The sequence below is a fragment of the Haematobacter sp. genome, assembly GCF_032102465.1.
GTDB lineage: Bacteria > Pseudomonadota > Alphaproteobacteria > Rhodobacterales > Rhodobacteraceae > Haematobacter.
Map to the genome: position 1 here is coordinate 1 of NZ_DAMDHB010000020.1, position 56,960 is coordinate 56,960.

Genomic DNA, 56,960 nt, shown 5'->3' on the forward strand with positions numbered 1-56,960 from the left:
CTGGACCTGTGGAGCCACCGGCTTCCTGCGGCGCTCCGCGCGCTGGCGGCCCGGCGCCGGGCGGGGTTCGAGCGCGCAGGCGTCCGGCTGCAACCGGCGCTGCTGTCGCGATTCCTCATCCATGAGCGGCGGATGGCGGAGGACAGGGCGGCGCGCCTGCCCGGCCTGCTGGGACAGGGGCTGACGCGGCGGCGGGAAAACCTCGGGCGGCTGTCGCTGGCGCTGGAGGCCGGGTTTCGCCGCAGCCTTGCCGACAATGCTCGTGCGACCGCGCGGGGGCGGGAGCGGTTGGCGGTGCTTTCCACCCGGCTCGACACAGGGGTGGCCCAACGGCTGGAGGGGGTGAAGATCCGGCTGGAGGCGCTTGAACGGCTCCGCCAGACGCTCGGCTACCGGGAGACGCTCCGCCGCGGCTATGTCGTCGTCCGCGCCGAGGGGCAGGTTGTCACCTCGCGCATGGCGGCGGAACCAGCCCCGGCGCTGGAGCTGGAATTCCACGATGGGACGCTCATCGTCGGTCCTGCGCTGCCGGCCAGCCCGAAACGGCGCAAGAAGGCCCCGCCTGCTGCCGGCGGGCCGGAGGGGGAGGATGGTCAGGGCACGCTGCTCTGACCGGAAAGGATTGCGCGCCAGACCCCCGAACGCCGGTTGGCTCCTTCGGAATTGGCAAAGGCGGAGCCATTGATCGTCGCGCACCGTTGCAGAGGCGCGGGACCGGTCGAAATTGTGAGGGGTGGCGACTGCGGGAATGCTCCCTTTCGCGCGGCAGAAAGCTAGCAGTTCGGCGCGGAGCCGGCCGATATGGAGTTTTCATTCCCGCCTGAGCAGCCCGGACATGCTCCGTTATGCTCAAAGCCGCATATCAGCGTTTCCCACGAGGGCTGGGCAATTCTGACGCCGCTGCAGGACAGATGCCGGTGCCCTGCTGAGCTCTTGCCCTGCTGACTCACTTCCCGCGCCCCTTCGACGGAGAAGAGTCAGCCGGTCGAGGCGCGTATGGCGACAGATTTGTCGGAGAGGCAAAAACGAAAAAACCGCGCCTCACGGCACGGTTCTTGAGTCTTCCGAAGGAGGCAGGATTACTTGATCTTGCCTTCTTTGTATTCCACGTGCTTGCGCACGACGGGGTCGTACTTGTTGACCGTCATCTTTTCGGTCATCGTGCGGGCGTTCTTCTTGGTGACATAGAAATGCCCGGTGCCCGCCGTCGAGTTCAGACGGATCTTGATCGTCGTCGGCTTCGCCATTGGTGTTCTCCTGCAGTCGGACGCTGCGCGCGTCCGCGAAATTCTTTGAAGCCTGCCTTTTACGCATGGATCGACCGGAGTCAACCGCTTTCGATGCCTTTTCGCTGCTAGTGGCCGCCTGCCGCTCCGGCAGCCCCTTGAGGACGCTGGACCAGCGGCACGAGCAGCAGGGTCACGCTGAACATGACCGCAAGCACGAGGAAGATATCGGCGAAGGCCATCACGGTTGCCTGCTGGCGCACCATACCCGCGACCCGTGCCAGCGCGGCCCCGTCGGCGGCCGGGCCGAGGGTGCTGGAAAGACCCGCCGCGATATTGGCCAGCCGCTCCGCCGCCGCGACGCTGCCCCAGCGGACCTGCTCCGCGAGCCGTTGGTAGTGCAGGTCGGTGCGGCTTTGAAGCACGGTGTTGATGGTCGCAAGCCCCACGGCGCCGCCGAGGTTCCGGGTGAGGTTGAACAGCCCGGAGGCGTTCTTCACCCGATCCGGCGGCAGCGTGCCGAGCGCGATGGTGTTGATGGGAATCATGCAGAGCATGAGCGATACGCCCCTGAACGCCTGCGGCCAGAACAACTCGCCGAACGCCCAGTCCGCGGTAAGCGGTGTCACCATGTAGGTCGAGGCCGCGAAACCCGCGAGGCCGAGCCCGATGAGCTTGCGCGGATCCACCCGTCGCACCAGATTGCCGACGACGGGCGCGGTGCAGAACATGGCCGCCCCGGTGACGAAGACCGTCTCCCCGATCTGGAGGGAGGTGTAACCGCGGATCCGCGCGAGATAGAGCGGATAGAGGTAGGTCAGCCCGTAAAGCCCGATCCCCAGAACGAATGTCAGGAGCGATCCGACAGCAAAGTTCCTGTCGCGATAGGTGGAAAGGTCCACGATCGGCGTCCGCGCGGTGAAGGTCCGCCAGAAGAAGGCGACCGCTCCGCCCACGGCCAGCGCGGTCATCAGCACGATGGTCTCGTCTGCGAACCAGTCGTTCGTCTGCCCTTCCTCCAGCACATATTGCAGCGAGCCGAGGAACAGCGTCATCGTGGCGAGGCCGAGGAAATCGAACCGCCGGAGCAGGGCGTAATCCGGCTCGTCGAAGTCCACGAGGAACCAGGCCAGCAGCGTCGCCGCGATCCCCGGCGGCACGTTGATCAGGAACAGCCAGTGCCAGGAGAGAAGCTCTGTCAGGTAGCCGCCGATGGTCGGCCCGATGGTCGGGGCGAGCGTGACCGTCAGCCCGACCACCGCCATGACCGGTCCCTGAAGGCGCTTGGGAAAGATGATGTAGGAGGCCGCGAACGCCGTGGGGATCATGCCGCCGCCGATGAAGCCCTGAAGCGCCCGATAGATGATCATCTGATTCAGGCTTGTGGCAGAGGCGCAGAGCGCAGAGGCCAGCGTGAATCCCGCAGCCGAAAGGGTGAACAGAACCCGCGTGGACAGCGCCCGCGACAGAAAGCCGGACAGCGGGATCATCACCACTTCGGCGATGAGATAGCTCGTCTGCACCCAGGACACTTCGTTCGGGGCGGCAGACAGGCCCGCCTGGATCTGGCTGAGGGAGGAGGAGACGATCTGGATATCCATGATCGCCATGAACATCCCGAAAACCAGCGCGGCAAAGGCGATGAAGCGGCGCGGCGTGACCACCGGCTCCGGGCGGGAGGCGGGGGCTGCGAGAGCGGTGTCGGCCATGGCCTCAGTCCTGACGGGGGGGCGTCGTGCGTGTATCCGCCGTCACGACCACCGACATGCCGGGGCGCAGCCATCCGGCCTCCGCCACATCGTCGGGCACGTGGATGCGGACGGGCAGACGCTGGACCACCTTGGTGAAGTTGCCCGTGGCGTTTTCCGGGGGAAGCAGGCTGAACACCGCGCCGGAGGCGGGAGAAATGCCCATCACCGTCGCGTCGAAGCTGCGGTCCGGATAGGCGTCCACCTCCACCCGGACATGGGTGCCGGGCAGGAGCTTTTCGATCTGCGTTTCCTTGAAGTTGGCCTCGATATAGCCGTCCCGGAGCGGCACGACGGCCATCAGCCGCTTGCCGGGCGTGACGTAATCGCCGATGGCGACCGACAGGTTGCCTACCACACCATCGACCGGCGCCCGAAGCACCGTCTCGTCGAGCACCCGCGCGGCCTGATCGCGCTGGGCGGTAAGGCCGGGAACCATCGCCTCGGCCTCCGCCTTCTGGGCGGAAACCACGCGGGCATTGGCCTCTGCCGCGGTGATGCCTGCGCGGGCTTCTGCCAGAGAAGCCTCCGCCGTCGCCGCAGTGGCCCGCGCCGATTCGAGGCGCTGGGCGCTGGCTGCATCGGTCTGGGCGAGGCGGATGTAGCGGGTGAGATCCGCCGCCGCCTGCACGGAGACGGCCTCTGCCGCCGTCACCTGCGCCTCGGCCTGGGTGATGCTCGTTGCGGCGGCGGCCTCCTGGCTTTCGATTCGCTGGATGGAGGCCCGCTGAACGGCAAGCTGCGCCTCTGCCTGGGCCAAGGCATCACGCGCGTCGCCATCCTCCAGCGTCACGAGCGGATCGCCCGCATGGACCGCTTGGTTGGCGACGGCGGGAACGGTGGCGACATAGCCCGCCGTCTTGGGGGCGAGGATGGCGAAATCGACGCGGACATAGGCGTCGTCGGTGGACACCTCGAACCGCCCGGTCGTCCAGTAGTGCCAGCCGAAGGCCAGCAGCGCGATGAGCGCGACAACCCCGAGACCGATCAGGATGAACCGCTTGCGGCCGGGCGGGGCCTTCTGATTGGCAGGCGGGGCGGTGTCGGTCCGCGCGGGAGCGGTGTCGGAAGACTGAAGCGAATCTCGGGGCATGGGGAGGCTCGTTGACAGCGAGGGCCGGGAGGGCCGGCGGGTGCGGCGAATTGACCGAACCGTTCGGTCAGGCATTGACATACTCCTCTTCCCGGCTAAAGCAAGGGCTGATGACGCGGAGTTGCAGTAATGAATGCCAGCCCGATCTCCGATGCGACCACAGCCAGCATGAGCACGGCCAGCATGAGGGAAGAAACCTTGCCCGGGGCCTGCGCCAAGCGGGAGCAGATCCTGGAGGGCGCGCGCCGCCGCTTCCTTGCCGTCGGGTTCGAGGCGGCCAGCATGGAGACCATCGCGCGGGAGGCGGGCGTGTCCAAGGGGACGCTCTATGTCTATTTTCCGAACAAGGAAGCGCTCTTCATCGCGTTGGTTGAGGAAAGCAAGCGGCAGACGGCGGAGCATCTCACCGCGCTCGACCCGGCCGGCGCCCCGGAAGAGGTGCTCACACGCTATGCCGTCGATCTGATCACCCGCCTGCTGGAACCCGAACATATCGCCCTTGTCCGCATGGTCGTGGGCGTGGCGGATCGGATACCGGCCCCCGCGCAGAGCTTTTTCGAGGCGGGTCCGGTGGCCGGCGCGCGTCGCATCGCTGCCTATTTCGCGCAGCTTGTCGCGGCGGGGCGGCTCGACATGCCGGATGTGGAGGCGGCAGCCTGGCAGTTCCTGAGCCTATGCACCCACCCCGTCATGGTGCGGACGCTGATGGCGGCGGACAGGGAACCGACGGCGGAGGTCATCACAGCCCATGCACGGCGATCCGCGGCGATGATCTTTGCCGCATATCCGTTGGGTCACGCGGAGAGGGCCGCTCAGGCAGGCTGAAAGGCGTAGCAGCGCCGGCGGTCAAGGAGCCGCGCGGAAAGGCAGGGTGCGGACCGCGCGGAAAGGTAGGCTGCCTCAGCCTGCGGGCATGTCCTTGAACTTGATGGACTCGCCGCAGCCGCAGGCTTCGGCGACGTTCGGATTGTTGAACTGGAACCCGCTCTCCAGCAGCGAGGTGGCGTAGTCGATCTCCGTGCCGAACAGGAACATCTGTGCCATGGGGGCAATCAATACGCGCGCCCCGTCCTGCTCCACGATTTCATCCATGGGATTGACCTCGGTCACATAGTCCATGGTGTATTCCATGCCCGCGCAGCCGCCCTTCTTGACGCCGATCCGCAGCCCTTTCGCGCCATCTTGCTCCATCAGCCGGGCGATCTGCCGGACGGCTGCCGGGGTCAGGGTGACGGCCTGTTTGCCGGGAATGCTGAACATGGGAAACCTCGCGCTTTGACCTTGCAATGTAAGGCCGCGGGCACTCCTGCTCAAGACCGTCCGGTCAGGACGTGAGGACAGACAGCAACGCGCGGACCGCGAAGGCTGTCAGAATGGCCCAGGCAAAGCTCGCGAGTGTTCCGATGAGCACATATTCGGAGGCGGCGCGGTCCTCCCGTATCGCGCCGAAGCGCAGGATAGATTTGGCGGCGAGCAGGAACCCCACCGCCTCGAACTGTCCCACCAGAATGAATGTGAAGGCCAGCCCGCGTTCCAGCAGGCCGATCATCCGTCCGGCGCCCGGCAGCCCCTCCTCCGGCAGCGGGTTCCGGGGCGCAACGGAGGTGACGATGAGACCTGTCGCGAAGTCGCCGCCCCGGATGGCAAAGATCGCACCGCCAAGAATGAGCATCAGCGGAGGCAGTTCCGTTGCGGGAAAAGGCAGTTCGGCCCAGAAACCGCCCTGCCAAAGGCCGGGCTGGCCCAGGCTCGCCGCGACGAGGATCAGCAGGTGGGCCGCCTGATCGGCCAGAAAGGCTCCGGGCCCACGCGGCAGCCGAAGCTTTGCCGCGTCGATGGCGAGATGGCTTGCTGCGATGACATAGGGCGCGGGCGTGTCCACCCGGCCGAGGGTCAGAAACATCATCAGGAGGACTATTCCCGTGTGCAGCAACAGTACGGGCGTATGGGCCTTGCGATCTACCATGCGCCGGGTCTGAAAGACAAAATCGGCAAGGACATGGGCAAGGAACAGAGCGGCAAAGGTCTCGATCATCAGGAGTATCGCTCTGCTGCGGCCTTTACGGGAAGCTAGCCACGCCGACTATCGGGGATCAAGGCGGGAATGCGATCCATATTTGGGCGTTTTTATAAAACACACCTTTATTTGGGTGTCATTCCCCGTCATCCAGCTCCAGCGCGGCCTCAATCGCCCAAAGCCGGGCTGCATCCGCCTGACGCTGCACGATCTGCGGGGCAATGCCCAGCGCATCCGCCACGGCGGCGCGGGTCCGGCCCGGATGCGACAGCAGATGAAGGGCGATTTCCGCCTGCCGCGCTGTCCAGCCTGCGACTATGCCGTCCGAAAGCGCGAGCGGGATGGCCAGCCGCCCCTCCGCCGCCATCCGGCGCTTGGCGGGCAGCCGGTCCAGCAGTCGGCCCGAGGCGAGAAACGCGGCTCCGGCGGCATCCTCCAACCCGTGGGTGCCAAGCCGGTCCACCGCGCCGATGGCGAGGGCAAGACGGGTGTCGCGGCCCTTGGCCACCGCCCGCACCGCGGCGCGTGCGACCAGTGCTGCGCGAAAGGCGAGCCGTGGCGCGGCCACCATCTGCCAGCCGTCGCCGCGAAAGCGGGTCAGCCGTGGCGCGACATCCTGAAGGGCCGCCAGCGAATCAGCGGCCCCGCCAAGCGCGCGGAACAGGTCATCCAGATCTTCGGTGGAAAGCGCGGAGGAGGCGACGATATCGCCCGTCAGAACGGCAAGACGGCCCGGAAGCCCGTCGCTCACATGAAGCCCAGTTCGAGCCGCGCCTCATCCGACATCATGTTCATACCCCAGGGCGGATCCCAGGTAAGCTGCACGTTCACCGTCTTGATGCCGTCCACCGGCTCCACCGCCTCTGCGACCCAGCCGGGCATGTCGGCAGCCACAGGGCAACCGGGCGCGGTCAGCGTCATGAGGATGGTGACGTCGTTCTCATCCGTGATGTCGATCGTGTAGACGAGGCCAAGATCGTAGATGTTGACCGGGATCTCCGGGTCATAGACCGTGCGGCAGGCCGCGACCACGCTGTCGTACAGCGGATGGTCGGTGGTGGAGGGTTGAACGAGGGGGCTGCCCTCCAGGGGGAGTGCTTCGGTCATCGCGTCTCTCGTCTGCAACGGGCGGGCGGTCTTGGCCTGATATAGGCAAGCGCGCGGGCAGGGTCCAGACCGGCGCGGACCAACGGGGGGAAATCTCCGGGGCAGGGGGAATAATATGCGGATTTTTGGCGCATTGACCGATCGCCTGTGGCTGAGCAGCCCCTTGCCGGCCCGCCCAGGCGAGGTGGCGGCTCATGCCTGCCCGCGGTTGCGGCGAGGCTTGCGGTTGCTGGCCTGACCGGAACGCCCCGGCGTCGCATCGCCCGCGTGGGCCAAAGGGCTTGGGCTTCCGCGCCGGATCGCCTATGTCACCGCCCGACAGTGGAGCCCGACAGCTGAGCCCGACGCTAGACCCCAGTGGCGGCGTCCGATGGTGAAGACGGCACCGAAAGCGGAGAAGGCGATGAGCGAGACATTCGGGTTCACGGTGGCGGCGACGGACGGCAAGGCGCGGACCGGCGTGATCTCCACCCCGCGGGGCGAAATCCGCACACCTGCCTTCATGCCTGTCGGCACCGCAGCGACGGTGAAGGCCATGATGCCCGAGAGCGTTGCCGCCACGGGCGCGGACATCCTGCTCGGCAATACCTATCACCTGATGCTGCGGCCCACGGCGGAGCGGATCGACCGGCTGGGCGGGTTGCACCGCTTCATGAACTGGGACAAGCCGATCCTGACCGACTCGGGCGGTTTTCAGGTGATGAGCCTTACCGCGCTGCGGAAGCTCAACGAGGACGGGGTGCGGTTCAAGTCGCATATCGACGGCTCGGAGCACTGGCTGACGCCGGAGCGGTCGATGGAGATCCAGCGTCTGCTCGGCTCCGACATCGTGATGTGCTTCGACGAATGTCCCGCGCTGCCCGCGACGGAGGCGGAGGTGGCGAAATCCGTGCGTCTCTCCATGCGCTGGGCACAACGCTCGCGCGATGCTTTCGGCGACAGGCCGGGACACGCGCTGTTCGGGATCATGCAGGGCGGTGTCACGCAGGAATTGCGCGAGGAGTCCGCCGGGGCGCTGAAAGCCATCGGCTTTGACGGCTATGCCATTGGCGGCCTCGCGGTGGGTGAGGGTCAGGAGGCGATGTTCGGGGTGCTGGACTATGCGCCCGGGACGCTCCCGGAGGACAAGCCCCGCTATCTGATGGGCGTGGGCAAACCGGACGACATCGTGGGCGCGGTGGTGCGTGGCGTGGACATGATGGATTGCGTTCTGCCCTCCCGCTCGGGGCGGACCGGGCAGGCGTGGACGCGGCGCGGTCAGGTCAACATCAAGAACGCCCGCCATCAGGACGACCCCCGCCCGCTGGACGAGGACTGCACCTGCCCGGCCTGCCGGAACTATTCGCGGGCCTATCTCCACCACGTGTTCCGCGCGCAGGAGATCATCTCCTCCATGCTGCTGACGTGGCACAACCTGCATTACTATCAGGAGCTGATGGCAGGGCTACGCGCGGCGATCTCCGAGGGACGGCTGTCGGATTTCGTGGCCGCGTTCGAGGCGCAGCGGGCCGAAGGCGATATCGAGCCGCTCACCCTGACCTGAGGGCGGAAAGCCCGGGGCATCGAACCCCGGTCTTTCCGGCTGCCGCGGAATGGCGGGAGATGTCGCGGCGGGATCAAGGGGAGGTTGAAGAGGTCCCGCCGCCTTCGTCGGGTCATTTACCCGGGGGGGTGGCATGCCTGTGAAATACGCGGGGAAATTATGTGGGATCGTGAAGCACCGAAGTGCTTCGACGGACAAAACTCCAGTTTCATGCGGATGCCGGTCTGGTCAGCATCGACCCAAAACGGGTCAAGACAAACGGTGCAGTCTGCAATAATTCCCCGTCGGCCACCACATGTGCGCGGAGATGGCTTGCCACGCTTCGTGCTCCTCCCCACGCCCGCAGAGAGGACGCATGTGTCCGGGTTTGACGCAAAACCCCGACCGCCCTGTGCGCACGGTTAGAATTCATGAGTTTTTACATCATCGTCAATACTGAAACCCCCGCCTGACGCGCGGGTAGGACCCTATCTGCTGACCCGCCCCGGCGACGTGTTGACCCACAGCCCGCGCGCGCGGGTAGGACGCCTGTATATCCGGGACAGGCAGACCGGGTCAGCGCTTGCTCACTTGGCAGGTGGTTTTTCGCACCTTCGGGACGGCGATTCTGAGGAAGCCCGGCGCCGTGTCATGACTGCAGGTGCAACTGCCGGTGGCGGGTCACTTCAGCGAGCGGAACAGGCCGGTGAGGCGCCGCGCCTCATCCCCGAGGCCCCACGGAGCGTTGAGGATGAACATGCCGCTCCCGATCATCCGATGACCGTCCCGCGCGGGAGGGAAGCGGACCTCATGGCGGAGCGCATCTGGGTGAGCGTGGGTCAGGTCGGCCAGCATTCCGCGATGCGGCTCACCCGACAGCACGGGATACCAGAGCGCCACCACACCCACATTCCATTTCCGCGCGATCGACCCCACGAAGCGGGGGAGGGCGGCATAGTTCTCCTTCACCTCATAGCTCGGGTCGATGAACAGCATGCCCCGGCGCGGTTCGGGCGGCGTGCGGGAGAGCGCCATCTCCAACCCGTCCTCATGGAGCACCGTGGCGCGGAAGGGGGCCATCGTCTCCTCCAGCGCGGCGAATTCCTGGGGATGCAGTTCCGCGAGCGTCATCACGTCATACCGGCGCAGCGACAGGGCGGCGATCAGCGGCGAACCGGGATAGCTCGCGGGCCCGAACCGCTCCCGCACCTCTGCCAGACGCCGGGCATAGGGGTGGTCGGGCGCGAACCAGCCCAGCCGCTCCGCCACGGCGATCCCCTGCGCGGCTTCGCCCGTCTTGGCGGCTTCCGCCCCGTCCAGCCGATAGAGGCCGCGGCCCGAATGCGTCTCCATGTAGGTGAGCGGCTTTTCCTTGCGGGCGAGGTAGTCGAGCATGACGGCGAGAAGCGCATGCTTATGCACATCGGCCATGTTCCCGGCATGATAGCCGTGCTGGTAGGACAGCATCGCGGTTCTCCTTTTCCCCCCGCTAGCGCGATGGGCGGCGAAGAGCAATCACCCGCATCGGCGAACCCGTGCCACCCCGCCTTGCAACCCTGCCGCCATACCGTCATTGTGGCGGGGAAGGCTGCTGCGCGGCAGGTTGAAAGCCGCGCTTCCGCCCCCCAAATATAGCCTCCGAAGAGCGGGGAAGGCCAAGGGTTGCCGAATGAGCGGGACCGGTGCCTTCCTGCCAGGAAAGGAAGAAAGAGCATGAGCGAACACCCGACCAACAGCTACCCCGTGCTGCCGCTCCGCGATATTGTGGTTTTCCCCCACATGATCGTGCCGCTGTTCGTGGGTCGCGAGAAATCGGTCAGGGCGCTCGAAGAGGTCATGCAGGACGACAAGCAGATCCTGCTTTCCTCCCAGATCGACCCGTCCGAGGACGAGCCCTCCCCTGAGGGGATCTACAAGACCGGCGTCCTCGCCAACGTGCTGCAACTGCTCAAGCTGCCGGACGGCACCGTGAAGGTGCTGGTCGAGGGCAAGGCGCGTGTAAACATCACCGACTTCGTCTCCAACCCGAATTTCTTCGAGGCGCGGGCGGAGTTGCTCGACGAGACCCCCGGCGAGAAATCGACGGTGCAGGCGCTGCTGCGTTCCGTGGGGGACGAGTTCGACCGCTACGCCAAGATCAAGAAGAACATCCCCGAGGAGGCGCTTGCCGCCGTTTCCGACACCAAGGAACCGGCGCGGCTGGCCGATCTGGTCGCGGGGCATCTTGGCGTTGACGTGGCGCAGAAGCAGGACCTGCTGGAAACGCTCGATATCGGCGAGCGGCTGGAGAAGGTCTATGGGCTGATGCAGGGGGAAATGTCCGTCCTGCAGGTCGAGAAGAAGATCAAGTCCCGGGTCAAGAGCCAGATGGAGCGGACGCAGCGCGAATACTATCTGAATGAGCAGATGAAGGCCATTCAGAAGGAACTCGGCGACGGCGAGGAAGGCCAGAACGAGGTTGCCGAACTGGAGGAGCGGATCAAGCAGACCCAGTTCTCCAAGGAAGCACGCGAAAAGGCCGAGACCGAGCTGAAGAAGCTGAAGTCCATGTCGCCCATGTCGGCGGAGGCCACGGTCGTCAGGAACTATCTCGACTGGATGTTGTCGATCCCGTGGGGCGTGAAGTCGCGCACCAAGAAGGATCTCGGCAAGGCCGAGGAAGTGCTGGATGCCGATCACTACGGTCTGGAGAAGGTCAAGGAGCGGATCGTCGAATATCTGGCGGTGCAATCCCGGAGCCAGAAGCTGAAAGGCCCGATCCTCTGCCTCGTCGGCCCTCCCGGCGTCGGCAAGACCTCGCTCGGCCGCAGTGTCGCGAAGGCGACGGGGCGTGAGTTCATCCGCATCTCGCTCGGCGGTGTCCGGGACGAGTCGGAGATTCGCGGCCACCGCCGGACCTACATCGGCTCCATGCCCGGCAAGATCATCCAGGCGCTGAAGAAGGCGAAGACCACGAACCCGCTCATCCTGCTCGACGAGATCGACAAGATGGGTCAGGACTTCCGTGGCGATCCGGCTTCCGCGATGCTGGAGGTGCTGGACCCGGAACAGAACTCGACCTTTGTCGATCACTACCTCGAAGTGGAATACGATCTCTCCAACGTGATGTTCATCACCACGGCGAACTCGTACAACATGCCGGGGCCGCTTCTCGACCGGATGGAGATCATCTCCGTCGCGGGTTACACCGAAGATGAGAAGCGCGAGATCGCGAAGCAGCACCTGATCCCGAAACAGGTCAAGAACCACGGCCTGAAGAAGGGCGAGTTCAGGATCACCGACGAGGGGCTGATGGATGTCATCCGCTACTACACGCGGGAAGCCGGCGTCCGTAACCTTGAGCGGGAGATCGCGAAACTGGCCCGGAAGGCCGTGACGGAGATCCTGAAGGGCAAGGTCAAGAGCGTGGAAGTCACCCCCGAGAAGCTCGAGGACTACCTCGGCGTCCGGCGCTTCCGCTACGGTCTGGCCGAGAAGGAAGATCAGGTCGGCGTGGTCACCGGGCTTGCCTGGACCTCCGTCGGAGGCGACCTTCTGCACATCGAGGCGCTGAAACTGCCCGGCAAGGGGCGGATGAAAACCACCGGGAAACTGGGCGATGTGATGAAGGAATCGATCGAGGCGGCGGCGTCCTACGTGCGCTCCATCTCTCCGCAGGTCGGAGTGAAGCCGCCGAAGTTCGATGCCATCGACATCCACGTGCACGTCCCGGATGGCGCGACGCCGAAGGACGGGCCGTCGGCGGGTCTGGCGATGGTGACGTCCATCGTGTCGGTCCTGACCGGTATCCCGGTGCGCAAGGATATCGCCATGACCGGTGAGGTGTCGCTCCGCGGCAATGCCATGCCGATCGGCGGGCTGAAGGAGAAACTGCTCGCGGCCTTGCGCGGCGGTATCAAGACGGTCTTGATCCCGGAGGAAAACGCCAAGGATCTGGCGGACATCCCGGACAACGTGAAGCAGGGGCTGGAGATCATCCCGGTGTCCCACGTGCGGGAAGTTCTGAAGATGGCCCTCACCCGCCAGCCGGAGCCCATCGAATGGGATGAGGCTGCGGAGGAGGCGGCAGCCCTCGCTGCCCGGCAGGAACGTGTCGCGGCCTCCGGCGCGACGGCACACTGATCATCTTGAAATCCTGAAAAGGGCGCCTCTGGCGCCCTTTTTCATTGGCCTCATTCTAAAGTATGGTTTGTCGGCAATACGCATCTTTGGCTGCTGCTTTTCCGCAGTTGTGAGCGACATCTATCATCTTGTAGTGAAACATATTTCTGCGAAAGTATCACTTTGATGGGCAATGCTCGGGCCGCAAGTCTTTCAGGTGCCCGGAAAATGCGTCCATAAGTTGCCATTAAGAAAAAGTCTTAGACTCCGGTGGTATCGGCAGTATTCTGTCTCAGGTTCCGGGCGCCTTTGGGGAGAGGCGACCGGAAAGGGAGGAAGTCATGAACGAACGTCCTGTTTTGGACGCCGGCAGCGATGTCGCGCGCGGCGCGAATAGCAACTCTGTCCGGGATGTCCTGATCGTCGACGATCATCCTTTGATGTGCGATGCTCTTGCGATAACCCTTCGCCATGCGTTTCGGCTGACCAGCGTGCGGCAGGCGGCAACCTTGGCAGAGGCTCGCGCGGCCATCCGTGATCATGCGCCGGATGCAGTGGTGCTGGACCTTACCCTGCCGGATGTGTCGGGTGTGGATGGCGTGCTGACGCTCCGGCAACTGGCTCCCGGTGCGCCCGTGACGGTGATTTCGGCGCATCTGGAAAGCTGTAGCATTGCCGCGGCGCTTGGCGCGGGGGCATGCGGCTATCTGTCCAAATCTCTGCCGCGGGCCCAGATGATCGCCGCGCTTGAACGCATGTGGGCGGGGGAGACGGTCGTACCGGAGTGTTATGACCCGGAAGGCAGTTCGGAGGCCGAGGAACTGGCCCGGACCTTTGCCACGCTGACGCCGCAGCAGATGAACATCCTGCGGCTCATCTGTCAGGGCCGGCCCAACAAGATCATTTCCTACGAATTGTCGATCGCGGAAGCGACGGTAAAGACTCATATCGCCGCGATCATGGAGAAAATCCGGGTGCGAAACAGGACGCAGGCGGCCCTTCTTGCCTCACGCGCGAAGATTTTCGATCACTGACGGGCCGATCATGTCTTTAGCGGCAGAAGGGTCGCCGTTCGCCATTTCTGGTGACGTGGAGAGTTGCGTGGCCCGGCTGGTCGAGGAGGGGCGAGAGCTGGCGCTGGTGCTGGCTTTTGCTGCCGATCGGGATGATGTCCGCCTGCTGTCCGACCGTATCGGTGTGGCGGTTCCCGGAACGACCGTTGTCGCCTGCTCCTCCGCCGGCGGGTTCGCTTACGGCGGGCCGCGGGATGACGGGGTGGTGCTGGTGGTCTTTCCCGCCACCGGCTTTCAGGCGGGCGCCATCTGGCTGTCGGAACTTGCCCGTCACGCGACATTGGACTGGATGGGAGCTTTGCGGGAGCTTTCCGCCGCGATCCCGGAGGAGCAGGGCCGCTCGCGCTTTGGTCTGCTGCTGGTCGATGGGCTGAGCGGGCGTGAAGAACTGGTTGCGGCGGTGGTGGACTCCACCCTGCCGGGCCTTCTGGTGCTCGGGGGCTCCACGGCGGACGGGCTGCGCTTCACGGAGACAGCGCTCGCCCTCAATGGGGAAGCCCGGGGCGGAAGCGCGGTTTTCTGCCTGCTGTCCACGCCTTCGGAGGTGGAGGAAGTGGTCTTTGACCACTTCACACCTGACGGCGTCCCCATGGTGGTGACCGATGCGCTGCCGGAGGAACGTCTCCTGCTGACCATCAACGGCGAGCCCGCGGCAGAGGAATATGCCGTGCGGACCGGTTACCGCGTGGAGGAGCTGGGGCCTGCGGTCTTTGCCCGTCACCCGCTGATGGTGCGGATCGGCGGCAGAAACTTCGTTCGCGCCATTCGGAGCGTGACGCCGGAAGGCGGGCTGAAGCTGATGTCGCTGCTGGAGACGGGAACGGTGCTGATGCTCGGGCATGCCATCAGCCCCATGGAGGGGTTGGAAGACAGGCTTTCCCGCCTGTCGCTGCCGGTGGACATGGTGCTGGGCTTCGACTGCATCCTGCGACGAATTGCTCTCGACTCATCAGAACTTTTTGATGCGGACCGCATCTTCCGCACCTTTCGCGTGGCCGGTTTCAACACTTATGGTGAGCAGCACGGCGGTATCCACGTGAACCAGACTTTCGTGGGTCTTGCCTTCCTGGGCGGGGGAGGGCCCGATGTTTCGGGAAAGTGACGGTCCCCAGAGGCGGATCGACAAGCTGGAGCAGATCAATGCCGCGCTGATGCAGCGTCTGCAGCGGATGGAGGAGACACGTGGTTCCTCCTACGCCCTGACGCGCACGGCCGCCATGCTGGAGCGAGAAGTCCTGGCCCGGAACCGCGAACTGGAGCGCGCCCTGTCCGAATTGTCGGAGGCGAATGCCGAGCTGGCCCGCGCGCGGGAGGCTGCGGATCAGGCCAGTCGCGCGAAGTCACGCTTCCTGCGCGCCGCCAGCCATGACCTCCTGCAACCGCTGAGCGCGGCGAAGCTGTTCCTCACGCATCTCGCGGAGACCTCCAGGGAGCCATTGCAGGCCGAACTGGTGGAGCGCATCACCGCCAGCTTCGATTCCGCCGAAGAGCTGATCCGTACGCTTCTGGATATTGCCAAGCTGGATTCGGCCCGTTCCGAGGTGTCCATTTCCCCGGTGTCGATCGGTCGGTTGTTCCAGCGTATAGGCATCGACCTGCAACCCCTCGCGACCGGGCGGCAGGTGTCGTTGCGGTTCGTGCCCACCGCGCAGACGGTGTTGAGCGATCCCGTCCTGCTGCGGTCCATCGCGCAGAACCTTGTCTCCAACGCGCTGAAATACACCACGGGGAACAAGGTTCTTGTCGGTGCGCGCCGGGATGGCGATGATATCTGGCTGGAGGTTCTGGATCAGGGGCCGGGCATTGCACCTGCCGATCAGAGCCGGATTTTCAATGAGTTCGAGCGCCTCTCCCGATCTGATCAACCGGGTTCCGGGCTTGGGCTTTCCATTGTGCAGCGCGCCTGTCAGCGGCTTGGCCATCCGCTCGAACTCATCAGCGCTCCGGGCAAGGGCTCGCGCTTCCGGGTGCGCCTCCCGCGACTGGGGGAGATGTGTCTTCTGCCGCCGCAGCGGGTCGGCGCGGTAGAGGATCCGGGTGCGCTTCTGGACTTCCTCGCAGGGCACCGCATCCTGATCGTGGAGAATGATCCGAGCGTTCGGAGCGCCTTCGCCTTTCTCCTCCGCTCGTGGGGCGTGGAGGTCACCACGGCCGCCGGACTGGAAGGCGCGCTTGCCACCCTTGCGCAGGGCGCGCCGGACGCGATCCTGAGCGATTACCGGCTCGACAATGGAGAGACGGGCTGCGACGTGATCGCAGCGCTTCGCGACAGGGTGGACAAGCCGCTGCCCGCGCTCATGGTCAGCGCAGAGCAACTGGAGTTCATCTCCGAAGCGGCCAGCCAGATCGGCGCGGAAGTCCTTGCCAAACCGTTGGCGGAGATGGACCTTCGCCGGAGTCTCGCGCGGCTGCTCGGCGGTCCGGTCGCCTAGATCGCTGCGCCCCTGACAAAGTGCCGGCGGAGCGCAACGGTCGCACCCGAGGGGGAGCAGGCCATGGTCGCCTGACCGCTGCGACTTATTGCCAGAAATCACCCGACCCGATGATATGACATGCCGTTCGCGGTCAGGGCTTGCCGGCGGGCCTATCCCCTCCGCTTGCAAGCGAGAGGTCGTTTGCCGGAAGGAAGCTGCCCTTGAGATCGAGCACTTCCGTGCGGATGCGATTCGCCGCCGGTGTCAGCGGGACATGCGCGGGATAGACCAGAAACCACCGTCTGAGGATCGGCAGCCCCGGTGCATGAAGAAGCGCGAGCCGCCCGTGTGACAGCTCATCCATGACGGTGTGCAGCGACAGAAAGGCGATACCCAGCCCCGCCATGACCGCCTGCTTGATGGTTTCGTTTGATCCCATCTGGACAAGGTCGAACACCTGGCCTTCCGCTTCGGTATCCAGATAGCGCGTCATCAGGATCCGCGTACCGGACCCTTCCTCACGGGTGATCATCGTTTCGTTCAGCAGATGCTCGATCGTGACCTGCCGCCCGGCAAGCGGGTGATCCGGGGGCACGACGATCCCGTGCGGATGCGGGCCGATCATCGTGGCCGAAACCTCCGGGTGGCGGGGCGGCCGGCCCATGATGGCCAGGTCCACGGCATGGCGCTCCAGATCGGCCACAACACCGCTGCGGTTCGATTCGCGCAGAACCACCTCCACATCCGGGCAGATCGCCCGCAGCCGCGCGACAAGGCGGGGGGCGAAGTATTTCGCAGTTGAAACAACGCCAAGCGTGACCCGCCCGGCGTGGCCGCTTTTCAGAGCGGTGATCTGTGCGGCGCATTGCGTCAGCGCCACCTCGATCCGGCGGCCTGCCTCAAGAACCAGCGCGGCCTCCGGCGTCGGCTCGGAGCCACCCCCGTTATCGGCGCGCCGCAGCAGAGGCACGGCCAGCGCGGCTTCAAGGTTCCTTATCTGTGCATGCACCGCAGACGGCGTGAGTCCCAGTCGCTCCCCCGCTGCGGTGAGGGAGCCGTTGGATGCCACTGCAGCAAGGATTCGGAGTTGGCGAAGGGTGACGGCGTCGACGCGGGGCATTTCATTTTTCCTGAAAAGGCATTCGTCATTTTAAAATTTCCATGAAAGCAAACTTCGCGCAAGTTCCTTTCATCAGAAGGGAGACAGGCCATGCAGGACGCAACGCCCATACTGCCGAAGTCCCATATCCCGGTCGCGCTTCAGGACGTGGTTCAGAGAATTGCCACCGTCGCCGCGGCGCTTCAGACGCGCATCGCGCGGGACGGTCTGGATGAGGTGCTGGACGAGATGCGCGGCCAGAATGCGGGCGGCGACGGACAGAAGGCGCTCGACGTGATCGCGGATGACGCGTTCCGGGAAGCGCTGATCGGAAGTGCCGTTCGCTTCTTCGCCTCGGAGGAGCGGGACGAAGCCGAGGAGCTCAACCCCGAGGGCGCCTATGCGCTGGCAATCGATCCGCTGGACGGATCTTCCAACATCGGCGTCAACGTGTCCATCGGCACCATCTTTGCCATCTACCCGGCGGGGGCGACGGCAGAGGAGAGCTTCCTGCGCCGGGGCCGGGATCTCGTCGCGGCGGGCTATGTCATCTACGGGCCGCAATGCTGCCTCGTGGCGACGATGGGCGAGGGGGTGCAGAAATACCTGCTCGATCCCGAGAGCGGCCGGTTCCGGCTCGTTCGCGCCAGCATGGAAATGGCGCCCAAATCCTGGGAATTCGCCATCAACGCTTCCAACTACCGTCACTGGTCGCGCCCGATCCGCGCTTACATCGACGATTGCGTCGCCGGAACGGAGGGGCCGCGGACGCGGGATTTCAACATGCGCTGGGTCGCCTCTCTGGTGGCGGAGACGCACCGGATCCTCTCCCGCGGCGGGGTGTTTCTCTATCCGGGGGATTCCCGCAAGGGGTATGAGCGCGGGCGGCTCCGCTACCTTTACGAATGCGCGCCGATCGCCTTCATCGTGGAGCAGGCGGGCGGTGCCGCGACCGACGGGATCGACCTGATCCTCGATCATGCGCCGCGCAGCATCCATGAGCGTACGCCTTTCGTGTTCGGCTGTGCGCAGAACGTCGCGCGCGTGTCCTCCTACCATGACCTGCCCGACAACGAGACATCGGCGCTTTTCGGCAGCCGCGGACTTTTCAGGAGCTGATGAGATGAGCCTGCGTCACCCCATCATATCGGTCACCGGCTCTTCCGGCGCGGGGACCAGCACGGTCAAACACACGTTCGACCAGATATTCCGCCGCGAGGGGATAAAGGCGGTCTCCATCGAGGGCGATGCCTTCCACCGCTATGACCGCGCCGAGATGAAGAGCGAACTCGCCCGTCGCACGGCGGAGGGGGACTACACCTTCTCGCATTTCTCCTACGAGGCCAATGAGCTGGTCGAGCTGGAACGGGTTTTCCGCGAGTATGGAGAGACGGGCAAGGGGCGCACGCGGCACTATGTCCATGATGACAAGGAGGCCGAGCGCTTTCAGGCGCCGCCCGGCACCTTCACCGACTGGTCGCCGTTCGAGGATGGCTCGGACCTTCTGTTCTACGAAGGCCTGCATGGCGCCGTCTCCAACAACGAGGTCAACATCGCCCGTTTCTCCGACCTGAAGGTCGGCGTCGTTCCGGTCATCAACCTTGAGTGGATCCAGAAAATCCATCGCGACCGGGCGCATCGGGGCTATTCGACGGAAGCGGTCACCGACGTGATCCTGCGGCGCATGCATGCCTATGTGCACTGCATCTGCCCGCAGTTCACCGAAACCGACATCAACTTCCAGCGCGTCCCGGTCGTGGATACGTCAAACCCGTTTGTCGCGCGCTGGATCCCGACGGTGGACGAGAGCCTCGTCGTGATCCGGTTCAAGAACCCGCACGGGATCGACTTCCCCTACCTCACCTCCATGATCAACGGATCGTGGATGAGCCGAGCGAATTCCATCGTGGTGCCGGGTCCGAAACTCGATCTCGCCATGCAGCTCATCCTGACGCCGCTCATCGAGCGCCTGGTCACCAACGCCAAGCGCCACAGCCACTGAGAGGACGCCATGAACACGCAAGCTCCCATTGCCGCGCGCGCCGATGAACGGCTGATGGCCAATGCGATCCGCGCCCTGACCATGGATGCGGTGCAGGCGGCGAACTCCGGGCATCCCGGAATGCCGATGGGCATGGCCGACGTTGCGGCCGTGCTGTTCAACCGCTTCATCAGGATCGACCCTGCCGATCCGAGCTGGCCCGACCGCGACCGCTTCGTTCTGTCCGCGGGTCACGGCTCCATGCTGCTCTACGCGCTGCACCATCTGATCGGCTATTCCGACATGGGCATGGATCAGATCCGCGCTTTCCGGCAGATCGGTGCGCGGACGGCGGGTCACCCCGAATACGGCCATGCCCAGGGGATCGAGGTCACCACCGGCCCGCTGGGGCAGGGTATCGCCACCTCCGTCGGCATGGCGCTGGCGGAGCGGATGGCTGCCGCCCGTTTTCCCGATCTGGTCGATCACTACACCTATGTGATGGCGGGCGACGGCTGCCTGATGGAGGGCGTGAGCCAGGAGGCCATAGACCTCGCAGGCCATCTGAAGCTTTCCCGCCTGATCGTGTTCTGGGATGACAACCGCATCACCATCGACGGATCCACCGCGATCTCCACTTCCACCGATCAGAAGGCGCGCTTCCGGGCGTCCGGCTGGAAGGTCCTGACGGTCGAGGGTCATACCCATGCCGAGATCGCCGATGCGATCGAGGAGGCGCGTGGTTCCGACCAGCCCGTGCTGATCGCCTGTCGCACGGTGATCGGCTATGGCGCTCCGAACAAGCAGGGCAGCCATGACGTGCATGGCGCGCCGCTCGGGATGGAGGAGATCGGCGCCGCCCGCGCGCATCTCGGCTGGAGCTGGGGCGCGTTCGATATTCCCGCGGAAGTCTATGCCTCCTTCCGTGCCATCGCGGAACGCGGGGCGAGTGCCCGGCAGGACTGGCAGGCGCGGCTCGCCGCCTCCTCCGACCGCGGCGCTTTCCTGACCGATCTGGCGACCGATCCGGCCCCGCTGGCCGCGCCGATGGCCGCGTTCAAGGAGCAGCTCGTCGCCGAGCGCCCCAAGGTGGCCACGCGCAAGGCGTCCGAAATGGCGCTTGGCGTGGTGAACGAAGCGCTGCCCTTCACCATCGGCGGCTCGGCCGACCTGACCGGCTCCAACCTGACCAAGACGAAACAGCTCCTTCCCGTGACGCCCGGTGAGTTCGGCGGACGCTACATCCACTACGGCATCCGTGAGCACGGCATGGCGGCGGCGATGAACGGCATCCAGCTGCATGGCGGGTTCCGTCCCTATGGCGGCACGTTCCTTGCCTTTGCCGACTATGCCAGGCCCGCGATCCGGCTGGCGGCGCTGATGGGCGTGCCGACGACCTTCGTCATGACGCACGATTCCATCGGCCTGGGCGAGGACGGGCCGACGCACCAGCCGGTCGAGCATCTCGCCTCGCTCCGCGCGATCCCCAATCTCACCGTTCTGCGCCCTGCCGATGCGGTGGAGACGGCGGAGTCCTGGGAGATCGCCATGGCGGCGCGGACGGGCCCGGTGATGCTGGTGCTCTCGCGCCAGAACCTGCCGACCGTCCGGACCGATGCCTCGATGAACATGACCGCGCGCGGAGGCTATGTCCTTCGCTGGGCGGAACGGCGGCACGTCACGCTGATCGCCACTGGCTCCGAGGTGGAGATCGCGCTTGCCGCCGCCGATGCGCTTGCGGCCGAAGAAATAGAGGCCGCGGTGGTGTCGCTGCCGTCCTTCGAACTCTTTGCCGCGCAGCCGGAGACCTACCGGCGCGAGGTTCTGGGCGTCGCGCCCCGTATCGGCATCGAGGCCGCAATCCGCATGGGCTGGGACGCGGTGCTCCGCCCGTCCGACCGGTTCGTGGGCATGACCGGTTTCGGCGCTTCCGGCCCCGCGCCCGAACTCTACCGACACTTCGGCATCACGGCTTCCGCCGTGGCGATTGCCGCAAAAGAGATGAGGACAGCATGACGACGACGGTAGCGATCAACGGATTTGGCCGGATCGGGCGGAACATATTGCGGGCGATAGTGGAGTCTGGTCGGAACGACGTCGAGATTGTGGCGATCAACGATCTTGGCCCGGTTGAGACGAACGCGCATCTGCTTCGGTTCGACAGCGTGCACGGCCGGTTTCCGGGCGAGGTTCGGGTGAAGGGTTCGACGATCGACGTCGGCCGGGGCCCGATCGAGGTGACGGCGCTGCGCAACCCTGCGGAGCTGCCGTGGCAGGGGGTGGATGTCGCGCTGGAATGCACGGGGCTGTTCACCGACCGGGACAAGGCGGCGATCCATCTGGAGAACGGCTCGAAGCGGGTTCTGGTGTCGGCGCCCTCGGCGGGGGCGGACAAGACGATCGTGTTCGGGGTGAACGACAAGGTGCTCCGGCCGGAGGATCTGGTGATCTCGAACGGCTCGTGCACGACGAACTGCCTGAGCCCGGTGGCGCAGGTCCTGAACGACGCGGTCGGCATCACGCGGGGCTTCATGACGACGATCCACAGCTATACCGGGGATCAGCCGACGCTGGATACGATGCACAAGGACCTTTACCGGGCGCGGGCCGCGGCGCTGTCGATGATCCCGACCTCGACGGGGGCGGCGAAGGCGGTGGGCCTTGTGCTGCCGGAGCTGAAGGGGAAGCTGGACGGGGTTGCGATCCGGGTTCCGACGCCGAACGTCTCGGTGGTGGACCTGGTGTTCGAGGCTGCGCGGGACACGACGGTGGAGGAGATCAACGCGGCGATCCGCAAGGCGGCGGAGGGGCGTCTGACAGGCATCCTCGGCTTCACGGAGGAGGCGAACGTGTCCTCCGACTTCAACCACGATCCCCGGTCCTCGGTCTTTCACATGGACCAGACCAGGGTGATGGAGGGCCGGCTGTGCCGCATCCTCTCCTGGTACGACAACGAATGGGGCTTCTCCAACCGAATGGGCGATACCGCCGCCGCCATCGGACGGCTGATCTAGGGAGGATTACGGATGGCACTCATCACACTCAGGCAGCTTCTCGACCATGCCGCGGAACGCGGCTACGGCGTGCCGGCCTTCAACATCAACAACATGGAGCAGGGCCTCGCCATCATGGAGGCGGCCCGCGCGGTTGACGCGCCGGTCATCATCCAGGCAAGCCGGGGCGCGCGCAGCTACGCCAACGACATCATGCTGGCCAAGATGATAGAAGCGCTGGCCGAGATCTATCCCGAGATCCCGCTCTGCATGCATCAGGACCACGGGAACGACGAGGCGACCTGTCTCACCGCGATCCGTCACGGCTTCACCTCCGTCATGATGGACGGCTCGCTCAAGGCCGATGCCAAGACGCCCGCCGACTACGACTACAACGTGACCATCACGGAGCGCGTCTCCCGCATGGCGCATTGGGTCGGCGCCAGTGTCGAAGGGGAGCTGGGCGTGCTCGGCTCGCTGGAGACCGGCGAAGGCGAGGCGGAGGACGGACATGGCGTGGAGGGCAAGATCGACCACGCGCTGCTGCTGACCGACCCCGATCAGGCCGTGGACTTCGTTGCCCGGACCGGGGTGGACGCGCTGGCCATCGCCTGCGGCACCAGCCACGGGGCCTACAAGTTCTCCCGCAAGCCCGATGGCGACATCCTCGCCATGAAGGTGATCGAGGAGATCCACTCCCGCCTGCCGAACACGCATCTGGTGATGCATGGCTCCTCCAGCGTGCCGCAGGAGTTGCAGGACATCATCAACGAAAACGGCGGCGAAATGCCCCAGACCTTCGGCGTGCCGGTGGAGGAGATCGTGCGCGGCATCCGTCACGGGGTGAGGAAGGTCAACATCGACACCGACTGCCGCATGGCGATGACGTCGGAGTTCCGCCGCATCGCAAAGGCCACCCCGCGCGAGTTCGATCCGCGCAAATTCCTGAAGCCCGCCATGGACAGCATGGCGAAGCTCTGCCGCGATCGTTTCGAAGCCTTCGGCACCGCCGGAAACGCCTCGAAGATTCGCGTCATTCCGATGGACGAGATGGCCCGGCGTTACGCCTCGGGCGCGCTCTCATCCAGCAATTCCACCGCCAAGGCTGCCTGAGGAGGGCCGTGCCATGACAGAGATGAAGGAAATCAAGGGCAAGGAACGCTACAAGGCGGGTGTGCTCAAATACGCGCAGATGGGTTACTGGGACGGTGACTACGTGCCCAAGGATACCGACCTGCTGGCGCTGTTCCGCATCACCCCGCAGGAGGGCGTGGACCCGATCGAGGCCGCCGCCGCCGTTGCCGGGGAAAGCTCCACAGCCACCTGGACCGTCGTCTGGACCGACCGCCTGACGGCCTGCGACCAGTATCGCGCCAAGGCCTACAAGGTTGAACCGGTTCCGGGCCGTCCGGGGGAGTTCTTCTGCTACGTGGCCTATGACCTTATCCTGTTCGAGGAAGGCTCCATCGCGAACCTTACCGCCTCGATCATCGGCAACGTCTTCAGCTTCAAGCCGTTGAAGGCCGCGCGGCTGGAGGACATGCGCCTGCCGATCGCCTATGTGAAGACCTACAAGGGTCCGCCGACCGGCATCGTGGTGGAGCGCGAGCGTCTGGACAAGTTCGGCCGCCCGCTGCTGGGAGCCACGACGAAGCCCAAGCTCGGCCTGTCGGGCAAGAACTACGGCCGGGTGGTCTATGAGGGCCTGAAGGGCGGGCTCGACTTCATGAAGGATGACGAGAACATCAACTCGCAGCCCTTCATGCACTGGCGCGACCGGTTCCTCTACTGCATGGAGGCGGTGAACAAGGCGCAGGCGGAAACCGGCGAGATCAAGGGCCACTACCTCAACATCACCGCCGGCACGATGGAGGAGATGTATCGCCGGGCGGAATTCGCCAAGCAGCTCGGCTCCGTCATCGTCATGATCGACCTGATCATCGGCTACACGGCAATCCAGTCGATCTCCGAATGGTGCCGCCAGAACGACATGATTCTGCACCTCCACCGCGCGGGCCACGGCACCTACACGCGCCAGAAGGGTCACGGCATCTCCTTCCGCGTGATCGCGAAATGGATGCGGCTGGCGGGCGTGGACCATATCCACGCAGGCACCGCGGTCGGCAAGCTGGAAGGCGATCCGCCCACCGTGCAGGGCTATTACAACGTCTGCCGTGAGATGCATAACCCGGTCGATCTGGAGCGCGGCATCTACTTCGAGCAGGACTGGGCCGACCTCAAGAAGGTGATGCCCGTGGCCTCCGGCGGCATTCACGCCGGCCAGATGCACCAGCTCATCGACCTGTTCGGCGAGGATGTGGTGCTTCAGTTCGGCGGCGGCACCATCGGTCACCCGATGGGCATCCAGGCGGGCGCGACAGCGAACCGCGTGGCGCTGGAGGCGATGATCCAGGCCCGGAACGAAGGCGTGGACATCAGGAACGAAGGCCCCGAAGTGCTGCGCAAGGCGGCCAAGTGGTGCAAGCCGCTGGAAGCCGCCCTCGATACCTGGGGCAACATCAGCTTCAACTACACCTCCACCGACACGTCGGACTTCGTTCCGACCGCCGGGGTGAGCTGACGGCACCTGACGCCCCCCTTACCCGGGGGGCGCACCGGAAACGGGCGGGGTGTCCCGCCGCCATCGCAATACCTCAAAGGAGGCCAGGATGCGTATCACTCAAGGCTGCTTTTCTTTCCTGCCCGACCTGACGGACGAGCAGATCACCGCACAGGTGGAATATTGCCTCTCCAAGGGCTGGGCCATCGGTGTCGAATATACGGACGAACCGCACCCCCGGAATACCTACTGGGAGATGTGGGGCAACCCGATGTTCGACCTGCGGGACGCCAAGGGCGTGATGATCGAACTGGACGAATGCCGCAAGGCATTCCCCGACAGCTACATTCGCCTGAACGCTTTCGACAGCACACGCGGGTTCGAGACGGTCACGATGAGCTTCATCGTCAACCGTCCGAAGGTCGAGCCGCGGATCCGCATGGTGCGGACCGAGGTGGACGGCCGCTCCATCCGCTACACCCATGAGGTCGTCCGCTAAGGGTAACCTCTGCGTTCCCCCGGCTTCTTTCCCTGGTCATCCCCTCAGGCCGGGGGAACGCCCGATCCCTGCCAAACGGAGCAATCACCATGAACGCCGACACGCCGCTGACCGTCGATCTTGCTGCCGAATACGAAAGCTCCGGCGTCCGCGAAGTGCTGGACGAGCTGGACCGTGAGCTGATCGGCCTTGCACCCGTGAAGAAGCGCATCCGGGAAACGGCGGCGCTGCTGCTGGTGGACCGCGCGCGCCGCCAGATGGGGTTGAGCCAGGAAACGCCGACGCTGCACATGTCCTTCACCGGCAATCCGGGGACGGGCAAGACCACCGTGGCGATGAAGATGGCCGGGCTGCTGCATCGGCTGGGCTACGTGCGCAAAGGGCACCTTGTCTCCGTTACGCGGGATGATCTCGTTGGCCAGTATATCGGCCATACCGCGCCCAAGACCAAGGAAGTGCTGAAGAAGGCGATGGGCGGCGTGCTGTTCATCGACGAGGCTTATTACCTCTACCGCCCGGACAACGAGCGTGATTACGGGCAGGAGGCCATCGAGATCCTGCTGCAGGTGATGGAGAACAACCGTGACGATCTCGTCGTCATCCTCGCGGGGTATGCCGACCGGATGGACAGGTTCTTCCAGTCGAACCCGGGCTTCCGCTCGCGCATCGCGCATCACATCGAATTCCCGGACTACACCGACGGGGAACTGCATCGCATCGCCGATCACATGCTGGAGGATCAGAACTACACCCTGACGGATGAGGCGTCGCAGGTGCTGACCGACTATATCGCCCTCCGCCGCCAGCAACCGCATTTCGCCAATGCGCGGTCGATCCGAAACGCGCTGGATCGCGCGCGGCTCCGGCAGGCCAACCGGCTGTTCACCACCTCCACGGGACCGGTGGACGCCGCCACCCTGAGCCGGATCGAGGCCGAGGACATCAACGTCAGCCGCGTCTTCAGCGGCGGTCTGAAGATCGGGGCGGAGACATGAGCACGTTCGACAGACGCATCCGTATCGCGCCCTCCATCCTCTCCGCCGATTTCGCGGATTTCGGGCGGGAGTGCGAGGCGATAGAGGCAGAGGGCGCCGACTGGGTCCATGTCGATGTGATGGACGGGCATTTCGTGCCGAACCTGACCTTCGGCCCGCAGCTTTGCACGGCGATCCGGCCCCATATCCGGGGCGTCATGGATGTTCACCTGATGATCGCCCCGGTTGACAGCTATATCGACGCTTTCGCGGCGGCGGGGGCGGATATCCTGACCGCGCATCTGGAGGCCGGCCCGCATATCCATCGGACCTTGCAGGCCATCCGGGGCGCCGGAATGCGGCCGGGGCTGGCCCTCAATCCGGGCACTCCGGTGGAGGCGGCGGCGGCGCTGCTCGACATGGTCGAACTGGTCTGCGTGATGACAGTCAACCCCGGCTTCGGCGGCCAGAAATTCATCGCGAGCCAGGTCGATCAGGTGCGCAGGCTCCGCGCGCTGATCGGTGACCGCCCGGTGCATATCGAGATCGACGGCGGCGTGACGCCCGAGACGGCCCCGCTTGTCGCCGCGGCTGGCGCGGATGTGCTGGTTGCGGGGTCTGCGGTGTTCAAAGGCGGATCGGTGGCCGATCCCGCCCCTTACGGCAACAACATCCGCGCCATACGCGCCGCTGCCGAAGCGGCGGTTCCGCGCAGAAGGGAGGAAGCCCATGTCTGACCATCGCTGGCCGCGCGCGCTCATCTTCGACGTGGATGGCACGCTGGCGGAAACGGAGGATCTCCACCTTGCCGCGTTCAACGAAACCTTCGCGGCCCGTGGCCTGCCGTGGCACTGGTCCCGCGACCAGTATCGCGACCTGCTGACGACAACCGGTGGCAAGGAGCGCATTTCCCGCTTTCTGGAGGAGATCGGCGAGACGCCGGAAGACTGGCCCGTGGCCGCGCTTCATGCGGAAAAGACGCGCAGGTTCGGCCTTCTTCTCGCGCAGGGCATACCGCTCCGCCCCGGGATCGCCGCGCTTGTCGCGGAGGCGCGCGCGGCGGGTTGCCTGCTGGGCGTGGCGACCACCACCACGCCCGCGAATGTGGAGGCCCTTTGCCGCGCAGGCTTCGGCGTGGGCGCGGGGGATGTGTTCGACGCCGTGGCTGCGGGCGACATGGTGCGGGCCAAGAAACCTGCGCCCGATGTCTATCGTCTGGCGCTCTCCATGCTCGGCGTCGCGCCGGGCGAGGCGGTGGCATTCGAGGATTCGCGCAACGGCGTTCTGTCCGCGCGGGGCGCGGGCATCCCCGTGGTTCTCTCGCAGGGGGTCTTCACGCAGGGCGAGGCCGCGGAAAATCCGACGTTGCAGCTGTCCTGCTTCTCTGATCTGGGTGGGCTGACGGGCCTTCGGACAAGGCTCAACAGACGAACCTGGGTGGCCGCATGATTGTTGTCTTCGACCTTGACGGAACGCTGATCGACAGTGCTGCCGACATTCACTCGGCCGTGAACCATGTGCTTGCGGAAAACAGCGTGCCGCCGCTGCCGCTGACGGCGGTGCGCAGTTTCATCGGTGAGGGGACGCGCGTTCTCATGCAGCGGGTGATCGCCGCGGTGGGCGCCGATCCGGCGCTGCTGGAGCCGTGGCACACTTCTTTCCTTGCGGAATACGAGCGCAATCCCGCCGTCCGCACCACCGTGTTTCCCGGGGTCAGGGAAGCGCTTGCTCAACTGCGCGAGCGGGGCGCACGGCTGGGTCTTTGCACCAACAAGCCCGCGCGCGCGACGGGGCTGCTGCTCGAAGCGCTCGATCTCGCGGTTTTCGATCAGGTGACTGCAGGTGACACGCTGGCCGAACGCAAGCCGTCCCCGCTCCCCGTGCTCCACACGATCGACGTGCTTGGCGGTGGCGAGGCGGTGTTCATCGGCGACAGCGAGATAGACGCCCGCGCGGCGGAAGCGGGCAGGATCCCGTTCGGGATCTTCACGGGGGGCTACGCCCGCGAGGATCTGGACATGTTCCCCTCCCGGTTCCACTTCTCCGACTGGGCCGATCTTCCCGCGCTCATCAATCCTGCGTTTGTCGATCCTGCAACGTCGCCCGCCTGAGCGGCGCAGGGCGTTTTCCGTAAGGATCGGCAACGGTCGTCTGTCCCGCGCTCAGGGCTCCGCTCCCCAGTGCCCCGCTCCCCAAGGGCCCGCTCTCATGGGGCCCGCGCTCTTAGGGGGGTAGGACTCTTTTCCCACTGGACCCTGCGCCCGGCTCCGGGAATGGTGGCGCCGTCAAGCAGGGAGGGGCCGATGGCGAACGGATCGATGACAGGGTGCGCGGGCGGAATCTGCGCAGCGCTGCTTCTCCTTGGCAGCCCGGCCGCGGCGCTGGACCTTGCAGTCGTCACCTCGCAGAACGCAGGAAAGGTCACCATACTCGACCTGCAGAGCGGTGCCGCCCGCAGCACGCTGGACGTGCCGGGAGATCCGGTTTCCGTCGCGGTGGACGGGCGCGATGCCCGCGCCTTTGTCGTCGCGGTGAAGTCCCGCATGCTGCACGTCATCGGGCTGGACGGGCGGGAGATCATGCGTCACCCGCTGCCCGGCGCGCCCTTCGGCATCGCCTATGATCCGATCTCGCGCCACGTTTTCGTCACCGATTGGGAAGGGCATGCGCATGAGGTGGACCCGGCGACCGGGGCGGTCGTGCGGAGTTTCGAGACCGGCGCCAATCCCTCCGGTGTCGCCGTGTCGGATGACGGACGCCTGCTCGCCGTGACCGACCGCGATTCCGACACGCTGAGCCTGTTCGATCTCGGCTCGGGGACGGTGGTGGAGCGGGTCCCCGTCGGCCATCATCCCTTCGGCGTCACATTGTGGGAGGGGCGGGCCTATGTGGCCGATGTGCTCGACAACAGCGTGACGGTGGTCGATCTGGGGCGCCGCGCCATGGTGGGCAAGGTGGAAACGGGCGAACGGCCCTATACCGTCGCTTTTGCCGCCGGCCGGGGGTTCGTGACGGATCAGTATGGCGGCACGCTCACCGTCTTTGATCCCGCGACGCTGGCGGTGACCGGTCAGGTGACGGTCGGCGACTATCCCGAGGGGATTTCCGTGGCAGCGGATGGGCGCACGCTCTTTGTCGCCAACTGGTTCAGTGACAGCGTGATGCGCATCGACGGCGAGACGCTGACGGTGGAGCAGGAGATTGCCATGCCGCCCGGCCCGCGCGCCTTCGGTTCCTTCATCGCCGATACGAACTGATCTCAGAACCTCGCGGGGGAGAGCGCGGCGACGGTGGCCGCGTCGAGTTCCGGCGCCATCCCTCCCACAAGATCGGCGGCGAGGCGGCTGGCTGCGGGACTGGTCTGGAAGCCGTAGCCGCCCTGTCCGGCCTGCCAGAAGAAATCCGGCACGTGCGGGTCGAAACCGATGACCAGCACCCTGTCCGGCGCGAAGGTCCGCAGTCCCGCCCAGCTTGACTCGACCCGCGTGACGGGAGCGGTCACCATTTCCTCGTAGCGCGCCAGCCCCTCGGCCAGCACCATGTCATCGGGATAGGCGTCATGCGGCTCGGCCGGGTCTTCATCGGCGGGCGAGACGATGAGCTTGCCCGCATCGGGTTTGGCATACCATGTCTCACCCGCGCCGAAGATCATCGGCCACCCGCTGACGTCATGGCCGCCGGGTGCGGGAATGCGCGCCATGGAGCGGCGATAGGGCGTGAAGCCGAGCGGAGTGACACCCGCCAGCGCCGCCACCCTGTCCACCCAGGCCCCGGCCGCGTTGACGAGGATTCGCCCCGACCAGCCCCGCGCGCCCGACTGCACCTCCCAACCGCCACCGGAGCGCCTGCGGATCGTATCCACCGGAGCGCCGGTGACGATCAGTGCGCCATTCCCCCGCGCCTCCCGCGCAAAGGCCTGCACGAGCCGGTCGGTGTCTATGTCGCGCGCCCCGTCGCCCACCGCGACATGCGCCACCGTTTCGGGGTTCAGGACGGGAACACGGGCGCGGGCTTCCTCCAGCGTGACGGGGGAAAGATGCATCTGTGCGGCATCGGCGCGAAACACGTCTTCCTCCCCCGCACGCCCGACGATCATCACGCCCCGGGGCGTGGTCAGCTCCCGTGCCGGGTCGAAGTAGTAATCCTTGCTCGCCCGGTTCAGCGCCACCACGGCCGGAGCGCCATAGCCCTCCTCATAGAGCGCGGCGGAGCGGCCGGAGGCGTGATAGGCCAGATGCGGCTCCGCCTCCAGCACGATGACCCGCCCCAGATACGAAAGCCGCGCCGCAGCCGAGATGCCGGCGATCCCGCCGCCGATGATAAGGAAATCACTGTCCATTCGTATGTCATGCCATGCCGGGGCAGGCCGGGAAAGGGGTCAGGTGAGCTTGGTGCCCATCCGCTCCAGCACCACCCTCGCTTCTTCCCGGGGGATGAGGTCGAGGCCCAGAAACTGCGCCATCCAGATGCCCTGCACCGCCAGAAAGATCATGGTCGCCCGTTCGGGATCGGCGGAATTGGCGCGGAGCCGCTCCAGCAGCTCCCGCCCATAGTGCCGCGCGGGCCCAAGGATTGTGGGGTTCTCCGCCGCTGCGGCAAGCATTCCGCTGGCCGGGGGCGCGCCTTCGGCCAGACGGTGAAGCATCTCGGCCAGATAGGCGCGGAGCAGACCGTCCGCCGCATCCAGCCCCGGACGCGCGGAGATATCGGAGTCGAACCGGTTCAGATGCGATGAGACCACCGCTTCCAGCAGCCGCGTTTTTGAAGGGAAATGGTAAAGCAGCCCGCCCTTTGACACGCCAGCGCGTTCCGCCACGGCATCAAGGGACATCTTGCGCGCGCCCTGCTTCCGCACGGCCTCCGCAGCATACAGAATTCGCTCTTTTGCAGTGCCTCGCGCGTGGTTCAGGGGAAATCCCTCCACTTGACAGAACCGTCTGGACGGTACAGTCAAAACGTGGCCGTTTTCAACACTATGTGATAGGATCGGCCCCGTTGGCCCGACCCGAGATCGGGCAGGGCCCCGTGCCGGAAAGGGTCCGAATGTTCAAGAGACTTGCCATTGCCGTCATCCTGCTTGCCATCGTTGCGGGCGGCCTTGTCGGGTTCAACCTGTTCCGGTCCAAAATGATCGCGGATTTCTTTGCCAACCGTCAGGTGCCGCCCGCGACGGTTGCCGTTTATGACGTGAAGCCGGTCACTTGGTCCCCGGTGATCGAGGCGATCGGGACGGCCAACGCGTCTCAGGGCGTCCAGCTGACGGTCGAGACGGCAGGGGTCGTGCGGGAGATCCTGTTCACCGCCAATGACAAGGTGGCGCAGGGGGAGACACTCCTTCGGCTGGACAGCCGTGTGCAGGCCGCCGATGTGGAAGCCGCGCGGACGCAGGTCGATCTGACCCGGCAGACCCTTGCGCGGAACCAGCAGCTTCAGCGCCGCGGCGTCTCCACCAATGTCTCGCTGGAGGAGGCGGAAGCCTCCGCCCGCGCGGCCGAGGCTCAGCTTGCCTCCACGGTGGCGGTGCTGGATCAGCGCAATCTCGATGCGCCGTTCCCCGGAACCGTCGGCATCCCGCGGGTGGACCTTGGCCAGTATGTCTCGCCCGGCACCACTGTCGCGACGCTCCAGGATCTGGAAACGATGCGCGTCGATTTCAGTGTGCCGGAGCAGCGTCTCCGGGAGCTTTCGATTACGCAGCAGCTCAACGTCTGGGCAGGTGGCATGACCGAAGGGCTGGCAGGGCAGGTGACGGGTATCGATCCGCGCGTCGATCCGCAAAGCAGGCTCGTTTCCGTGCGCGGATCGGTGGCCAACCCGGGCCAGCAACTGACGCCGGGTCAGTTCGTCCGCATCGCCGTGGCGCTGCCGGAAGAGAAGGGCGTGATCGCCGTGCCGCTGACTGCCGTCATCTCAAGCCTTTACGGTGACTATGTCTATCTCGTGCAGCCGAAACAGGACAATGCCGAGCAGTTGGAAGTCCGCCAGTCCTTCGTGACGATCGGTCGCCGCTCCGGCCCCGTCGCGGAGATCGTTTCGGGGGTGAAGGAGGGGGATCGCGTGGTGACCGCAGGGCAGAACCGGTTGAGCAACGGTCAGCCCGCAGAGATCGACAACGCCATCAACCCCGCTGTTCAGGAAACCGAGGCCTATATCCGCTCCGGCGGCGTGGGTCGCGACCCGGTGGACAGCGATGCCACCGAAGCTGGCACCCAGGCAGGGCAGGATGCACCAGCGACGGGAAGCGGCACGAATGGGAACGGCGATGCGGGCCCCCAAGGCACGGGCCCCCAGGGCACTGGCGCTGATCGCGATGGAACGACAGGTGGCGGAGCGACTGGCGGCGGGACGACTGGCCAATGAGCTTTTCGGACATCTTTATCCGCCGCCCCGTCCTGTCCACGGTTCTCGGCGCGCTCATCATTCTCCTGGGGATTCAGGGGCTGTTTTCGCTTCAGGTGCGGGAGTATCCTGAGGTCGATGAGACGGTGATCACCGTCACGACCACCTATCCCGGCGCCTCTGCCGATCTGATGCAGGGCTTCATCACTGCGCCAATTGCCCGATCCGTCGCCACGACGGAGAACATCGACTATGTGAGTTCGAAGTCGCTGCCTTCCACCTCCATTGTGACGGTGAACATGCGGCTCGGCTCGGACCCGGACGCGGCGTTGACGGAAGTCATGTCGAAGGTGCAGGAGGTGCGCAGCCAACTGCCGTCCGAGGCCGAGGATCCGACGATCGTCAAGGGCACGGGGATGCAGTTCGCGACGATGTATTTCGCGTTCCAGAACCCCAACATGACCTCTGAACAGGTCACCGAATACATCGAACGCGTGATCCGGCCCCGCATGTCCACCATTCCGGGTGTGGCAGAGGTGGATGTGCTGGGCGCATCCGAATATTCCATGCGGATCTGGATCGACCCGATCCTGATGGCGGGGCATCAGCTTACCGCCGCCGATGTCTATCAGGCGATCACGACGTCGAACTTCCTCGCCGCGCCGGGCAAGACGCGGAACGAGCTTGTCGCCTATCCGATCACCATGCAGTCCACGCTGCAGACGCCCGAAACCTTCGGGGCTCTCCCGGTGAAGGCCGAGGGCGATGACGTGGTGCGGCTTCGCGACATCGCGCGGGTGGAGCTCGCCGCTGCCTCCAGCGACACAATCGTGAATTTCAACGGTGAGCCGGGGACGTTCATCGGCGTGTTCCCGACGCCCTCCGCCAACCCGCTGACCGTGTCCTCCGCCGTGCTGGAGGAACTGCCCGCGATCCAGAACACTCTGCCCAGCGGCATGACCATGACGCTGATGTACGATGCGACGGAGCAGATCTCCGCCTCCATCGAGGAGGTGTTCAAGACCATCCTGGAGGCGGTGGCCATCGTGGTGGTGGTCATCCTGCTGTTCCTCGGCTCCTTCCGGTCGGTGCTGATGCCGATCGTGACCATCCCGCTGTCGCTGATCGGGGTGCTGTTCATCCTCTATGTGCTGGGATTCTCCATCAACCTGCTGTCGCTTCTAGCCATGGTGCTCGCCATCGGGCTGGTGGTGGATGATGCGATCGTGGTGGTGGAGAACATCCATCGCCATATCGAGGAAGGGTTGAGCCCGATGCAGGCCTCCTTCAAGGGGATGCAGGAGATCATCGGCCCCATCGTCGCCATGACGATCACCCTGGCCGCGGTGTTCGCGCCGCTGGCTTTCACCGGAGGGTTGACCGGCGCGCTGTTCCGGGAATTCGCCCTGACGCTCGCGGGCGCGGTGATGATCTCCGGGTTGATCGCCCTCACCATCACGCCGATGATGTCGGCGCGGCTGCTGAAGAAGGGGGAGGCAAGCCGCTTCCAGAAGTTCGTCGATACCACCTTCGAGAAGCTGGCCGACCGCTATGAGCGGCTTGTGCGGGGATCTCTGAGATATCGGCCGATCACGCTGCTGATGGTGATCGTTCTGGTGACGCTGATGGGCTTCCTGTTCACACGCACCTCTTCCGAACTGGCGCCGGAGGAGGATCAGGGCGCGCTCTTCTCGATCATCAACGGCCCTTCCAACGCGACGGTCGATTACACGGCCGCCTACGTCAACCAGATGCGCGACCTGACAAAGGATCTGCCGGAGCTGAAGGCCAACTTCTCCATCGTCGGCTTCGGGGGCGGCACCAATTCCGCCATCGCGCTCTGGGCGTTCAAGGACTGGGCAGACAGGGACCGCGGTCAGGCGGAGATCCAGCAGGATCTGCAGGCGCGGATCGCTCCCGTCACCGGGGTGGAGGCCTTCGTCTTTGCACCGCCGACGCTGCCGGGGACAGGGGGTGGACTGCCGATCTCCATGGTGCTGCAATCGACGGGGCCATCCTCCAACGTCTATGAACTGGCGGAGGAAGTCCGGCTGAAGGCGCAGGCTTCAGGCCAGTTCATCGTGGTGCAGAACTCGCTTGCCTATACCCAGACGCAGGTGACCATCACCATCGACCGGGATCGCGCAGCAGCGATGAACGTGCCCGCCCAGACCATCGGTCAGACGCTGACGCTGCTGGTCGGCGGTAACAAGATCAGTCAGTTCGACCGGGATTCCAACAGCTACGACGTCATCATGCAGGTGCCGGACATCTACCGCAACAACCCCGAACGGCTGGGCGATTTCTTCATTCGCGCGACGACGGGGGACATGGTGCCTCTGTCCGCGCTGGTGGACATCAAGACCAACGTCTCGCCGACCGCCATCGAGCAGTTCAACCAGCTGAACTCCGCCACGATCTCTGCCCTGCCTCTCCCCGGGGTTTCCACGGGAGACGGGTTGCAGACCATCGTCGGGCTCGCGCAGGATCTGTTGCCCGAAGGGTTCTTCATCGACTATTCCGGCCAGTCGCGGCTCGAGGTGACGGAGGGAAATACCATTCTCATCGCCTTCGGGGCGGCTGTCATCGTGATCTACCTCGTGCTGGCCGCGCAGTTCGAAAGCTTCCGCGACCCGTTCATCATCATGATGTCCGTGCCGCTGTCGATCTTTGGCGCCATCGTGCCGCTGAACCTCGGCGCCTCCACGCTGAACATCTACACGCAGGTGGGGCTGATCACGCTTGTCGGGTTGATTACCAAGCACGGCATCCTGCTCGTGGAATTCGCCAATCAGCAGCGGCGCGAGCATAACCTGAGCCGGGAGGAGGGGATCATCGTCTCTGCCCGTGTGCGTCTCCGCCCGATCCTGATGACGACGGCGGCGATGGCGTTGGGTGTGGTGCCGCTCATCACGGCGGCGGGTGCGGGTGCGGCCGCGCGCTATTCCATGGGGTTGGTAATCTTTACCGGGCTGATGATCGGTTCTGCCTTTACCCTCTTCGTGGTGCCGATGTTCTACAGCTACATCGCCGAGAAGGATCTGCCGCCCGAGCCGGAGAAACCCGATCCGGAAGCGATGGCAACCACCTCCGAAGCCCATTGAGCGGCTCGGGCAGCGGGGCCATGGCGAACGATCTGGTGCCTGAATTGGCGGTCACGGATTGGCGGCGGTCGCGGCGCTTCTACTGCGATCTTCTGGGGTTCGCGGTCGTCTATGAGCGGCCGGAGGAAGGGTTCAGCTATCTGCGCCTCGGGGCCGCCGATCTCATGATAGACGAGATCGGCAAGGGCCGAACCTTCGACGCGGGGCAGGGGCCGTGGCAGGCGCCGCTCGGCAGAGGCATGAATCTCCAGATTCGCGTGGCCCGGATCGCGCCCTTGCTCGCCGCCCTGGAGGGGGCTGGCCTCTCCCTCTATCTGCCGGTGGAAGAGCGATGGTATCGAACGGGCGCGGGGGAGGTTGGCAACCGGCAGTTCATCATTGCGGACCCAGACGGATATCTCCTGCGCTTTCACGAGCACCTTGGCCATCGGCCGGCCTGACATGCGCCGCGGGCGCTTACAGGCTGCTGCAAAAGGGCCTTCAGGACCGCATGCGAGCGAAATCTTTCCTGCTCTGACGAAATACACCCGGATACCGGCAGATTTCGGACCATCGTCGGGCCGATTTTCGACGGCGTAACCATGACCTGTCAGGACTTTTTTCAGCAGCCTGCTAAGGGTCTGACCTGTGCGCTTCGATCTTGATGACACTGGCAGACATGTTTGCGGCTGGCAGACATGTTTGCGGATCGACAGGGTCAGTTTGACGGTACCGGATGCTGGGAGGTCTCTTGCACATCTCGCCACCGACGCCCTGTGAGGAGATTGGCGCGCCGCCCCGTTCAGGACGGCGCACGAGGTTTTGACGGTGCCCGAGGTCGGCCATCGGACAGCAGAGAGGAAGCGGGCGCCCCTCCCAAGAAGTCTGTCCGACTCCGGTGCTGTTCCGGCAGTGATCGGCGGATACCCGTCGATCACTGCGATTGCCCGATCAGCTCGGGATCTTGCCTTGAATGCCCTCGACGTAGAAGTTCAGCCCATGAAGCATGCCGTCATCCGGCACTTCGCCTTCCTTGAGCCAGACCGAGCCGTCCTGCTTGTTCAGCGGGCCGGTGAAGGGGTGATACTCGCCCTTCGCGATCTTGTCCTTCAGCGCGAGCGCCTCCGCCTTCACTTCCGCCGGGACGGCATCGGTGATCTCGCCGATCCCGACCGTTCCGCTGCCGATACCTTCCCAGTTCTGCGCCGTCTCCCACTTGCCGTCGAGCAGAAGCTGCACACGCTCGATGTAATAGGGGGCCCAGTTGTCGATGATGGAGGAAATCCGCGGCTTCGGCGCATAGGCCGACATGTCGGAAGCCTGACCGAAGGAGAAGATGCCCGCCTCCTGCGCCTTGGCCTGCGGGGCGGTGGAATCGGTATGCTGGAGCAGCACGTCCACGCCTTCGGCGATCAGCGCGGCGGCAGCATCGGCCTCCTTCGCGGGGTCGAACCAGGTGTAGGCCCAGACCACCTTGATCTCCACGTTCGGGTTCACCTTCTTCGCGTGGATGAAGGAGGCGTTGATGCCCTGGATCACCTCGGGGATCGGGAAGGAGCCGATGTAGCCGATCTTGTTGGACTTGGTCATGCGCCCGGCAAGCGTGCCCATGATCGCCCGGCCCTCGTAGAAGCGGGCGTCATAGGTGGCGAGGTTCGGTCCGCTCTTGTAGCCCGTCGCATGCTCGAACTTCACCTTCGGGAACTTGGCGGCGACATTCACCGTGGCGTCCATGAAACCGAAGGAGGTGGTGAAGATGAGCTGGTTGCCGGCAAGCGCGAGTTGCGTGATCGCGCGTTCGGCGTCCGCGCCTTCCGGCACGTTCTCGATGACGCTGGTGACGACGCGGCCACCGAAATGCGCTTCCATTTCCTTGCGGGCCTGATCGTGCTGATAGGTCCAGCCGCCATCGCCCGGAACGCCGACATAGATGAAGCCGACCTTCACCGGATTCTGCGCCAGCGCCATGCGTCCCATACCCCCTGCCGCCAGGGCAAGAACGGCACCGCCGGCCAGAAGTTCGCGTCTGTTCATTCAAGTTTCTCCCACTGAATGGAATTGGCCTCAGGACGAGGCATGGAATACCCGGCCGAGCGACCCGGGCGCGCCCCGCGCCCGCCGCCCGCCCGATATGAGGACGAGGACGATGATAGTGATGACGTAGGGTGCCATCGAAAGGTATTGTACCGGAATGTTCACCCCGCGCGCCTGCAGGTTCAACTGCAATACAGTGACGCCGCCAAAGAGATAGGCGCCGAGAACCGCGCGCCATGGCCGCCAAGAGGCAAAGACGACAATGGCAAGGGCGATCCACCCCGCGCCGGCCGTCATGCCCTCCGTCCATTGCGGCACACGCACGAGGCTGAGATAGCCTCCGCCCAGCCCGGCACAGGCTCCGCCGAACAGGATGGCGAGGAAGCGGATGCGCAGCACACGGTAGCCGAGCGCATGGGCGGCGTCGTGGTTTTCCCCCACGGCGCGGAGCACCAGCCCGCCGCGGGTTCGCGTCAGCCACCACCAGACCGCAAGCGTCAGAAGCAGCGAGCCATAGACCCAGATGTCATGACGGAAGAGCATCGGCCCCAGCACCGGCAGATCCGACAGGGGGCCAAGGTCCAGCTTCGGCGTGCTCACCGGGCGCATGCTGCTGTAGCCCTGCCCGATGAGCGCAGAAAGCCCCAGCCCGAAGAGCGTGAGCGCAAGCCCCGTCGCGACCTGATTGGACAGCAGAAACAGCACCAGCACCGCGAAAAGCGCCGCGAGCAGCGCCCCGCCCAGAGCTGCTCCGAGCATACCCAGCACAGGGTTTGTCGTATGGATCGTGGTGGCGAAGCCGCAGACCGCGCCGCAGATCATCATCCCTTCCACTCCGAGGTTCAGAACGCCCGCGCGCTCCACCACCAGCTCACCGATGGCGGCGAAGAGGATGGGGGTCGAGGCGACCATCAGCATGGCGACAAGGGTCGGAATGTCGAAACCGGCAATGACCATCACGCGGTCTCCTTCGCGATGCGGATGCGATAGTTGGGCAGAACGTCCAGCGCGAGGAGGAAGAACAGCAGCATCCCCTGAAATGCCTGTATGGCGGAGGCCGGAAGGCCCAGCGTGGATTGCGCGATCTCTCCGCCGATATAGGTCAGTGCCAGCAGGAACCCGGCAAGTACGATGCCCACCGGGTGCAGGCGCCCGAGAAACGCCACGATGATCGCCGTGAAGCCGTAACCGGTGGCGAAGTCGGGCGACAATGTGCCGGAAGGGCCGGACACCTCGAACATGCCGGCCAACCCTGCCAGCGCCCCCGAGATGCCAAGGCAAAGCACCACCAGCCGGTCCGGGCTCACTCCGGCGAAGCGCGCGGCCCGTGGCGCCAGACCTGCCACGCGGATACGAAAGCCCAGGATATGCCGGGACAGGATCACCCATGTCGCAATCACTGCCAGACCGGCCGCGATGACCCCCCAATGGATGCCGGTGCCATCCCACAGCTCGGGGTTGGCGGCGGGCGGATACTGCTGGAGGTTGCGGCTGCCCGGAAAGCCGTAGCCTTGGGGGTTTTTCAGCGGGCCGAAAGCCACCCAGGACAGGATGTGCCCCGCTACATAGACCAGCATGAGCGAAACAAGGATCTCCGACGTGCCGAAACGGGTTTTGAGCACCGCCGGGATCATGGCCCAGAGGAACCCTCCCAATGCTGCCGCGACCACCATCAGCGGGAATATGTACCACCCCTCCGCCGGGTAGAAGGCGAGAGCCACCGCAGCTCCGCAGATCGCGCCGATGATGTATTGCCCCTCGGCCCCGATGTTCCAGATGCCCGCCCGGAAGCCCAGCGACAGGCCGGTCGCGATAAGGATGAGCGGCGCCGCCTTCACGAAAAGCTGGGGACGGTAATACCAGGCGTTCTCCGAAAACAGCGGATCCCAGAAGATCGTGCGGATCGCCATGACGGGATCCTTGCCCAGAAGCGCAAACAGCAGCCCGCCGAATATCATCGTCAGGACCACGGCGAGGAGGGGCGTCGCAAGCGCCCAGAGACGGGAAGGCGTCCCGCGTTTCTCAAGCCGGATCATGCAAGACCTCGCCCGCGTCGGGATCGGCGGGGCGCATGCCATGGGCCCCCCCCATCATCAGCCCGATTTCTTCGATCGTCAGGCCCTGCGTCGGTCGCGGCTCTGAAAGGCGTCCTTCGTTCAGCGCCGCGAAACGGTCGGCGATTTCCATGAGTTCGTCCAGATCCTGACTGATTACCACGAGCGCCGCGCCCCCGGCCGCAAGGTCGATCAGCGACTGCCGGATGGCCGCCGCCGCCGCCGCATCCACGCCCCAAGTGGGTTGGTTGACGATGAGGGCGCGGGGCGATTGAAGCACCTCCCGCCCGATGACGAATTTCTGCAGGTTGCCGCCTGACAGGGCACGGGCCGCGGTTTCCGTACCGGGTGTGCGCACATCGAAATCACCGATGATCCTGGCTGCAAAGCTGCGGGCGCGGGTCCAGTCGATAAAGCCGTTGCGCAGCAGGTTCTCCCGCGTGCCACCGGTGAGCAGGGCGTTTTCCGTCAGGCTCATCTCGGGCACGGCGGCATGGCCCAGCCGTTCCTCCGGAGCCGACAGCAGGCCGCGCGCCCGCCGCTCCTCCGGACCCATCGCGCCGATCGGGGTGCCTTCGAGGAGCACGCATTGCTGCGCTGATCGCGCCTCGCCCGAAAGCGCGGCCAGCAACTCGTCCTGACCATTCCCGGCCACACCGCCGATGCCGAGGATTTCCCCTTCGCGCACCGTGAATGTCACGTCCCGGAGGGTGGTGCCGAAGGCCGCGGGGGAGGACAGCGTAAGGTTCCGCACCTCCAGCACCGGCTTGCCGGGGGAGAGGGCGGGGCGGCTGGGGGTCTGCAGGGTGGTGCCGACCATCATCTCCGCCAGTTCGCGCGCGCTCCGCTCCGCCGGGGCGCATTCGCCCACCACCTTGCCCAGTCGCAGGATGGTGGCGGAGTCGCAGAGCGAGCGGATCTCCTCCAGCTTGTGGGAAATATAGAGGATCGACGTGCCCTCTGCCGACAACTGGCGCAGGGTTCGGAACAGGATCTCCACCTCCTGCGGGGTCAGGACGGAAGTCGGCTCGTCCATGATGAGCAACTTCGGATCCTGGAGGAGGCAGCGGATGATCTCGACCCTCTGGCGTTCGCCGGCGGAGAGATCGCCCACCAGGCGCGCCGGGTCGAGCGGCAGGCCGTAGGTCTCGCTCACTTCCCGGATGCGGGAGGAGAGAGCGCGCAGCGGCGGCGGGTTCTCCATCCCCAGCGCCACGTTCTCCGCCACAGTCAGCGCCTCGAACAGCGAGAAATGCTGGAAGACCATGGCAACGCCACGGCTCCGCGCCTCCCGGGGTTCGGCGGGCGCATAGGGCTGACCGGCAAAGGTCATCCGCCCGCTGTCCGGCCGTACGAGGCCGTAGATCATCTTGACCAGCGTCGATTTGCCCGCGCCGTTCTCTCCCAACAGGGCATGGACTTCACCGGCATCCACCACGAAGGAGACGTTGCTGTTCGCGACCACGCCGGGATAGGCCTTGGTCACGCCTTCCACCCGGAGCAATGGCATGGCTCCGCCAGCGGCGGTTTTGCTGTGTTCCCCGTTCATGCCCCAGTCACCAGGCGCTTTCCTTTTTTCGTGGATTGGCTTGCTTGCGCAGGCTTTAGTAGCTGTGCGGCAACGCCGACGGCAATGGCTTGCGGGTGTTTGCCAAGCGTTGGATCGCCTATCGGGCAGGCAATGGCGTCAATTTGTGCAGCCGCGTGCCCCAGCTTGGTCAGGCGAGACCGGAAACGCGCCCATTTCGTCGCGGATCCGATAAGGCCGCAGCGCGAAAACCCGTGCAGAAGCAGGGCATGGCAGAGCGCGAAGTCGATCTCGTGGGAAAAGGTGAGGATCAGGTGTTCCGCCTCTTTCGGCGCATGCCTGACCAGCCGTGCCGGCTCTGCGGCGATGAGCCCGCGCACCCCGTCCGGCAGGCTCTCGGGCATTCGGCTCTCGGAGGTGTCGATGAGCGTGATGTCGAAGTCTGGCAGCGGGGCCAGAACCGCGGCAATGGCCCTTCCGACATGACCGGCACCCCAGATCCACGTGGCGCGGGGTTCTGCCGCAAGCGGTTCGATCAACCAGCCCTGGCTGAATGCCGGGCGCGGCAGCGTTCCCGCCCTGCGCGCATGGGCAAGGCTCCGGCGGAGCGCCAGCGGCATCTGCGCCTCTCCCTCCACGCGGCGGGCAAAGCCCGGCAGCGTGTAGGGCAGCTCGGCCAAGCGCGCCGAAGTCCAGACTTCCGTGACGAGGGTCACCGCCCCGCCGCAGCACTGTCCCAGCGCCGGGCCAAGCGGCAGGCGCTGCACCGCGCTCTCCGTTCCTCTGGCGATCTGTGCCCGGGCAGCGGCGATCGCCTGCCACTCCAGAGCGCCCCCGCCGATGGTGCCGGAGATGCCGTCGGCCCAGACCAGCATTGCCGTGCCCGCTTCCCGCGGAGCGGAGCCTTGCACCTCCGCGACGACGATCCGCGCGACGGGTCCGTGGGTTTCAGTGAACGTGGCAAGAAGGCTGCGATCGAAGCTCATTCCCGGCGCCTCCGTTGCTGTGTTGCCGGGGGCGGCCCGGGGTGTCGCGCCCTCTTGCCCTCAACCGTCACCGAGGGGTCGGTCCTCTTCAGCGGTCCGGGCCGGGGGCCGCGGGGGGCGTCCCCCGCGCCGCCGGAGGCATGCGCGCTCCGGGTCATGGCTGCCTCCGCTGCCGGGCGATGGCCGAGAGGATCCGCTCCGGCGTCGCGGGGGCGTGGAGATCGGGATAGGCAGAGCCGTCCCCGCAGGCCGCGACGGCGTCGGACAGGGCCATCAGTGCCGATATGCCATGCATGAAGGGCGGCTCCCCCACCGCCTTGGAGCGATAGATCGTATCCTCCCGGTTCCGGCCCTTTTCCCACAGATGCACGTTGAAGTTGCGGGGCCGATCGGAGCAGGCGGGGATCTTGTAGGTGGAGGGCGCATGGGTGCGGAGCCGCCCCTTGCCGTCCCATACCAGCTCCTCCGTGGTGAGCCAGCCCGCGCCCTGCACGTAACCGCCCTCCACCTGACCGATGTCCAGCGCAGGGTTCAGCGACGCGCCCGCGTCGTGCAGGATGTCCGTCCGCAGGATCCGGTTCTCTCCGGTCAGCGTGTCGATGACCACTTCGGTGACGGAGGCGCCATAGGCGAAGTAGAAGAACGGCCGTCCCACGCCGCGCAGCCTGTCCCATGTGATCTTCGGTGTGGCGTAGAACCCGGTGGAGGACAGGCTCACCCGGTGCTGATAGCAAAGCGCTGCCGCCTCGGCGAAGCTGTAGCTTTCGCCCGCCACCTCCACCCGTCCGTCGGCAAAGCGCACCTTGCCCGGCGTCGTCTGGTGGCTTTCGGCCAGATGGGCGGCCATCCGGTCGCGGATCGTGTCGGCCGCAGCCTTTGCCGCCATGCCGTTCAGGTCCGAGCCGGAGGAGGCTGCCGTGGCCGAGGTATTGGGCACCTTGCCGGTATCGGTCGCGGTGATCTTCACCCGGTCGGCCTCCACCCCGAAGGAAGCCGCCGTGACCTGCGCCACCTTCTGGAACAGGCCCTGTCCCATCTCCGTGCCGCCGTGGTTCAGGTGGATCGAGCCGTCCGAATAGACATGCACCAGCGCGCCCGCCTGATTGAGATGGGTGAGCGTGAAGGAGATGCCGAACTTCACCGGCGTCAGCGCGATGCCGCGCTTGAGCACCGGGCTCGTCCGGTTCCACGCGCGTATCGCCTCACGCCGGGCGGCGTAGTCGGCCATCTGTTCCAGTTCGGCGACCATCTCGTGCAGGACGAAATCCTCGACCGGCATGTGGTAGGGCGTGGTCTGAAGCCCGTCGGGATCGACACGGACCCGCTCGACCGTCTGGTCGCCGGAGGTCACGCGATCCTCGGGGATCTCGGGGCCGGGCGTTTCGGGCGCCGGTTCCCCGATGACGACTGGATGTGCCTCGGGCCGGGCGGGCGCGTAGAAGTTGAGCTTTCTGACCTCCAGCGGATCGCGCCCCACGGCATGGGCGATGTGGTCGAGAACGCGCTCGATCCCCAGCATCCCCTGCGGACCGCCGAAACCGCGATAGGCTGTGGCGCTCTGCATGTTGGTTTTCAGCCGGTGCGAGGTGATCCGGGCGGCAGGGAGGTGATAGGCATTGTCGGCATGCAGCATCGCCCGGTCGGCCACCGCGAGCGTCAGATCCTGGCTCCAGCCCGCGCGCGTGTACTGGTCGAAGGCGATGCCGAGGATCCGCCCCTCGCCGTCGATGCCCACGCGGTAGTCGATGCGGAAATCGTGCCGCTTGCCGGTGACCGTCATGTCGTCATCCCGGTCGTAGCGCATCTTGCAGGGCCGTCCCGTCGCCCGCGCCATCAGCGCACAGGCCACCGCCAGATGGTTCCCCTGACTTTCCTTGCCGCCGAAGCCGCCGCCCATGCGGCGCACCTCCACCCGCACGGCATTCATCGGCAGGTCGAGCGCCTCCGCCACCTTGTGCTGGATCTCCGTCGGGTGCTGGGTGGAGGAGTGGACGATCATGTCCCCCCCTTCCTGCGGCAGTACGAGCGCGGCCTGCCCTTCGAGATAGAAGTGCTCCTGCCCGCCCATCTCGATCCGGCCCGTCACCACGCGGGGCGCGGCGGCAATGGCGGCTTCGGCATCGCCCTTGGTCCAGGTCACCGGTCCCTGTTCGAACCGGCTGCCGGCGGCAAGTGCTGCCTCCACGCTGAGGATGGGCTCCTCTTCCGCATAGGTCACGCGGGCGAGCCTCGCGGCCTGCCGCGCCGCGCGGTGGCTCGTGGCGGCAACGATGAACAGCGGATGGCCGACATAGCGCACGGCGCCATCCGCGATCAGCGGCTCGTCATGCGCGCCGGGAGAGACGTCGGGGATCGGATGGAGATCCTCCGGCCCCATCACCGCCACCACGCCCTGCGCTGCACGCACCGGCGCGAGATCAAGGGATGTCACGCGCCCCCGCGCGACGGTGGACAGGCCGAAGGCCAGCGACAGCGTGTTGGCGGGCACGGGGATGTCATCCACGTAGCGGGCCTTGCCGCTGACATGCAGGGGGGCCGCGTCATGGGGGAGGGGTTTTGCCACGCTCATGGCTGCACCTCCAGAATGTTCACCGGCCGGCCCGCAAGGTCGTGGAAGTAGCGTGTGAGCATGTTGCCCGCCGTCTCCAGCCGGTAGGCGGCGGAGGCCCGCATGTCGGTCAGCGGCGTGAAATCTTCGGTCAGGGCGGGTATCGCGCGGGCGATGGTGGCCTCCGTCCACGGCTGGCCGATGAGCAGCCTCTCCACGCCGGAGGCGCGTTTCGGGATGCCCGCCATGCCGCCGAAGGCGATGCGCGCCGCGGTGACGGTGCCATCCTCCACCGCCACGTTGAAACAGCCGCAGACCGCGGAGATGTCCTGATCGAAGCGCTTGGAAAGCTTGTAGCAGCGCAGCCGGTCGGGCTGGCGGGGGTCGGGCTGGCGGGGAATGCTCACTGCCTCCACGAACTCTCCGGGGCGGCGATCCTGCTTGCGGTAGTCGAGGAAGAACGCCTCCAGCGGCAGCGTCCGCCGCTCCTCTCCGCGTCGCAGGTGGAGCGTCGCGCCAAGCGCGATCAGTGCGGGCGGGCCGTCGCCGATGGGGGAGCCGTTGGCGATATTGCCGCCGATCGTGCCTGCGTTGCGGATCTGGGTGCTGGCGAAGCGCCGGATCATCTCGCCGAGGCTGGGGTGGAACGGGGCCATCGCGGTTCCGAAGGCGGAGAGTGTGACGCCCGCGCCGATGCGGATCTCCTCCTCCCCGATCTCGATGCGCTTCATGTCGGCGATCCCGGCAAGGAACGCGACGGGCGCAGGATCGCGCAGGTCCTTCGTGACCCAGAGCCCCACATCCGTGGCTCCGGCGATCAGCACGGCTTCCGGGTGTTCCAGATACCACGTGGCGAGCGCATCGCTGCTGCGGGGCATGAAAACATCGTCTCCGCCGACGGGCTGCACGGCATCCTGCGCCGGGTCATGCATCCAGCCGGGCACGGGGGCGCTTTCCGCGGCCTCCGCCGCGCGCACGATCGGTGCATAGCCGGTGCAGCGGCAGAGGTTGCCCGCAAGCACCGTGTCATGGTCGCGCCGGCCGTTCAGATGCGCGACGGCCATGGAAACGACGAAACCGGGCGTGCAGAAGCCGCACTGGCTGCCGTGTTTCTCCACCATCGCGGTCTGGACGGGATGCGGCTCGCCCGCAGGCCCGGCGATGCCTTCGACGGTGCGGACGGCCTTGCCGTGAAGCTGCGGCAGAAACAGGATGCAGGCGTTGAGCGCGCGTGCGCCGTCCTCATCGGCGACCATCACCGTGCAGGCGCCGCAGTCGCCCTCGTTACAGCCTTCCTTGGTTCCGGTAAGGCCGCGGTCCTCACGCAGCCAGTCGAGAAGGGTCCGGGTCGGCGGTTCGCCCGCAACCCTGACCGGCGTTCCGTTCAGCAGAAACGCGATCTCCATTGAATATGACCTGCCGCTTTACTCCCTGAAGCGTCTGGTGCCCCGTCCGATGCGGCGTAAGAGGGGCGCGCGTTCTTGAGGTCGAGGTAAGCGCAGCCCCTCCCCCTTGGCAACAGATATCTGCGCGCGGCGCCTGCCGGAGCGTTGTCTCGCGCCGGGAATGTGATCGCAATGCTCATAAAATGTCGCCGGATAAGGGAATTGGCTCTTTCCGCGTGCGATTGACGTTCGGGAACAGGGGTGGAAGGGTGGTCGGATGGCGCTCCTGTCCATTCATCATGTCCAGCTTGCCTTGCCGGAGGGAGGCGAGGATGCCGCGCGCGCCTTCTTTCCCCACCTCGGCTTTGCGGAAGTTCCCAAGCCTCCGGCGCTTGCCGCGCGGGGCGGTGTCTGGTTCGAGGCGGGCAATGTCCGTCTCCATCTGGGGGTGGAGCAGCCGTTCCGGCCCGCCACCAAGGCGCATCCCGCGTTCGAAGTCAGCGACCTTGCCGCCATGACCCTCCGCCTGCGGGCCGCGGGCATTCCGGTGCTGGCCGATGAGGGGCTGCCGGACCATGACCGGGTTTACCTGCAAGACCCGTTCGGCAACCGGATCGAACTGCTTGAGCGACGTCAGTAAGTGGAAATCTCGATCAGATTGCCGTCCGGGTCGCGGAGGTAAACGGAGCGGATCGGCCCCTCGGCCCCCGTCCGCTCCACCGGACCCTCCTCCACCGGGGTGCCCGTCCGGGCGAGATGGCGGAGAACGTCGTCCAGCGGCGCTGCGCTGATGAAGCACAGATCGCCGGAGCCGGGGGTCGGGTGCCTGGCTTTCGGGTCGATCTCCTTGCCCCGCTGATGGAGGTTGATCTTCTGCCGGCCAAAGGCAAGGGCCCTGCGCCCCGCGCCGAAGGTCACGGCCTCCATCCCCAGCACGCGGGTATAGAACTCCACCGTCGTCTCCACCGAGGCGACGGTCAGCACGAGATGATCCAGACGTTCGATCCGCATGCCGGAACGCTAGGTGCGCGACGGAATGCTGTCCAGCACTTTGCTCCCCGCACGGGAGGGCGTAAGCTCCCGCCCATGACCGCTCCCCGATTCATCCACCTCCGCGTCCATTCCGAATATTCGCTCCTCGAAGGGGCGGTGCCGGTGAAGAAGCTCGTGAAGCTCTGCGTCGAGGCAGGGATGCCCGCCGTTGCGCTGACCGACACGAACAGCATGTTCGGCGCGCTGGAGTTTTCCACCCTGGCGAGCGGCGCGGGCGTGCAGCCCATCGTCGGCTGTCAGGTGTCCGTGCTGGCAGGGGCGGCCGCGCCCAGCCAGAAGGCCCGCCGCGCCGCGCCGGTCGTGCTGCTGGCGCAGAACGAGGCAGGCTACCGCAACCTGATGAAGCTCTCCTCCTGTCTCTATCTGGATGCGGGGGGGGAGCTGCCGTCCGTCACCGTGGAGGAGCTGGCAACCCATGCCGAGGGGCTGATCTGCCTCACCGGCGGGCCGGAGGGTGCGGTCGGCCAGCATCTGATCGCCGGTCACCGCGACAAGGCTGAGGTGCTGCTGGAGCAGCTGGCGGGCATCTATCCCGGCCGCCTTTACGTGGAGATCCAGCGCCATCCCGGAGAGGGGGGGGCTCCCGCGCTGGCGGAGCGGGCGACGGAGCAGGGATTTGTCGAGATGGCCTATGCGATGGGCCTGCCGCTCGTCGCCACCAACGATGTCTATTTCCCCAAGACCGAGATGTATGAGGCCCATGACGCGATGATCTGCATCGCGGAGGGCGCCTATGTCGATCAGCAGGAGCCGCGCCGGCGGCTGACCCCGCAGCATTACTTCAAGTCCGAGGCGGAGATGGTCACGCTCTTCGCCGATCTGCCGGAGGCGGTGGAGAACACGGTGGAGATCGCCCGCCGCTGCGCCTTCAAGGTGAAGAAGCACCCGCCCATCCTGCCGCGCTTTGCCGATGACGAGGTGGAGGAACTGCGCCGTCAGGCGTGGAACGGCCTGCGTGAGCGGCTGGCGGTGATCCCGCATTCCGCCAGCGTCGCGGAATATGAGGCGCGGCTGACCTTCGAGCTTGGCATCATCGAGCAGATGGGGTTTCCGGGCTACTTCCTGATCGTCGCCGATTTCATCAAATGGGCCAAGCAGCGCGATATCCCGGTGGGTCCGGGCCGGGGCTCGGGCGCGGGGTCGCTGGTGGCCTATGCGCTGACAATCACCGATCTTGATCCCCTGCGCTACAGCCTGCTGTTCGAACGCTTCCTGAACCCGGAACGGGTGTCGATGCCGGACTTCGACATCGACTTCTGCATGGACCGGCGGGAAGAGGTCATCCGCTACGTTCAGGAGAAATACGGCCGTGACAAGGTGGGGCAGATCATCACCTTCGGCGCGCTTCTGTCGAAGGCCGCGGTGCGCGACGTGGGCCGCGTGCTCCAGATGCCCTACGGACAGGTGGACCGTCTTTCCAAGATGATCCCGGTGGAGGGGGTGAAGCCCGTCTCCATCGCCAAGGCGCTGGCGGATGAGCCCCGCCTGCGCGAAGCCGCCCGGGCGGAGGAGGTGGTGGGCCGTCTGCTGGGCTATGCCGAGCAGATCGAGGGGCTGCTGCGCAACGCCTCCACCCATGCTGCCGGCGTGGTGATCGGGGACAGGCCGCTCGACGCGCTGGTGCCGCTCTATCAGGATCCGCGGTCTGACATGCCCGCCACCCAGTTCAACATGAAATGGGTGGAAGCGGCGGGTCTGGTGAAGTTCGACTTCCTCGGGCTGAAGACGCTGACCGTGATCCAGAACGCCATCGACCTGATCCTTGCGGGCGGCGGTGAGCTGCACCGCTCCGCCGACGGGCGGGAGCTTTACGTGCCGAAGGAGGGGGCCGCGAACGACATCGGGCATATCCCGCTCGACGACGTTCCGACCTATGAGCTTTACGCCTCCGCCAAGACGGTCGCGGTGTTCCAGGTGGAAAGCTCCGGCATGATGGATGCGCTGCGGCGCATGAAGCCCACCTGCATCGAGGATATCGTGGCGCTGGTCGCGCTCTACCGGCCCGGCCCGATGGAGAACATCCCCACCTATTGCGAGGTGAAGAACGGCCTCCGGCCCATCGAGTCGATCCACCCCTCCATCGACCATATCCTGGCCGAGACGCAGGGCATCATCGTCTATCAGGAACAGGTGATGCAGATCGCGCAGGTGATGGCGGGCTACAGCCTGGGCGGCGCCGACCTGCTCCGCCGGGCCATGGGCAAGAAGATCGCCGAGGAGATGGCGAAGGAGCGGCCCAAGTTCGTCAACGGTGCCGTGGAGAACGGCGTGAACACGAAGAAGGCGGGCGAGGTCTTCGACCTCCTGGAGAAATTCGCAAACTACGGCTTCAACAAGTCGCACGCCGCCGCCTATGCCGTGGTGAGCTACCAGACCGCCTGGCTCAAGGCGAACCATCCCGTGGAGTTCATGGCCGCCGTCATGAACTGCGATATCCACCTGACCGACAAGCTGAACGTCTACAAGCGCGAGGTCGACCGGCTGGGGATCGAGACGGTGCCGCCTTGCGTGAACCGCTCGCTCGCCACCTTCAGCGTGAAGGACGGGCGCGTCGTCTATGCCTTGGGTGCCCTGAAGAACGTGGGGGTGGAGGCGATGCGCGCCATCGTGGAGGCGCGGGGCGACAGACCGTTCCGCGACCTGTTCGATGTCGCCCGGAGGGTGGACCTGAAACGGATCGGCAAGCGTCCCCTGGAGATGTTGGCGCGGGCAGGGGCCTTCGACACGCTGGACCGCAACCGGCGCCGGGTGTTCGACAGCCTCGATGCGCTGGTCGCCTGGTCCGCCGCCGTACATGAGGCGCGCGTCTCGGCGCAGGTATCGCTGTTTGGCGAGGCGGGAGACGATCTGCCGGAGCCGCGGCTGGTGAACTGCGACGACTGGCTGCCGGTGGAGCGGCTGGCGGAGGAGCATCAGGCCATCGGCTTCTACCTCTCCGGCCACCCGCTGGACGACTACATGCCCGCCCTGAAACGCAAGGGTGTCCTGACGCTGGAGGCGCTGACCCGGCAGGCCGAACGCGGGCCGACCGTGGCGAAGCTTGCGGGTTCCGTTTCCTCCCGGCAGGAAAGGAAATCGGCCAAGGGGAACCGTTTCGCCTTCGTGCAGCTTTCGGATCCGACAGGACTATACGAGGTGACGGTGTTTTCGGAGACGTTGGAGGCGACGCGGCAGTTTCTGGAGCCGGGATCGGCGGTCGTGCTGACGGTGGAGGCGACGATGGAGGCCGACACTCTGAAACTGCTGGCGCGGGGCGCTGCGCCCATCGACGGCGTGGTGGCCGATGCGGGAACCGCCGGGCTTCGCATCCATCTGAAGGAGGCGCGCGCCGCGCGTTCCGTCGCCGCGCTGTTCGAGCGGATGGCGGAGCAGCGCATACGCTCGCGCGCGCCGATCGAATTCTGTGTGACCGACCCGGAGACGGGCCGGGAGATCGTCATCCGTCTGGGCGAGGATTATCCGGTGTCTCCGCAGATCAAAGGCGCGATCAAGGCCATCGGGGGGGTGAGCCTTGTCGAGGAAGTCTGACGCGCGCCCGGGGGACGCTGAATCGGATGACACGGAACCGGGTGCGGCGGAATGATGCGTGCCGTGTTGATCGGTCTGGCAATCGTCGCGCTGGCCATTGTCGCGGCCATCGTTGTGCTGCGCCTGATGTTTCCGCTACCCTCGCTCGACGGACGGACGGAAACGCATGCCGTTCCGCCCTCGGCGGAGACGCCGCTCGGCAGGTTCATCGTCGGAGAGGCGGCCGCCCATGGCAAGGAGAGCGGCATAAGGGCGATCTTCAGCGGCCCCGATGCTTTTGCGGTGCGGATGGCGCTGGCCGATGCGGCGGTGCAGACGCTCGATGTCCAGTATTACATCTGGCAAAACGACCTGACCGGCACGCTGCTGCTGGACTCGCTTCGGCGGGCAGCGGACCGGGGGGTGCGTGTACGGCTGCTCGTCGATGACAACGGCGTACCCGATCTGGACCCGGAACTGGCCGCCCTGAATGAGCTCCCTAATGCGGAGGTGCGGCTTTTCAATCCGTTCACGATCCGCAATCCGCGCTGGCTCGGCTATTTCTATGATTTCGTCCGGGTGAACCGGCGGATGCACAACAAATCCTTCACGGCGGACGGTATCGCTACCGTCATCGGCGGGCGGAACGTGGGAGACATCTACTTCGAAAGCGGGCCGGACGCGCATTACCTCGATCTCGACGTGCTGGGGGTGGGGCAGGTGGCCAAGGACGTGTCGGTCGATTTCGACGGCTACTGGGCCAGTGGCTCGGCCTATCCGGTGGACCTCCTCGTCCCAGCGCCGGAGGATCCGGGCGCCCTGCTGGATGCCCGGATCGCCGCCGCCCGCAAGGACTCCGCGCATGATGCCTATGTCGCGCGCGTTCACTCCGATCCGGCGGTGAGGGAGCTTCTGGACGGGAGTTACAAAGTCGATTGGGTGCCCGTGAAACTGGTCAGCGACGATCCCGCGAAGGGGCTGGGCAAGAATGACCGGAGCGGGCTGATGGCCGTCCGGCTGGGCGAGATACTCGAAACGCCCCGGCGTTCACTCGACCTGATCTCCGCGTATTTCGTGCCGGGAAACCGGTTGTCCGAGCAGTTCGAGGATTGGGCGCGTTCCGGCGTGACGGTGCGGGTTCTCACCAATTCACAGGATGCGACAGACGTTCTGCCCGTGCATTCCGGCTATATCAAGCATCGCAAACCTTTGGCAGAGGCGGGGGTGCGGCTCTACGAACTGAAGTCGGATGCGGGCAGCAACCAACGGCGGCAAACGGAGAATTTCGGCTTTCTCGGCTCTTCCATGACCAGCCTGCACGCCAAGACCTTCACCGTCGATGCGGCGCGGATCTTCATCGGGTCGTTCAACTTCGATCCGCGCTCGGCCTATCTGAACACGGAAATGGGGTTCCTGATCGAAAGCCCCGATCTCGCGCAGCGCATGGGCAGCGCCTTTGACTCCCAGATCCCCGATGAGGCCTACAGCGTGGTTCTGGAGAATGACCGGATCGTCTGGCTGGATCCCGTGCCGGGCGGCGAGCCTGTCACCCATCTGACCGAACCGAACACCACATGGCTTTCGCGTGCCACGGTCCGGTTCCTGAGCTGGCTGCCGATCGACTGGCTGCTCTAGCCCTGTTCTGCCAAAAGCCAAAAGATTCGGGGTTCTCTTTGCAGCAGGTTTGCAATGGGAGCTTTGGATCGACCGATGCCTTGGGGCGTGCAAAGGGGAGCGGATCGGCGGCCATAGCTCTAGCAGGCTGCTGAAAAAGTCCTGAAGTGCCATGCCTATGTGCCGAAGAGCGGAAAATCGGCCCGGAAACGCCGGGAAGTCTATAGATTTCCGGCTGGATTTTGTCAGATCGCGAACGATTTCCGCTCCAACACAGGCCAAAAAGCCTTTTTCAGAAGCTTGCTAGCCCTGTTCGGCCAAAGCCAAAAGATTCGAGATTCTCTTTGCAGCAGGTTTGCAATGGGGGCTTTGGATCGGCCGATGCTTTGGGATGTGCAAAGGGGAGCGGATCGGCGGCCATAGCTCTAGGGGATGAGTGAACAGGCCAATCAGGCCGCGACAGGAAGCACTCCCCTCAAAAACAAGGCTGCATCAGCCGGTTTTCGGGAGAACTCCGAAGCGGCGCTCTCCCCCCTTCTCAATCCGTCGATCACCGGTTTCCGAGGGGAGAGGCCACCATCCGCGGCATTCCCGGCGCGCGGCTCTGGATCAGCGATCCTTCACAGGTGCCACGTCCAGCCGGAGCTGCATCAGGACGAGATCCAGCCAGCGCCCCTGCCGCACGCCCACCTCGGGCATCATGCCGACATGGGTGAAGCCGAGTTTCTCGTGCAGCGCGATGGAGGCGGCATTGCTCGCCCCGATGGCGCCCACCATCACATGTTTGCCCGCCTCCCGCGCGGCTTCGATCAGCGCCTGCATGAGCATCCGACCGACGCCGCGCCCGCGCGCCTCAGGCGCGAGGTGAACGGAATGCTCCACCGTCAGCCGGTAGCCGGAGAAGGGCCGGAAATCACCGAAGCTGGCATATCCCAGCACGCGGCCCTCTTCCTCTGCCACAAGAACCGGATAACCCTGTGTCCGGCGGGCGGCGAGCCACTGGGCGCGGTTCTCCGCATCCACGGGGGCATCGTTCCAGATGGCATCGGTGGTGGCGAGGATGTCGTTGTAGATTTCCGCCAGTCGCGGCAGGTCGGCGGCGGTCGCTTCGCGAAGGATCATCGCGGCAGTCTTTCATAAGTGACGGGAAGGGTTTCCAGCCCGTGGAAGTGATAGACATCGGCGTAGCGCGGCGGGTGGGAGAATTGAAGCCCCTTCAGCCGTGCGAACAGGATCGGCAGGGCGATCTGCAACTCGAGCCGGGCAAGCGGCGCGCCGACGCAGAAATGGACCCCCGCGCCGAAGGCAAGCTGCGGCCCCGGTGCCCGGCGCGGGTCGAAGCGCGCGGGGTCCGGCCAGACCGCGGGGTCGCGGTTCGCGGCGGCGAGCAGGCAGCCCACCTGATCGCCGGGGCGGAAGCGATGGCCGAACAGCTCCGCCTCCTCCCGGCACCAGCGGGTGAAAAGGTGGAGCGGCGGATCATGGCGCATCACCTCCTCAACCAGCGGGGCAACGGTCTCCTCCACCGGCACGATCCCCCGAGGTATAAGCGCATTGAACGCGTTGCCAAGGGTGTGGACCGTTGCCTCATGCCCGGCGTTCAGAAGGAGGATGCAGGTGGAGATGAGTTCTTCGGTGGAGAGCCTGTCCCCCGCCGCCTCCGCCGCGATGAGGAGGGAGAGGAGATCGTCGGCCGGCGCAGCGCGGCGCTTTTCCACATGCGCCCGCAGGAAGGCCACGAAGTCCTCCGTCGCGGTGATGGCGCGGGTTTCCATCTCTGGCGTGCGCCCCGCCTGATACATGCCCACCATGGCGTTCGACCAGCGGAGCAGATCATCCGCCCGATTCTCCGGCACGCCCAGCAATCGCGCGATGACGATGACCGGGAGCTTCTGGGCAAAGGCGGGAAGCAGGTCCGCTCCGCCCTTTGGCAGCGCGTCGATCAGGTCATGGCAAAGCGCGGCGATCTCCGGCCCCAGGGCCGCGATCCGCCGGGAGGTGAAGGCGCGCAGCACCAGCCCCCGGAGCCGCGTGTGGCGGGGCGGCTCCAGCTCAAGCATGGAATGCGCCTCCACCGCATAGAACGGCGCCAGATGCGCCGGGATTTCGGGTGCGAAACCGGGCGGCGGCTCCCGCCCGAAGCGGCGGTCGCGAAGGAGGGCATTCACCTCCGCATGGCCCGCTGCGCAGAGAAGGGCGTAATCTTCCCACAGGAACAGCGGCCCCGCGGCGCGGGCCCGGTCATAGAACGGGTAGGGATCCTGCACGAAGGCGGGATCCGTCGGGGACTGGCGGAGGGCTTTCATCCGGCGGCGGAAAGCGCCTCGACGATAGGGGCAAAATCCTCCGCCTTCAGCGAGGCGCCTCCGACCAGCGCCCCATCGACATTCGCTATGGCGAAGACGCTCGTGCAGTTGCTGGCCTTCACCGATCCGCCATAGAGCAGCCGCATCCCGTTGCCCGCAGTTCCGTAGCGGATGGCGAGGCGGCTGCGCAGAAAGGCGTGAACCTCCGCGATCTCGGTGGCGGTGGGGGTGCGGCCGGTGCCGATGGCCCAGACGGGTTCATAGGCGATGACCGTGTTCTCCGCGCTCGCGCCATCGGGAAGCGAGCCTTCGACCTGACGCCCGATGACGTTCAGCGTCCCTCCCGCGTCCCGCTCCTCCTCAGTCTCACCCACGCAGACGATGGCGACGAGGCCTGCCGCCCATGCGGCCTGCACCTTGGCGCGGACGACCTCATCCGTCTCGCCGTGGTCGCTCCGGCGCTCGGAATGGCCGAGGATCACATGGGTCGCGCCGGCATCGGCCAGCATCCCGGCGGAGATGTCGCCGGTATGCGCGCCGGAGGTCAGCCAGTGGCAATCCTGCCCGCCCACGGCGATGGCGCCCTCTGCCTTGTGGACAAGCGGTGCGATCAGCGTGGCGGGGGGGCAGATCAGCACGTCGCACCCCGGTTCCGGGCAGGCGGCGATCAGCCGCTCCACTTCGGCCAGAGAGGTTCGAGTGCCGTTCATCTTCCAGTTACCAGCCGCAAGCTTCCGCATCCCGTCTCTCCGTCATGGCTTTTCTCCAGCAATAGGCGATCACCGGACGGCGCGAAAGCACCCCCTTCGGCGGAGGCCGCGATTGCGCCGGTGCGTGGCTTCCGCTATTCGCGGGCGCATGTCACAGAACCGCCCCGCCCTTCCGCCCGAAATCGCCCGCCGGCGCACGTTTGCGATCATCTCGCACCCGGACGCCGGCAAGACCACGCTGACCGAGAAGTTCCTGCTGTTCGGCGGGGCGATCCAGATGGCCGGCCAGGTCCGGGCGAAGGGGGAGGCGCGGCGCACCCGTTCCGACTTCATGAAGATGGAGCAGGACCGGGGCATCTCCGTCTCCGCCTCCGCCATGTCGTTCGATTACCGGGAATTCCGGTTCAATCTCGTGGACACGCCCGGCCACTCCGATTTCTCGGAGGATACCTATCGCACGCTGACGGCGGTGGACGCGGCCATCATGGTGATCGACGGCGCAAAGGGCGTGGAGAGCCAGACCCGCAAGCTGTTCGAGGTCTGCCGCCTGCGCGACCTGCCGATCCTGACCTTCTGCAACAAGATGGACAGGGAAAGTCGCGATACGTTCGAGATCATCGACGAGATCCAGGAAAACCTCGCCATCGACGTGTGTCCTGCCAGTTGGCCCATCGGTGTGGGGCGCGACTTCCTTGGCTGTTACGACATCCTGCACGACCGGCTGGAACTGATGGACCGGGCTGACCGGAACCGGGTGGCGGAATCGATCAAGATCAGCGGACTGGATGATCCGAAGCTGGCCGATCACGTCCCCGCCGACCTGCTGGCGAAGCTGCGCGAGGAACTGGAGATGGCGCGCGAGCTTCTGCCCGCCTTCGACCGGGAGGCGCTGCTGAACGGCTCGCTGACGCCGATCTGGTTCGGCTCCGCGATCAATTCCTTCGGGGTGAAAGAACTGATGGACGGCATGGGCGAATGGGGACCGGAGCCGCAGCCGCAGAAGGCGCTGGAGCGGCAGATCCTGCCCGAGGAAACCGCCGTGACCGGCTTTGTCTTCAAGGTGCAGGCGAACATGGACCCGAAGCACCGGGACCGCGTGGCCTTCGTGCGGCTGGCATCGGGACATTTCGAGCGCGGGATGAAGCTCCTGCACGTTCGGACAAAGAAACCCATGGCGGTGTCGAACCCCGTCCTGTTCCTTGCCGCCGACCGGGAACTGGCGGAGGAAGGCTGGGCGGGGGACATCATCGGCATCCCCAACCATGGCCAGCTTCGGATCGGCGATGCGCTGACGGAAGGCGAGGCGCTGCATTTCACCGGCATCCCGTCCTTCGCGCCGGAACTGCTGCAGACTGTGCGCGCGGGTGATCCGATGAAGGCCAAGCACCTTGAAAAGGCGCTGATGC

The 56,960-nt window shown here is 65.6% G+C and carries 48 protein-coding genes (1 of these 48 running past the window's edge); 26 read left to right on the forward strand and 22 right to left on the reverse strand.

Going from position 1 to position 56,960, the window contains the following annotated elements:
• A partial coding sequence (locus tag RT513_RS12990) for an exodeoxyribonuclease VII large subunit (RefSeq protein WP_290687407.1) occupies positions 1-612 on the forward strand: 612 nt, incomplete at its 5' end.
• Between the two features lie 467 nt (positions 613-1,079).
• Here the strand turns inward: RT513_RS12990 and rpmG are convergent.
• From rpmG to RT513_RS13005, 3 genes are all read right to left on the reverse strand, one after another.
• Positions 1,080-1,247, reverse strand: a complete 168-nt coding sequence (gene rpmG / locus RT513_RS12995; RefSeq protein ID WP_011750518.1) for a 50S ribosomal protein L33 — start codon at positions 1,245-1,247, stop codon at positions 1,080-1,082.
• Positions 1,248-1,354: 107 nt separating this feature from the next.
• Positions 1,355-2,935 carry a DHA2 family efflux MFS transporter permease subunit gene (locus RT513_RS13000; RefSeq protein ID WP_290687365.1) on the reverse strand — a complete coding sequence of 527 codons (1,581 nt, stop codon included), beginning with the start codon at positions 2,933-2,935 and terminating at the stop codon, positions 1,355-1,357.
• Between the two features lie 4 nt (positions 2,936-2,939).
• On the reverse strand, positions 2,940-4,067 hold the full coding sequence (locus RT513_RS13005; RefSeq protein ID WP_290687363.1) for an HlyD family secretion protein: 1,128 nt from the start codon (positions 4,065-4,067) through the stop codon (positions 2,940-2,942).
• Between the two features lie 183 nt (positions 4,068-4,250).
• Between RT513_RS13005 and RT513_RS13010 the strand changes: the two genes are divergently transcribed.
• Complete coding sequence (locus tag RT513_RS13010; RefSeq protein ID WP_290687361.1) at positions 4,251-4,892, forward strand: TetR/AcrR family transcriptional regulator; 642 nt, start codon at positions 4,251-4,253, stop codon at positions 4,890-4,892.
• 75 nt (positions 4,893-4,967) lie between these two features.
• Here the strand turns inward: RT513_RS13010 and RT513_RS13015 are convergent, their stop codons facing one another.
• The 4 genes from RT513_RS13015 to RT513_RS13030 form a co-directional block, all read right to left on the reverse strand.
• Entirely contained in the window at positions 4,968-5,327 is a 360-nt protein-coding gene (locus RT513_RS13015; protein ID WP_290687359.1) for a HesB/IscA family protein, read from the reverse strand.
• Positions 5,328-5,391: 64 nt separating this feature from the next.
• The gene (locus RT513_RS13020; RefSeq protein WP_290687357.1) at positions 5,392-6,102 is read right to left on the reverse strand and encodes a DUF3307 domain-containing protein; all 711 of its coding nucleotides are present in this window, start codon (positions 6,100-6,102) and stop codon (positions 5,392-5,394) included.
• Positions 6,103-6,220: 118 nt separating this feature from the next.
• Positions 6,221-6,835 carry a hypothetical protein gene (locus RT513_RS13025; protein ID WP_290687355.1) on the reverse strand — a complete coding sequence of 205 codons (615 nt, stop codon included), beginning with the start codon at positions 6,833-6,835 and terminating at the stop codon, positions 6,221-6,223.
• Positions 6,832-7,191, reverse strand: a complete 360-nt coding sequence (locus RT513_RS13030) for an SUF system Fe-S cluster assembly protein (RefSeq protein ID WP_035714183.1) — start codon at positions 7,189-7,191, stop codon at positions 6,832-6,834. The genes RT513_RS13025 and RT513_RS13030 overlap by 4 nt, the downstream gene beginning before the upstream one ends.
• Positions 7,192-7,594: 403 nt before the next feature.
• Here RT513_RS13030 and tgt point away from each other — a divergent pair, with 403 nt between their 5' ends.
• A complete protein-coding gene (gene tgt / locus RT513_RS13035) occupies positions 7,595-8,734 on the forward strand; it encodes a tRNA guanosine(34) transglycosylase Tgt (RefSeq protein WP_290687352.1) in 1,140 nt (379 codons plus the stop codon).
• A gap of 660 nt (positions 8,735-9,394) precedes the next feature.
• Here tgt and rlmJ read toward each other — a convergent pair.
• The gene (gene rlmJ / locus RT513_RS13040; RefSeq protein WP_290687349.1) at positions 9,395-10,180 is read right to left on the reverse strand and encodes a 23S rRNA (adenine(2030)-N(6))-methyltransferase RlmJ; all 786 of its coding nucleotides are present in this window, start codon (positions 10,178-10,180) and stop codon (positions 9,395-9,397) included.
• 246 nt (positions 10,181-10,426) lie between these two features.
• Between rlmJ and lon the strand changes: the two genes are divergently transcribed.
• The 4 genes from lon to RT513_RS13060 all read left to right on the forward strand — a co-directional run bounded on the left by lon (position 10,427) and on the right by RT513_RS13060 (position 16,319).
• Positions 10,427-12,835 (forward strand): endopeptidase La, encoded by a 2,409-nt coding sequence (lon, locus tag RT513_RS13045; protein WP_290687343.1) that lies wholly within the window; start codon positions 10,427-10,429, stop codon positions 12,833-12,835.
• A gap of 320 nt (positions 12,836-13,155) precedes the next feature.
• Positions 13,156-13,848 (forward strand): response regulator, encoded by a 693-nt coding sequence (locus RT513_RS13050; protein ID WP_088216939.1) that lies wholly within the window; start codon positions 13,156-13,158, stop codon positions 13,846-13,848.
• Between the two features lie 67 nt (positions 13,849-13,915).
• The gene (locus RT513_RS13055; protein ID WP_290687342.1) at positions 13,916-14,989 is read left to right on the forward strand and encodes an FIST N-terminal domain-containing protein; all 1,074 of its coding nucleotides are present in this window, start codon (positions 13,916-13,918) and stop codon (positions 14,987-14,989) included.
• Complete coding sequence (locus RT513_RS13060; protein WP_290687341.1) at positions 14,973-16,319, forward strand: hybrid sensor histidine kinase/response regulator; 1,347 nt, start codon at positions 14,973-14,975, stop codon at positions 16,317-16,319. Before RT513_RS13055 ends, RT513_RS13060 begins: the two co-directional genes overlap by 17 nt.
• Positions 16,320-16,452: 133 nt before the next feature.
• Here the strand turns inward: RT513_RS13060 and cbbR are convergent, their stop codons facing one another.
• A complete protein-coding gene (gene cbbR / locus RT513_RS13065; protein WP_290687340.1) occupies positions 16,453-17,421 on the reverse strand; it encodes a LysR family regulator CbbR in 969 nt (322 codons plus the stop codon).
• A 90-nt stretch (positions 17,422-17,511) separates the two neighbouring features.
• Between cbbR and RT513_RS13070 the strand changes: the two genes are divergently transcribed.
• From RT513_RS13070 to RT513_RS13125, 12 genes are all read left to right on the forward strand, one after another.
• The gene (locus RT513_RS13070; protein WP_290687339.1) at positions 17,512-18,519 is read left to right on the forward strand and encodes a class 1 fructose-bisphosphatase; all 1,008 of its coding nucleotides are present in this window, start codon (positions 17,512-17,514) and stop codon (positions 18,517-18,519) included.
• A gap of 4 nt (positions 18,520-18,523) precedes the next feature.
• Positions 18,524-19,402: a phosphoribulokinase gene (locus RT513_RS13075; RefSeq protein ID WP_088216944.1), complete on the forward strand. Its 879-nt coding sequence runs from the start codon at positions 18,524-18,526 to the stop codon at positions 19,400-19,402.
• A 9-nt stretch (positions 19,403-19,411) separates the two neighbouring features.
• The gene (gene tkt / locus RT513_RS13080; protein WP_290687338.1) at positions 19,412-21,397 is read left to right on the forward strand and encodes a transketolase; all 1,986 of its coding nucleotides are present in this window, start codon (positions 19,412-19,414) and stop codon (positions 21,395-21,397) included.
• Complete coding sequence (gene gap / locus RT513_RS13085) at positions 21,394-22,395, forward strand: type I glyceraldehyde-3-phosphate dehydrogenase (protein WP_313534107.1); 1,002 nt, start codon at positions 21,394-21,396, stop codon at positions 22,393-22,395. Before tkt ends, gap begins: the two co-directional genes overlap by 4 nt.
• 12 nt (positions 22,396-22,407) lie before the next feature.
• Positions 22,408-23,487 (forward strand): class II fructose-bisphosphate aldolase, encoded by a 1,080-nt coding sequence (fba, locus tag RT513_RS13090; RefSeq protein ID WP_313534108.1) that lies wholly within the window; start codon positions 22,408-22,410, stop codon positions 23,485-23,487.
• A gap of 13 nt (positions 23,488-23,500) precedes the next feature.
• The gene (locus RT513_RS13095; RefSeq protein WP_088215376.1) at positions 23,501-24,955 is read left to right on the forward strand and encodes a form I ribulose bisphosphate carboxylase large subunit; all 1,455 of its coding nucleotides are present in this window, start codon (positions 23,501-23,503) and stop codon (positions 24,953-24,955) included.
• An 88-nt stretch (positions 24,956-25,043) separates the two neighbouring features.
• A complete protein-coding gene (locus RT513_RS13100; protein ID WP_290688828.1) occupies positions 25,044-25,433 on the forward strand; it encodes a ribulose bisphosphate carboxylase small subunit in 390 nt (129 codons plus the stop codon).
• Positions 25,434-25,522: 89 nt separating this feature from the next.
• Positions 25,523-26,428, forward strand: a complete 906-nt coding sequence (gene cbbX, locus RT513_RS13105) for a CbbX protein (RefSeq protein ID WP_290688830.1) — start codon at positions 25,523-25,525, stop codon at positions 26,426-26,428.
• On the forward strand, positions 26,425-27,144 hold the full coding sequence (rpe, locus tag RT513_RS13110; RefSeq protein WP_088215373.1) for a ribulose-phosphate 3-epimerase: 720 nt from the start codon (positions 26,425-26,427) through the stop codon (positions 27,142-27,144). The genes cbbX and rpe overlap by 4 nt, the downstream gene beginning before the upstream one ends.
• Positions 27,137-27,856 (forward strand): HAD-IA family hydrolase, encoded by a 720-nt coding sequence (locus RT513_RS13115; RefSeq protein ID WP_290688833.1) that lies wholly within the window; start codon positions 27,137-27,139, stop codon positions 27,854-27,856. Before rpe ends, RT513_RS13115 begins: the two co-directional genes overlap by 8 nt.
• Complete coding sequence (gene gph / locus RT513_RS13120) at positions 27,853-28,518, forward strand: phosphoglycolate phosphatase (protein WP_290688835.1); 666 nt, start codon at positions 27,853-27,855, stop codon at positions 28,516-28,518. Before RT513_RS13115 ends, gph begins: the two co-directional genes overlap by 4 nt.
• A gap of 192 nt (positions 28,519-28,710) precedes the next feature.
• Complete coding sequence (locus tag RT513_RS13125) at positions 28,711-29,664, forward strand: YncE family protein (protein ID WP_290688838.1); 954 nt, start codon at positions 28,711-28,713, stop codon at positions 29,662-29,664.
• Positions 29,665-29,666: 2 nt separating this feature from the next.
• Here the strand turns inward: RT513_RS13125 and RT513_RS13130 are convergent, their stop codons facing one another.
• Together RT513_RS13130 and RT513_RS13135 are read right to left on the reverse strand one after the other, a co-directional pair.
• A complete protein-coding gene (locus tag RT513_RS13130) occupies positions 29,667-30,746 on the reverse strand; it encodes an FAD-binding oxidoreductase (RefSeq protein WP_290688840.1) in 1,080 nt (359 codons plus the stop codon).
• A gap of 39 nt (positions 30,747-30,785) precedes the next feature.
• Positions 30,786-31,331 carry a TetR/AcrR family transcriptional regulator gene (locus tag RT513_RS13135; RefSeq protein WP_290688842.1) on the reverse strand — a complete coding sequence of 182 codons (546 nt, stop codon included), beginning with the start codon at positions 31,329-31,331 and terminating at the stop codon, positions 30,786-30,788.
• Between the two features lie 119 nt (positions 31,332-31,450).
• Between RT513_RS13135 and RT513_RS13140 the strand changes: the two genes are divergently transcribed.
• Genes RT513_RS13140 through RT513_RS13150 form a run of 3 tightly spaced genes read left to right on the forward strand, consistent with a single transcriptional unit; the run spans position 31,451 to position 36,290 of the window.
• Positions 31,451-32,767, forward strand: a complete 1,317-nt coding sequence (locus RT513_RS13140; RefSeq protein ID WP_290688844.1) for an efflux RND transporter periplasmic adaptor subunit — start codon at positions 31,451-31,453, stop codon at positions 32,765-32,767.
• Positions 32,764-35,850: an efflux RND transporter permease subunit gene (locus RT513_RS13145; RefSeq protein ID WP_290688846.1), complete on the forward strand. Its 3,087-nt coding sequence runs from the start codon at positions 32,764-32,766 to the stop codon at positions 35,848-35,850. The genes RT513_RS13140 and RT513_RS13145 overlap by 4 nt, the downstream gene beginning before the upstream one ends.
• Positions 35,851-35,870: 20 nt before the next feature.
• Positions 35,871-36,290: a VOC family protein gene (locus tag RT513_RS13150; RefSeq protein ID WP_290688848.1), complete on the forward strand. Its 420-nt coding sequence runs from the start codon at positions 35,871-35,873 to the stop codon at positions 36,288-36,290.
• Positions 36,291-36,780: 490 nt separating this feature from the next.
• Here RT513_RS13150 and RT513_RS13155 read toward each other — a convergent pair whose 3' ends face one another.
• The 7 genes from RT513_RS13155 to xdhA form a co-directional block, all read right to left on the reverse strand.
• Entirely contained in the window at positions 36,781-37,863 is a 1,083-nt protein-coding gene (locus RT513_RS13155; RefSeq protein WP_290688850.1) for a BMP family ABC transporter substrate-binding protein, read from the reverse strand.
• A 30-nt stretch (positions 37,864-37,893) separates the two neighbouring features.
• The gene (locus tag RT513_RS13160) at positions 37,894-38,820 is read right to left on the reverse strand and encodes an ABC transporter permease (RefSeq protein WP_088215363.1); all 927 of its coding nucleotides are present in this window, start codon (positions 38,818-38,820) and stop codon (positions 37,894-37,896) included.
• Positions 38,820-39,899 carry an ABC transporter permease gene (locus RT513_RS13165; protein WP_290688852.1) on the reverse strand — a complete coding sequence of 360 codons (1,080 nt, stop codon included), beginning with the start codon at positions 39,897-39,899 and terminating at the stop codon, positions 38,820-38,822. Before RT513_RS13165 ends, RT513_RS13160 begins: the two co-directional genes overlap by 1 nt.
• Positions 39,886-41,466, reverse strand: coding sequence for an ABC transporter ATP-binding protein (locus RT513_RS13170; protein WP_290688854.1), 1,581 nt, complete (start codon positions 41,464-41,466; stop codon positions 39,886-39,888). Before RT513_RS13170 ends, RT513_RS13165 begins: the two co-directional genes overlap by 14 nt.
• On the reverse strand, positions 41,463-42,431 hold the full coding sequence (gene xdhC / locus RT513_RS13175) for a xanthine dehydrogenase accessory protein XdhC (protein WP_290688856.1): 969 nt from the start codon (positions 42,429-42,431) through the stop codon (positions 41,463-41,465). Before xdhC ends, RT513_RS13170 begins: the two co-directional genes overlap by 4 nt.
• A gap of 154 nt (positions 42,432-42,585) precedes the next feature.
• Entirely contained in the window at positions 42,586-45,000 is a 2,415-nt protein-coding gene (gene xdhB, locus RT513_RS13180; protein WP_290688858.1) for a xanthine dehydrogenase molybdopterin binding subunit, read from the reverse strand.
• Entirely contained in the window at positions 44,997-46,385 is a 1,389-nt protein-coding gene (gene xdhA, locus RT513_RS13185) for a xanthine dehydrogenase small subunit (RefSeq protein WP_290688860.1), read from the reverse strand. The genes xdhB and xdhA overlap by 4 nt, the downstream gene beginning before the upstream one ends.
• 256 nt (positions 46,386-46,641) lie before the next feature.
• On the opposite strand from xdhA, the gene RT513_RS13190 reads away from it, so the two are divergent.
• Complete coding sequence (locus tag RT513_RS13190) at positions 46,642-47,004, forward strand: VOC family protein (RefSeq protein ID WP_290688862.1); 363 nt, start codon at positions 46,642-46,644, stop codon at positions 47,002-47,004.
• Here the strand turns inward: RT513_RS13190 and RT513_RS13195 are convergent.
• Entirely contained in the window at positions 46,998-47,375 is a 378-nt protein-coding gene (locus RT513_RS13195; RefSeq protein ID WP_290688864.1) for a VOC family protein, read from the reverse strand. The two genes, RT513_RS13190 and RT513_RS13195, sit on opposite strands and share 7 nt — an antisense overlap.
• A gap of 75 nt (positions 47,376-47,450) precedes the next feature.
• Between RT513_RS13195 and dnaE the strand changes: the two genes are divergently transcribed.
• Positions 47,451-50,945 carry a DNA polymerase III subunit alpha gene (gene dnaE, locus RT513_RS13200; protein ID WP_290688866.1) on the forward strand — a complete coding sequence of 1,165 codons (3,495 nt, stop codon included), beginning with the start codon at positions 47,451-47,453 and terminating at the stop codon, positions 50,943-50,945.
• A 51-nt stretch (positions 50,946-50,996) separates the two neighbouring features.
• A complete protein-coding gene (locus tag RT513_RS13205) occupies positions 50,997-52,559 on the forward strand; it encodes a phospholipase D family protein (protein WP_290688868.1) in 1,563 nt (520 codons plus the stop codon).
• A gap of 588 nt (positions 52,560-53,147) precedes the next feature.
• On the opposite strand, the gene RT513_RS13210 is transcribed toward RT513_RS13205, so the two are convergent.
• The 3 genes from RT513_RS13210 to tpiA are packed head-to-tail and all read right to left on the reverse strand — an operon-like array spanning position 53,148 to position 55,584.
• Positions 53,148-53,660: a GNAT family N-acetyltransferase gene (locus RT513_RS13210; RefSeq protein ID WP_290688870.1), complete on the reverse strand. Its 513-nt coding sequence runs from the start codon at positions 53,658-53,660 to the stop codon at positions 53,148-53,150.
• A complete protein-coding gene (locus RT513_RS13215) occupies positions 53,657-54,844 on the reverse strand; it encodes a cytochrome P450 (protein WP_290688872.1) in 1,188 nt (395 codons plus the stop codon). Before RT513_RS13215 ends, RT513_RS13210 begins: the two co-directional genes overlap by 4 nt.
• The gene (tpiA, locus tag RT513_RS13220) at positions 54,841-55,584 is read right to left on the reverse strand and encodes a triose-phosphate isomerase (protein ID WP_088215352.1); all 744 of its coding nucleotides are present in this window, start codon (positions 55,582-55,584) and stop codon (positions 54,841-54,843) included. Before tpiA ends, RT513_RS13215 begins: the two co-directional genes overlap by 4 nt.
• A 118-nt stretch (positions 55,585-55,702) precedes the next feature.
• Between tpiA and RT513_RS13225 the strand changes: the two genes are divergently transcribed.
• On the forward strand, positions 55,703-56,960 hold the 5' portion of the coding sequence (locus tag RT513_RS13225; RefSeq protein ID WP_290688875.1) for a peptide chain release factor 3. 341 nt of this gene lie beyond the right edge of the window; 1,258 of the gene's 1,599 nt are visible here — the first part of the coding sequence; its start codon is at positions 55,703-55,705; its stop codon lies off the right edge, out of view.

Excerpts from the sequence above, each read along its gene's own strand:
- rpmG (WP_011750518.1), bottom strand. The coding sequence starts at position 1,247 with ATGGCGAAGCCGACGACGATCAAGATCCGTCTGAACTCGACGGCGGGC.
- RT513_RS13050 (WP_088216939.1), top strand. The coding sequence starts at position 13,156 with ATGAACGAACGTCCTGTTTTGGACGCCGGCAGCGATGTCGCGCGCGGC.
- RT513_RS13195 (WP_290688864.1), bottom strand. The coding sequence starts at position 47,375 with ATGCGGATCGAACGTCTGGATCATCTCGTGCTGACCGTCGCCTCGGTG.
- RT513_RS13165 (WP_290688852.1), bottom strand. The coding sequence starts at position 39,899 with ATGATCCGGCTTGAGAAACGCGGGACGCCTTCCCGTCTCTGGGCGCTT.
- lon (WP_290687343.1), top strand. The coding sequence starts at position 10,427 with ATGAGCGAACACCCGACCAACAGCTACCCCGTGCTGCCGCTCCGCGAT.
- gap (WP_313534107.1), top strand. The coding sequence starts at position 21,394 with ATGACGACGACGGTAGCGATCAACGGATTTGGCCGGATCGGGCGGAAC.
- xdhA (WP_290688860.1), bottom strand. The coding sequence starts at position 46,385 with ATGGAGATCGCGTTTCTGCTGAACGGAACGCCGGTCAGGGTTGCGGGC.
- xdhC (WP_290688856.1), bottom strand. The coding sequence starts at position 42,431 with ATGAGCTTCGATCGCAGCCTTCTTGCCACGTTCACTGAAACCCACGGA.
- dnaE (WP_290688866.1), top strand. The coding sequence starts at position 47,451 with ATGACCGCTCCCCGATTCATCCACCTCCGCGTCCATTCCGAATATTCG.
- RT513_RS13155 (WP_290688850.1), bottom strand. The coding sequence starts at position 37,863 with ATGAACAGACGCGAACTTCTGGCCGGCGGTGCCGTTCTTGCCCTGGCG.
- gph (WP_290688835.1), top strand. The coding sequence starts at position 27,853 with ATGATTGTTGTCTTCGACCTTGACGGAACGCTGATCGACAGTGCTGCC.
- RT513_RS13005 (WP_290687363.1), bottom strand. The coding sequence starts at position 4,067 with ATGCCCCGAGATTCGCTTCAGTCTTCCGACACCGCTCCCGCGCGGACC.
- RT513_RS13015 (WP_290687359.1), bottom strand. The coding sequence starts at position 5,327 with ATGTTCAGCATTCCCGGCAAACAGGCCGTCACCCTGACCCCGGCAGCC.
- RT513_RS13205 (WP_290688868.1), top strand. The coding sequence starts at position 50,997 with ATGATGCGTGCCGTGTTGATCGGTCTGGCAATCGTCGCGCTGGCCATT.
- RT513_RS13140 (WP_290688844.1), top strand. The coding sequence starts at position 31,451 with ATGTTCAAGAGACTTGCCATTGCCGTCATCCTGCTTGCCATCGTTGCG.
- rpe (WP_088215373.1), top strand. The coding sequence starts at position 26,425 with ATGAGCACGTTCGACAGACGCATCCGTATCGCGCCCTCCATCCTCTCC.
- RT513_RS13030 (WP_035714183.1), bottom strand. The coding sequence starts at position 7,191 with ATGACCGAAGCACTCCCCCTGGAGGGCAGCCCCCTCGTTCAACCCTCC.
- RT513_RS13070 (WP_290687339.1), top strand. The coding sequence starts at position 17,512 with ATGCAGGACGCAACGCCCATACTGCCGAAGTCCCATATCCCGGTCGCG.
- RT513_RS13125 (WP_290688838.1), top strand. The coding sequence starts at position 28,711 with ATGGCGAACGGATCGATGACAGGGTGCGCGGGCGGAATCTGCGCAGCG.
- RT513_RS13160 (WP_088215363.1), bottom strand. The coding sequence starts at position 38,820 with ATGGTCATTGCCGGTTTCGACATTCCGACCCTTGTCGCCATGCTGATG.
- RT513_RS13145 (WP_290688846.1), top strand. The coding sequence starts at position 32,764 with ATGAGCTTTTCGGACATCTTTATCCGCCGCCCCGTCCTGTCCACGGTT.
- RT513_RS13000 (WP_290687365.1), bottom strand. The coding sequence starts at position 2,935 with ATGGCCGACACCGCTCTCGCAGCCCCCGCCTCCCGCCCGGAGCCGGTG.
- RT513_RS13060 (WP_290687341.1), top strand. The coding sequence starts at position 14,973 with ATGTTTCGGGAAAGTGACGGTCCCCAGAGGCGGATCGACAAGCTGGAG.
- RT513_RS13095 (WP_088215376.1), top strand. The coding sequence starts at position 23,501 with ATGACAGAGATGAAGGAAATCAAGGGCAAGGAACGCTACAAGGCGGGT.
- rlmJ (WP_290687349.1), bottom strand. The coding sequence starts at position 10,180 with ATGCTGTCCTACCAGCACGGCTATCATGCCGGGAACATGGCCGATGTG.
- tkt (WP_290687338.1), top strand. The coding sequence starts at position 19,412 with ATGAACACGCAAGCTCCCATTGCCGCGCGCGCCGATGAACGGCTGATG.
- RT513_RS13150 (WP_290688848.1), top strand. The coding sequence starts at position 35,871 with ATGGCGAACGATCTGGTGCCTGAATTGGCGGTCACGGATTGGCGGCGG.
- RT513_RS13170 (WP_290688854.1), bottom strand. The coding sequence starts at position 41,466 with ATGAACGGGGAACACAGCAAAACCGCCGCTGGCGGAGCCATGCCATTG.
- RT513_RS13190 (WP_290688862.1), top strand. The coding sequence starts at position 46,642 with ATGGCGCTCCTGTCCATTCATCATGTCCAGCTTGCCTTGCCGGAGGGA.
- RT513_RS13115 (WP_290688833.1), top strand. The coding sequence starts at position 27,137 with ATGTCTGACCATCGCTGGCCGCGCGCGCTCATCTTCGACGTGGATGGC.
- tgt (WP_290687352.1), top strand. The coding sequence starts at position 7,595 with ATGAGCGAGACATTCGGGTTCACGGTGGCGGCGACGGACGGCAAGGCG.
- RT513_RS13210 (WP_290688870.1), bottom strand. The coding sequence starts at position 53,660 with ATGATCCTTCGCGAAGCGACCGCCGCCGACCTGCCGCGACTGGCGGAA.
- RT513_RS13215 (WP_290688872.1), bottom strand. The coding sequence starts at position 54,844 with ATGAAAGCCCTCCGCCAGTCCCCGACGGATCCCGCCTTCGTGCAGGAT.
- RT513_RS13020 (WP_290687357.1), bottom strand. The coding sequence starts at position 6,102 with ATGATCGAGACCTTTGCCGCTCTGTTCCTTGCCCATGTCCTTGCCGAT.
- RT513_RS13075 (WP_088216944.1), top strand. The coding sequence starts at position 18,524 with ATGAGCCTGCGTCACCCCATCATATCGGTCACCGGCTCTTCCGGCGCG.
- RT513_RS13130 (WP_290688840.1), bottom strand. The coding sequence starts at position 30,746 with ATGGACAGTGATTTCCTTATCATCGGCGGCGGGATCGCCGGCATCTCG.
- fba (WP_313534108.1), top strand. The coding sequence starts at position 22,408 with ATGGCACTCATCACACTCAGGCAGCTTCTCGACCATGCCGCGGAACGC.
- tpiA (WP_088215352.1), bottom strand. The coding sequence starts at position 55,584 with ATGCGGAAGCTTGCGGCTGGTAACTGGAAGATGAACGGCACTCGAACC.
- cbbR (WP_290687340.1), bottom strand. The coding sequence starts at position 17,421 with ATGCCCCGCGTCGACGCCGTCACCCTTCGCCAACTCCGAATCCTTGCT.
- xdhB (WP_290688858.1), bottom strand. The coding sequence starts at position 45,000 with ATGAGCGTGGCAAAACCCCTCCCCCATGACGCGGCCCCCCTGCATGTC.
- RT513_RS13010 (WP_290687361.1), top strand. The coding sequence starts at position 4,251 with ATGAGGGAAGAAACCTTGCCCGGGGCCTGCGCCAAGCGGGAGCAGATC.
- cbbX (WP_290688830.1), top strand. The coding sequence starts at position 25,523 with ATGAACGCCGACACGCCGCTGACCGTCGATCTTGCTGCCGAATACGAA.
- RT513_RS13100 (WP_290688828.1), top strand. The coding sequence starts at position 25,044 with ATGCGTATCACTCAAGGCTGCTTTTCTTTCCTGCCCGACCTGACGGAC.